The organism is Paenibacillus sp. FSL H7-689, from assembly GCF_000517905.1.
Taxonomy (GTDB): Bacteria; Bacillota; Bacilli; order Paenibacillales; family Paenibacillaceae; genus Paenibacillus; species Paenibacillus amylolyticus.
Map to the genome: position 1 here is coordinate 1 of NZ_ASPU01000002.1, position 57,671 is coordinate 57,671.

38 protein-coding genes, 3 tRNA genes and 1 pseudogene (1 of these 42 running past the window's edge) are annotated in these 57,671 nt (G+C 41.6%); 38 read left to right on the forward strand and 4 right to left on the reverse strand.

Features of this window, described 5'->3' with window-relative positions; genetic code table 11:
• Positions 1-2 precede the first annotated feature (2 nt).
• The 4 genes from C170_RS00040 (at position 3) to C170_RS00055 (ending at position 1,352) form a co-directional block, all read left to right on the forward strand.
• Positions 3-77 (forward strand) — tRNA-Gly (locus tag C170_RS00040).
• Between the two features lie 6 nt (positions 78-83).
• Positions 84-157, forward strand: a tRNA-Cys gene (locus C170_RS00045).
• A 6-nt stretch (positions 158-163) separates the two neighbouring features.
• Positions 164-242, forward strand: a tRNA-Leu gene (locus tag C170_RS00050).
• Between the two features lie 183 nt (positions 243-425).
• Positions 426-1,352, forward strand: coding sequence for a class I SAM-dependent methyltransferase (locus C170_RS00055; RefSeq protein WP_051446903.1), 927 nt, complete (start codon positions 426-428; stop codon positions 1,350-1,352).
• A 229-nt stretch (positions 1,353-1,581) separates the two neighbouring features.
• Here the strand turns inward: C170_RS00055 and C170_RS00060 are convergent, their stop codons facing one another.
• Positions 1,582-3,975: a helix-turn-helix domain-containing protein gene (locus C170_RS00060; RefSeq protein ID WP_036605684.1), complete on the reverse strand. Its 2,394-nt coding sequence runs from the start codon at positions 3,973-3,975 to the stop codon at positions 1,582-1,584.
• 556 nt (positions 3,976-4,531) lie between these two features.
• Between C170_RS00060 and C170_RS00065 the strand changes: the two genes are divergently transcribed.
• The 12 genes from C170_RS00065 to C170_RS00120 all read left to right on the forward strand — a co-directional run bounded on the left by C170_RS00065 (position 4,532) and on the right by C170_RS00120 (position 15,247).
• Positions 4,532-4,840: a LiaF transmembrane domain-containing protein gene (locus C170_RS00065; protein WP_017692311.1), complete on the forward strand. Its 309-nt coding sequence runs from the start codon at positions 4,532-4,534 to the stop codon at positions 4,838-4,840.
• A gap of 35 nt (positions 4,841-4,875) precedes the next feature.
• The gene (locus C170_RS00070) at positions 4,876-5,547 is read left to right on the forward strand and encodes a PspA/IM30 family protein (RefSeq protein WP_017692312.1); all 672 of its coding nucleotides are present in this window, start codon (positions 4,876-4,878) and stop codon (positions 5,545-5,547) included.
• 5 nt (positions 5,548-5,552) lie between these two features.
• On the forward strand, positions 5,553-5,786 hold the full coding sequence (locus C170_RS00075; RefSeq protein WP_036605685.1) for a PspC domain-containing protein: 234 nt from the start codon (positions 5,553-5,555) through the stop codon (positions 5,784-5,786).
• A gap of 17 nt (positions 5,787-5,803) precedes the next feature.
• Positions 5,804-6,313 (forward strand): PspC domain-containing protein, encoded by a 510-nt coding sequence (locus C170_RS00080; protein WP_017692314.1) that lies wholly within the window; start codon positions 5,804-5,806, stop codon positions 6,311-6,313.
• A 1-nt stretch (position 6,314) separates the two neighbouring features.
• Positions 6,315-7,022, forward strand: a complete 708-nt coding sequence (locus tag C170_RS00085; RefSeq protein WP_017692315.1) for a PspA/IM30 family protein — start codon at positions 6,315-6,317, stop codon at positions 7,020-7,022.
• Between the two features lie 150 nt (positions 7,023-7,172).
• Positions 7,173-7,820, forward strand: coding sequence for a cell wall-active antibiotics response protein LiaF (liaF, locus tag C170_RS00090; protein WP_036605686.1), 648 nt, complete (start codon positions 7,173-7,175; stop codon positions 7,818-7,820).
• A 31-nt stretch (positions 7,821-7,851) separates the two neighbouring features.
• Positions 7,852-8,967: a sensor histidine kinase gene (locus C170_RS00095; RefSeq protein WP_036605687.1), complete on the forward strand. Its 1,116-nt coding sequence runs from the start codon at positions 7,852-7,854 to the stop codon at positions 8,965-8,967.
• Positions 8,909-9,577, forward strand: a complete 669-nt coding sequence (locus C170_RS00100; protein WP_091020933.1) for a response regulator transcription factor — start codon at positions 8,909-8,911, stop codon at positions 9,575-9,577. Before C170_RS00095 ends, C170_RS00100 begins: the two co-directional genes overlap by 59 nt.
• Positions 9,578-10,025: 448 nt before the next feature.
• The gene (locus C170_RS00105) at positions 10,026-10,775 is read left to right on the forward strand and encodes a YwmB family TATA-box binding protein (protein ID WP_036605689.1); all 750 of its coding nucleotides are present in this window, start codon (positions 10,026-10,028) and stop codon (positions 10,773-10,775) included.
• A 215-nt stretch (positions 10,776-10,990) separates the two neighbouring features.
• Positions 10,991-12,541: a glucose-6-phosphate dehydrogenase gene (zwf, locus tag C170_RS00110; RefSeq protein ID WP_036605690.1), complete on the forward strand. Its 1,551-nt coding sequence runs from the start codon at positions 10,991-10,993 to the stop codon at positions 12,539-12,541.
• A 372-nt stretch (positions 12,542-12,913) separates the two neighbouring features.
• Positions 12,914-13,312, forward strand: coding sequence for a DoxX family protein (locus C170_RS00115; RefSeq protein ID WP_024634146.1), 399 nt, complete (start codon positions 12,914-12,916; stop codon positions 13,310-13,312).
• A gap of 351 nt (positions 13,313-13,663) precedes the next feature.
• Positions 13,664-15,247 (forward strand): peptide chain release factor 3, encoded by a 1,584-nt coding sequence (locus C170_RS00120; RefSeq protein ID WP_036605691.1) that lies wholly within the window; start codon positions 13,664-13,666, stop codon positions 15,245-15,247.
• Between the two features lie 228 nt (positions 15,248-15,475).
• Here the strand turns inward: C170_RS00120 and sspI are convergent, their stop codons facing one another.
• On the reverse strand, positions 15,476-15,709 hold the full coding sequence (sspI, locus tag C170_RS00125) for a small acid-soluble spore protein SspI (RefSeq protein WP_017692323.1): 234 nt from the start codon (positions 15,707-15,709) through the stop codon (positions 15,476-15,478).
• Positions 15,710-15,837: 128 nt separating this feature from the next.
• Here sspI and C170_RS00130 point away from each other — a divergent pair, with 128 nt between their 5' ends.
• The 13 genes from C170_RS00130 to C170_RS00190 all read left to right on the forward strand — a co-directional run bounded on the left by C170_RS00130 (position 15,838) and on the right by C170_RS00190 (position 48,713).
• A complete protein-coding gene (locus C170_RS00130; protein WP_076254620.1) occupies positions 15,838-16,539 on the forward strand; it encodes a potassium channel family protein in 702 nt (233 codons plus the stop codon).
• 26 nt (positions 16,540-16,565) lie between these two features.
• Positions 16,566-17,357 (forward strand): TrmH family RNA methyltransferase, encoded by a 792-nt coding sequence (locus C170_RS00135; protein ID WP_036605919.1) that lies wholly within the window; start codon positions 16,566-16,568, stop codon positions 17,355-17,357.
• 1,236 nt (positions 17,358-18,593) lie between these two features.
• Positions 18,594-19,325, forward strand: a complete 732-nt coding sequence (locus C170_RS00145; RefSeq protein ID WP_051446904.1) for a thioesterase II family protein — start codon at positions 18,594-18,596, stop codon at positions 19,323-19,325.
• Between the two features lie 15 nt (positions 19,326-19,340).
• Positions 19,341-20,594, forward strand: coding sequence for an ACP S-malonyltransferase (gene fabD / locus C170_RS00150; RefSeq protein ID WP_051446905.1), 1,254 nt, complete (start codon positions 19,341-19,343; stop codon positions 20,592-20,594).
• A 36-nt stretch (positions 20,595-20,630) separates the two neighbouring features.
• Complete coding sequence (locus tag C170_RS00155) at positions 20,631-28,637, forward strand: aminotransferase class III-fold pyridoxal phosphate-dependent enzyme (RefSeq protein ID WP_051446906.1); 8,007 nt, start codon at positions 20,631-20,633, stop codon at positions 28,635-28,637.
• Complete coding sequence (locus tag C170_RS29855) at positions 28,634-36,154, forward strand: non-ribosomal peptide synthetase (RefSeq protein ID WP_051446907.1); 7,521 nt, start codon at positions 28,634-28,636, stop codon at positions 36,152-36,154. Before C170_RS00155 ends, C170_RS29855 begins: the two co-directional genes overlap by 4 nt.
• A 12-nt stretch (positions 36,155-36,166) precedes the next feature.
• Positions 36,167-41,956, forward strand: a complete 5,790-nt coding sequence (locus C170_RS00160) for a non-ribosomal peptide synthetase (RefSeq protein ID WP_036605693.1) — start codon at positions 36,167-36,169, stop codon at positions 41,954-41,956.
• A 31-nt stretch (positions 41,957-41,987) separates the two neighbouring features.
• Positions 41,988-43,259: an MFS transporter gene (locus C170_RS00165; RefSeq protein WP_051446908.1), complete on the forward strand. Its 1,272-nt coding sequence runs from the start codon at positions 41,988-41,990 to the stop codon at positions 43,257-43,259.
• A gap of 287 nt (positions 43,260-43,546) precedes the next feature.
• A complete protein-coding gene (locus tag C170_RS00170) occupies positions 43,547-43,915 on the forward strand; it encodes a GntR family transcriptional regulator (RefSeq protein ID WP_036605694.1) in 369 nt (122 codons plus the stop codon).
• Between the two features lie 5 nt (positions 43,916-43,920).
• Entirely contained in the window at positions 43,921-44,799 is an 879-nt protein-coding gene (locus C170_RS00175; RefSeq protein WP_036605695.1) for an ATP-binding cassette domain-containing protein, read from the forward strand.
• Positions 44,792-45,472, forward strand: a complete 681-nt coding sequence (locus C170_RS00180) for a hypothetical protein (RefSeq protein WP_036605696.1) — start codon at positions 44,792-44,794, stop codon at positions 45,470-45,472. Before C170_RS00175 ends, C170_RS00180 begins: the two co-directional genes overlap by 8 nt.
• A 42-nt stretch (positions 45,473-45,514) precedes the next feature.
• Positions 45,515-48,010, forward strand: coding sequence for an ABC transporter permease (locus tag C170_RS00185; RefSeq protein ID WP_036605697.1), 2,496 nt, complete (start codon positions 45,515-45,517; stop codon positions 48,008-48,010).
• 22 nt (positions 48,011-48,032) lie between these two features.
• Positions 48,033-48,713, forward strand: a complete 681-nt coding sequence (locus C170_RS00190; protein WP_036605698.1) for an ABC transporter ATP-binding protein — start codon at positions 48,033-48,035, stop codon at positions 48,711-48,713.
• Positions 48,714-49,182: 469 nt separating this feature from the next.
• Here C170_RS00190 and C170_RS00195 read toward each other — a convergent pair whose 3' ends face one another.
• Positions 49,183-50,139 (reverse strand): IS30 family transposase, encoded by a 957-nt coding sequence (locus C170_RS00195; protein WP_036605699.1) that lies wholly within the window; start codon positions 50,137-50,139, stop codon positions 49,183-49,185.
• 289 nt (positions 50,140-50,428) lie between these two features.
• Positions 50,429-50,827 (reverse strand): annotated as a pseudogene (locus C170_RS00200) (cytochrome P450); the annotation flags it as partial.
• Between C170_RS00200 and C170_RS30615 the strand changes: the two are divergent.
• From C170_RS30615 to C170_RS00235, 9 genes are all read left to right on the forward strand, one after another.
• Complete coding sequence (locus tag C170_RS30615; protein ID WP_155984993.1) at positions 50,789-50,971, forward strand: hypothetical protein; 183 nt, start codon at positions 50,789-50,791, stop codon at positions 50,969-50,971. The pseudogene C170_RS00200 and the gene C170_RS30615 overlap by 39 nt on opposite strands.
• A gap of 111 nt (positions 50,972-51,082) precedes the next feature.
• On the forward strand, positions 51,083-51,514 hold the full coding sequence (locus tag C170_RS29860; protein WP_162158942.1) for a HAMP domain-containing protein: 432 nt from the start codon (positions 51,083-51,085) through the stop codon (positions 51,512-51,514).
• Positions 51,515-51,572: 58 nt separating this feature from the next.
• A complete protein-coding gene (locus tag C170_RS31630; protein ID WP_081745800.1) occupies positions 51,573-51,737 on the forward strand; it encodes a histidine kinase in 165 nt (54 codons plus the stop codon).
• A gap of 150 nt (positions 51,738-51,887) precedes the next feature.
• Positions 51,888-52,652, forward strand: coding sequence for an SMI1/KNR4 family protein (locus tag C170_RS31230; RefSeq protein WP_235200692.1), 765 nt, complete (start codon positions 51,888-51,890; stop codon positions 52,650-52,652).
• 313 nt (positions 52,653-52,965) lie between these two features.
• Positions 52,966-53,724: an SDR family NAD(P)-dependent oxidoreductase gene (locus C170_RS00215; RefSeq protein WP_036605701.1), complete on the forward strand. Its 759-nt coding sequence runs from the start codon at positions 52,966-52,968 to the stop codon at positions 53,722-53,724.
• A 60-nt stretch (positions 53,725-53,784) separates the two neighbouring features.
• Positions 53,785-54,870, forward strand: a complete 1,086-nt coding sequence (locus tag C170_RS00220; RefSeq protein WP_036605702.1) for an alkene reductase — start codon at positions 53,785-53,787, stop codon at positions 54,868-54,870.
• 307 nt (positions 54,871-55,177) lie between these two features.
• On the forward strand, positions 55,178-56,176 hold the full coding sequence (locus C170_RS00225; protein ID WP_036605924.1) for an NADP-dependent oxidoreductase: 999 nt from the start codon (positions 55,178-55,180) through the stop codon (positions 56,174-56,176).
• A gap of 55 nt (positions 56,177-56,231) precedes the next feature.
• Positions 56,232-56,810 carry a TetR/AcrR family transcriptional regulator gene (locus C170_RS00230; RefSeq protein WP_036605703.1) on the forward strand — a complete coding sequence of 193 codons (579 nt, stop codon included), beginning with the start codon at positions 56,232-56,234 and terminating at the stop codon, positions 56,808-56,810.
• 85 nt (positions 56,811-56,895) lie between these two features.
• On the forward strand, positions 56,896-57,671 hold the 5' portion of the coding sequence (locus C170_RS00235; RefSeq protein ID WP_036605704.1) for an SDR family NAD(P)-dependent oxidoreductase. The gene runs 7 nt beyond the window's last position; 776 of the gene's 783 nt are visible here — the first part of the coding sequence; its start codon is at positions 56,896-56,898; its stop codon lies off the right edge, out of view.

The window sequence follows — 57,671 nt, forward strand, 5'->3', positions numbered from 1 at the left end:
ATGCGGACGTGGCTCAGCGGTAGAGCATCGCCTTGCCAAGGCGAGGGTCGCGGGTTCGATTCCCGTCGTCCGCTCCAAAATATGGCGCCATAGCCAAGTGGTAAGGCACAGCTCTGCAAAAGCTTTATCCCCAGTTCGAATCTGGGTGGCGCCTCCAGTATATGCCGGCGTGGCGGAATGGCAGACGCGCTCGACTCAAAATCGAGTGGGAAACCGTGGAGGTTCGAGTCCTCTCGCCGGTATAGTGAATAGCCCTACATGTTGCTTATGCAATGTGTAGGGCTATTTTTATTTTATATGAAACGATTTATGTGCAGTAAGAAAATCTAGAGTAAGAGAAGATGGACGTTAATAAAGATTGACGTATGATTATATTGAGTATATTGTAGATAAGTAAAGTCTTTAATGTGAAGGAGTGAAGTAGAGTGACTAATGGAAAAAATGTATCGGATACCGATCTGTTATTTGATCTTTCTGTATGGGAAGAGGCATGGAAGAATCGTCCGAGAAGTTCAAAATATAAGAAGAAAAGCGCCCCCTTTAATATAGAAGAAGCTTTTGAGCGATGGGCCAGGGATTATCATGTACAGTCGTTCACTGAAGAAGGAAAGCAGCGTTCTGAACGCATTATGGGCTGGATTGAAAACCAGGGTGTGGAATTCTCAGGGTTATCCATTTTGGACATTGGAGCAGCCTCAGGCATATTTACCATTCCTTTTGCGGAAAAGGGGGCAAGTGTGACGGCAGTTGAGCCTTCTGAGTTGCTTGTCTCCCTTATGAAAGAGACGATACCTTTAGCTCTGGAATCCAAAATCGAAATCGTAAACGAACGATATGAGAAAATCTCTATTCAGGATAAAGGCTGGGAGAAGAAATATGACTTTGCATTTGCATCCATGTGTCCAGCGATGTCGGATTGGGAAACGATTGAGCAGGCGATCAACTGTGCCCGGAAGTATGTGTATATAAGTACTATGGCGGGACAGAAGGAACACACACTAATGGATGAACTTAAGGATGTACTGGGGGTAACTTCTTCATACAAGGCCGGTGATATGGGGTATATCCAACAGTTGCTGTATTTGAAGGGTTATTCTTATACGATGATCATTACGAGAGAAGTTAACTCATTTGAAGTACCGGTGGAAGAGACTATCGAGAAGCTGCCAGAATGGCTTAATACGTATGAGTTACCATCGGATGAAGATTCTCTCAGACTGGCTGAAGAGTACATTCTGGATACGTACAAGGATAGTACGGTGACCTTCTCACGTGGAGGAAGATTTGGTAAGATTCTAATTCAACTTGAACAGCCCAATATGAAAACAGTTCGCACTAAGGATAAGCGATAAATCGCATAAGCGTGGCACGTGTACTGATAATCAGGAATTGAGACTGAGACAATGTAGTCTAACGTCTAAGATGACACTAGGAAGCATCACAACGCTGTGCCAAAAGATGAACGGTTGAAACATAGAAGTTAAAATTGCAGAAGTAAAGTTGTAAGTGAAGGGAGCAGGTTATGTGCTCCCTCTTTTTTGAAGCCACTAATTCATCGACCGCTTTGAACCAGACCCTCGTTTATTTAGAGATGTTCGACACTTCTGCTTTCTGCTTACGCTCCCGATACTGGCCGGGGGTGATTCCTTCCCATTTACGGAATGATCGGATAAAGTTTTGCGGATTGTTGTACCGAAGTCGTGCTGCGATATCTTTAACGGTTAGATCACTTTCGTCCAGCCATTTTTTAGCGATATTAAATCGGTACTTGGTCAGATATTCACTAAATGCACAGCCTGTCTCTTTGCGGAAAACACTACTTAAGTAGTTTGCATTGTAGTGAAGCTTCATAGCACATTCCTCAAGCGTCAGATCCTTATCATAATCTTGATGAATCATGGCAATCATTTTCTCAGATATATGCTGATACTGGGCATACTGTCTTGCTTTAAATACCTGGATGACGGGCAAGATGACTTGATGGTTAAACCAATCCTCAACTTCAGCAGCGTACTGCAAACCATGAAGTTCATGAAACATGGAACCACGACCTTGGGAGATCTGTCCGAGTCGTATGCCGGATTCCTGAGTCATTTGCAAAATATGCGTGAGTAGCCTCGTAAGAGCCACCTCATACTCCTCCGGTGTAACCTCCATACCAAAGATCACTTCAAGCAGTTGTTTCAGAAGAGCAGAGGCCTGGACTTCGTCCGCATTTTGAATAGCTTGGATCAACGAATATTCCAATGATTCCGGGTAGGTCATGGACCAAGTGGGAGCGTAATGATCTATGTTCTCATATTGAAAAATAATGCCTGTTCCCAGCTTCATCCGATGCCTTAGTGCTTCCATGGCTTCTGTGTAAGCTTGAGAGATGTGATATAGAGAGCTGTGCGGCTGGCTGAATCCTATACTGACTTGAAGAGCTAGAATCTTATCCATCTGTTGTTGTAACTGGTCTGTTAATACATATAGCTGCTGTGAAAAAATAAACTGATCCTGTTCAACGGTCCCAATCACCGTGACTACCGTATGTTCCAGCACAATGGGAAGCAATTGTTGGTTATGCACAACCGTTTCCTCCAATATATTTTGAATAGCGAATAATAAGAGATCACGATCACTAGCTCTATATTTTGTATGATTAACAAGATCGGCCTGTAGTGTAATAACAGCAATTTGTTGCCATTCCCGAACCTGATGCGTGTAGCCATATTCATTCAGGGCGTCATGAAGAGTATGAACAGGGATCTTACCCTGGAACAGATTCATCATAAAATGATTGCGAATCTGCAATAGATGCACATTAAGTGTGTTCTCTAATTGGGAGCGAGAAGCAGATAATTGTGAGACCCCTGCTCTGATCTGTTCGAACTCATCAGAAAATGGTGGTGATTGCTGAGCTACCGTGTTTCCTTCTTTGGACAGGTGGTTGTCACCAAGTTGGGTTAAAAGTTTACGAATCGGGACATGCATTCGCTTGGAGCCGAGCCAGGCGAGTAATAATGAAAGTAAAAGTAAGAAGATACTGATATAAAAGGTGTGCAATCCGATATCGATATATTCTTGTGTCAGAATATTGGTAGGTGAGATTAGAACATAAGTCCATCCTTTTAAGGTAGAAGGGCTATACGTCAGAGAATAATGTGTATCGGCGATCTTAACTTCCCGTTTTTCAAAGCCTGTTGAAAATGTGATGGGTGATAGTTTGGTTATGTTGGCTTCCGTATCCCGATCCTGTAATCCAATGGCAGACAACGGTTGTCCAATGTATACAGGATCGGGATGGACCAAGATACGTTGTTCCCGATTCAAAATGATCAGTCCTGAGGCAGCATTGCCTAAGGAGGCTTCTCCTAGTGTATTTTGCAAAGAGCATGCAGGGATTCCGGCAATCAGGGCAGCATCGGAAGATGTATTCAGATTCGGAATAGATCTCGCAAGGGCAATATGATAGATACAGCCTGTACCTGGTGAACGCTCATCATTACTGAACACCGATGAAGGGGAGAGTTGCCATCCAGAGGTTAGCGTATCCGATATCAATTCCTTCATGGGAAGAGCCAGTGGAAAATCCGTATTACGATATAATCCGGCATGATCAATAAGCCAATTCTGAGATTGATTCACCAGGGTAATATCTAACAAAGGTTCCCATGACCTCATATTCTGAAATTCGTTCTGTAGCTTGTCGGCAAGCAAAGGCCCTTTCCCCTCTAGTGAAGAAGAAGCAGACAGGGAACGGAGGGTTACCGGAGAGCGAACGGCCTGATCAAGCATATAACTGACTGTAGCGAGTTTGTGTTCTACGTTGGATTGCATTTGTTCCAGCAACTGTCTGTTGGCCTGCGTACGATGCAGCTCAGTTTGGTTTGATGAATAGATAAATGCGGCAATTCCCGTTAACAAAATGGGCAGGGTGCTTAACAGGATTCCAAAGATGATCATTTTATGGAGATAGCTGATTGGTCGCACAGTCTCAGTTCCACCCCTGACATTAGAAATAGTAACACTTTCTATTTTAGTAAACGCTTACATATATAACAATCTAAATTTTGTTTATTTGGATAAATAAGTAATTTTATGAGAGGGTATAGAAGTGGAGATAAGGGATTGCTGATAGATGATTTTGCAGAAAAGGTTAGAGAAACGGCTTGGACTGACTATCCAATACGGAATCATGAGAAACGAAATTGCAGTGTGAACGTAAATAGAGACATGGACATCATTCTCTCTACCTAGTGACATCGGGTGAAGTAGAGCCTGTATACGGGTAATAGAAGGTATCTGGAGTGCTATTAAGCTTAGGTGGAACGTTGGTCTTGTATAGGGACAGTCAAAGGTCCAACTAGATCCCCGACCTGAGTCTAGGATGAAAAACCGTCCACGGTCTGTTTTGAAAAGTCGCGGAATCCCCTAGAATAAGGACATAAGGTTAAACAAGAAACACGGAAACAAAAAACAAGAAACAAACGAACAAATGACTCAACACATTAAAAGGAAAGAATGGAAAGGGCGGTGAACAACAATTATGAGATTGAATAAGGGAAATGGCTGGGCGATTGTATTGATTGCGCTAGGTGCACTACTCCTCTTCGGAAAGTTAACTCCACTTCTTGGACACTTAATGGGTTATCTGATTCCGGTCCTGATGATTGCACTGGGATACTACGGAGTTAAACGAGGGAATGTGATGCTTGGCTGGATTGTTCTCATCATCGGTATCATCTCACTGATGGGTAAACTGGCATGGTTGATCGGACCGATCATCGCGATCGGGTTAATCATCTTTGGTATCTCAATGCTAAGCAATAACCGCAGTCGTCGTGGTCGGTACTAAGCTTTCACGATTATGAAAAGGAGGGACAGAACATAATGAGTGTATTTCGTCGAATGCGGGATATTACCGTAGCTAATCTGAACGAACATTTGGAGCAAAGTCAGGACCCAGTCAAACTGATTGATCAGTTCTTGGTCTCGACCCGCCAAGACATCGGTGAAGCCGAGAAACTTCGTCATCAATATGCAAGCCATACCAGACAAATGAAACAACAAGCCGATCAGGCAGCAGGTATGGTGAACAAACGGGAAGAACAGGCTTCCATGGCTCTGAAAGCAGGGGAAGAACATCTCGCTAAGCTGGCCTTGCAGGAGAAAATCCTCCACGAGGAAAAAATGGAACAGTACAATGAATTGTATGCACAAAGTTATGCGGCATTACAGGAGTTGGATGAACAGATCGACCAGCTGAAGGTTGAATATCAGAATGTATACAGCAAACGCCAATATTACTACGCTCGTATGCAGACGATTCAGTTACAGCAACGTATGAACCAGAGAGGCAATCACAACGGTCAGAATGTACCCCGTATGTTCAACCGACTGGATGATCAAGTCTCTGATCTCGAATATGAAGCACAAAGTCTCCGCGATATCCGGCGGATGAATCAAGATGGTTCAGGAGTGACTGGCAGCATGTCATCCTCTACGCTGGATAAGGAACTGGAACGCTTAAGACAAAAATTGAACAATGACAGAAAGGAGTAGTCACAATGAATAAATTATACCGCTCGGCGCGTAATCGAAGGCTAACAGGTTTGATCGGCGGCATTTCTGAAAATCTCGGATTGAGTACTACGCTGCTACGTATCATTTTCTTCATCAGTATTTTCGCTACGGGAGGTACATCATTGTTGATCTACTTCATCGCTGCGTTGGTGGTACCAAAGGAATTCAATCACGTTGATCCATATGCTTATGATTCCAACGTAAGAGGATACAAGTAAACGAAAGGAGCAAGCACATGAGCAAATTATACCGCTCAACGCGTGACCGGATGTTAACCGGCTTGTGCGGCGGAATTTCCGAAACCATCGGAATGGATTCCACCCTGCTGCGTATCATCTTTGTTATCAGTATCTTCGTAACTGGCGGCACGTCGTTGTTAATATACTTTATTGCAGCACTGGTGGTACCAAAAGAACCGTATCCGCCTTATGATCCATATGGCTACGGTCCGGGCCAAGGCCCTGGTCCTGGCAGAGGATACGACAACTATGATCATCAGCCACCAAGAGGTCCTTTTCAAAATAATCACAACCAACAAGGTCCTGGTAACTTCGGTCCCGGCCCTGGATTCAACGGCAGACCTCAATCTGGTCCCCGTTCTTATGACAACAACGCCTACGGAGCAGGAGCACCGCAAGAAAGTGAACTTGATTCCATGATGAAAGATATCGAGAAAAAAGCACTGAAAAAAGAAGTTGAAGAGCTTCGCCAAAAATTATCTCGTTACGAGAAGGGAGAAAAGTAAAATGGGAGTATTTAAACGGATTAAGGATATGACGAAAGCATCGGTAAATGATATGTTGGATAAAGTAGAGGACCCGATTGTAATGTTGAACCAGTACTTGCGTGATATGGAGGCTGAGATTCATGAGGCAGAGGTAACTGTTGCTAAACAAATGGCAAATGAGCGCCGCATGAAACAACGTTTGGATGAAGCGGAGCGTACTTCGGTACAACGTGAGTCCCAAGCAGAAGCTGCTCTGTCTAACGGTCAGGAAGAAGTGGCACGCAAATTGTTGGAAGAGAAAATCTACTTTGATCAAAAAATTACGGAGTACAGCGAACTGCATGCACAGTCCGAAGCACAAGCAAAAGATCTGTTGCAACAGTTGCATGATATGAAAGATGAGTTCTACAAAATGCGTAACAAACGTAATGAACTTGTATCCCGTGCACAAATGGCAAAAGCCAAAAAACAAATGTCTTCTATCAACAGCTTGCATTCGATCGAAAGTGGCGGCGCATCACTTGGATTCCACCGCATGGAAGAGAAAATTATGCAGCTGGAAGCTGAAGCTGACGTAGCTCGTGCACCTTATCGCAACACATCATCCACGTATACGAATCCTGTAGATGTGGAAAAACAATTCAAAGTGGATCAGCAATTACAAGCCCTCAAAAATAAAATGGGCAATGGTTCCAAGAATGAAGCGAACGGAACTTCAAAAGAATAACTGTTCGCTTAGTGGACAATATGATATTCTATAAATCGTGTATAATGTACGGTTGGTAGAACAAAAGTTAAGCCATACAGGACTTCATTGCCTGGTATGGCTTTTCCGTTGAATAAAGAGAGATTAACTTACAGAGGAGGTGCGGCTGGGATGAATCAAAAGAGTAAATGGCTTGCAGTTGTCATTATGATTATTGGCACAATGATGTTATTGAATGACAATATTAACTTCCTGACCGCTGCCGCACTGATTCTGTTAACGGTTGGAATGCTTCAAGTCCGCAATGGGGATACCCGCAAAGGTCATCGGTATCTCGGCATTGGTGCGGCACTGTTATTGCTGGATAATTTAATGATTGTATTTTTGATTGTACTGGCTTCTTTAGCTTACTTTTATTCAAAAAACAAAAAGATTCATCTGGACGAAGGCGTTATGAAGAAACAGAATTTCATGGCTCGGTACTACTGGGATCAATCATCCTGGACGTTACGTAGTATGAGTCTGTGGCATGCCATAGGTGAGGTTAACGCGGATCTATCTCTTTCGATTCCGGAGGAGAAACAAACAATTGTGCTGCTGCAAGGAGTTATGGGTAATGTTCGCCTTACACTACCAGAAGATTATGGTGTGGAGATTGAAGCATCGGTTCTTTTCGGCCGGATTAATCTTCTTGGAGAACAAGATAGCGGCATGATGAACAAATTAGTATGGAGAACGCCTGGATATGAATCCAGTGAACATAAAGCAAAATTTGTCATTTCTTATATTGTTGGCGACCTAAACATCAGTAATCCGTAGTAAAATAGATGAAGAGAAGGAGGAGACCCCGATGAAGACAAAACGACATACCGACATGGTAACCCGAAGTATGGGTGAAGGGATCCTCCTGGTTTTCATTGTGCTCGCTGTTATTTTGTATGTATTGTATACATATGGTTATCTTGCTCCGTTTACAGGTTGGCGTCATCTGATTCAATCGGGTCTGGCCTTATTGCTGCTTCTGATTGGAATCGGTGCGGTCTTTGGGTTCTATCAGAGTTACCGGGTTAAACGCCGGCTCGAACTGCTGCGGGAAACACTTCTACTGTGGGAGAAGGGCTCTCTATCACGCACTGTACCTGATCTGGGCGATGATGATGTGGGCCGTTTAAGTGAGCAACTCGGACGAATCGGCAAAAAGTGGGAAGATCAGATATCTACGCTCCAGCGATTGTCTACTCATAATGCACAGCTTGCTGAACAAGCCAGAATTACGGCTATTGTGGAAGAGCGGCAACGTTTGGCACGGGAACTGCATGATGCGGTATCACAGCAATTGTTCGCGATATCCATGACAGCAACGGCCGTTGGACGGAAGATGGAGAAGGATTTTGAACGTGCTCAGAGGCAGGTGGCTCTGATTGAGGAGATGGCTTCGGTAGCCCAGTCCGAGATGCGTGCGTTACTGTTACATCTGCGTCCAGTCTATCTGGAGGGTAAACATCTCGAACAAGGTCTGCGTGATCTGGTGATGGAACTGAAAACAAAAGTACCCATGGACATTGTGCTCGAAATGGACGAAGACATTGATCTGATCAAAGGCATCGAGAATCATCTGTTCCGGATCGTTCAGGAGGCTATGTCCAATACGTTACGGCATGCAAAAGCGGAAAAAATGGAGATACGGATCCAGCGCCGTACTGATGCGATCCGGGTATTGATTCGTGATGATGGGCAAGGCTTTGATCTGGATGAGAATAAACAAGCTTCTTACGGTCTGGCTAACATGCGTGAACGTGTTACGGAGATTGGCGGGGCCATACATTTTGTAACAGCGCCTGGTAAGGGAACGCGGATTGAGATTACGATACCTTTGATGAACGATGAAAGCGAGGAAGAACATGTCAATGGAACCGGAAGTCGAAACGGAGACGGAAACGTCGATCAAAGTATTGCTCGTGGATGATCATGAGATGGTACGTATTGGTCTTGCAGCGGTACTGGATACCGAAGATGGAATTGAAGTTGTTGGTGAAGCAGGTAGTGGAGAGGAAGGCATTCGGCTTGCACAGGAATATAAGCCTGATGTTGTTCTGATGGACCTGGTTATGGAAGGAATGGACGGCATTGAGGCTACTCGTCAGGTACTTAAAATGTATCCAGAGTGCAAAGTCATTGTATTGACCAGTTACTTGGATGATGAAAAAATGTATCCTGTCATTGAAGCAGGTGCATTCAGTTATCTGTTGAAAACATCAAGAGCCAATGAAGTGGCAGATGCAATTCGCGCAGCCGCTCGCGGGCAATCCGTTCTGGAGTCACAGGTGGCTTCGAAAATGATGAATCGCTTCCGGCAGCCACAGGCAGCAGCTCCTTTGCACGATGAATTGACAGACCGTGAAATGGATGTGCTCCGGTTGCTCGCCAAAGGTAAATCAAATCAGGACATCGCTGATGATCTGATCATCGGCATTAAGACAGTCAAGTTCCATGTTACAAACTTACTGGCAAAATTGGGCGTAGACGACCGTACACAGGCCGCGATCTATGCTTATAAAAACGGACTTGCAGAGTAAGCAGGATCATATGCAATAACATAATTAAGCCAAAGAACCGTACTTTTAATGTGCGGAAGTTATAGATAAGAGATGATTTATATATAAGTGCGTGTTCAAAAGGTCGGTTTTCAGTACCAAGAAGATGGGATAAAGCTAGAAATGGAGTAGCGGAGCGTAGATCGAGCCTACGTGAGCAACCGCAATGTTTCCAAAGGAAACATTCTTCGTAAGCCTCTACTTATTTCGAATGAATTCCATATTCGATGTTGAGGATGCCGCTAGGCACCCTTAGTAATCAAAACGGACTTTTTGAACAACCTCTATAAGTATGAATGAAAAGCTCTGCTCTGCCATGAATATGGTGGGTGGGGCTTTTTTGCTGTGTTTAGAAGAAGTATAGCTAATGTGGGAAAGGGGCATGCTGTTGATAGATTCATAGAATGCAAGAGCGAAGCGGGGGATTCAAATGTTAAATCGTTGGATGACAGCAGGTATCTTGGCAATAACTATCATAATTCTTATCGGTGTGACACAGGTATATGCAGAGAAGAATGAATCCAAAGCAGCCCAACTGGAACAGTTAATCTATACTGCTGACAGCGTGATTGATAATGTGGATCGTTTGGTGATTAAATGGCAAGGAGAAGGCAATGGAGATGCACAAGCGCAGGCCGTGTTACTGGCAAGTCACTTGGGGCTTGAACCACCGATACAGGTACGTCAGACGGGCCACGATGTGTATCGCAGTGAGGTGGTTGTAGGTATAGCTAATGGTGGCGTAGGCAAGTTGGTCAATGTCGTCGATACAGGAGACAACGGTTACTACGTCATCGTACAAATTTCAGGGGATGCACACACGGATCGGAAGGCATTAATGACAGTACATGAACAGGTGGATCAACTGCTTGTAGACTCAGGGATGAAGGCAAGCTGGAATATGTCTGTGCAAGGTACGGCCGCTACTACTATTGAAGGTGATGCGGGTCTGCAGTTGGCACTGATTGAGAAAGACCTGTCCAAAAATGTGGATTTCGCCTCCGTTGAACGTTACACGGATGTAGCTAGCGCAAGTGTCTCTTATAAGGCGGCTGAGCTGCCCCTATCGATCAAGAGTGGCTCGCACATGTTGAATATGCAACTCGCAGTTCACCAGGTTGGGGACGAGGTCGATAATCGAATTACAGTGGGGTTTCCGGTGATTACGATTGAATACTAAGGGATGGATTTTTCATGAATTGGGACCCAATATTGAGAATCTTTATCAGAAAAATGAGTTTGAAATAGTGCATCCATTCAGTTGATATGCTAAAATGGCATCACATCCAAGAAGGAACTTGCTGGTAATTGACAGTTGTATGTCGTGCATATATAACACCATTACATAGCTCGGGGAGAGCGTGAAGGTTATCTTCCCGGAAGAAAGAGGAGCCCATGGTTGAAAAACAATTGCAAGATGAAGTACAGACACCAGGCGCAGTATTTTTCATTTTTGGAGCAACGGGTGATTTGGCCCGCCGGAAGTTGTTTCCGGCTATCTACAGTCTTTACCGTGAAGGCAAGCTTGCCGAAGACTTTGCGGTTATTGGCGTAGCACGTCGTCCGAGGTCCCCAGAAGAATTCCGGGAAGACATCTATGAATCCATTAAAGAGTTCTGCCGTTATCCAGCGGGGGAACCTGATGAGTGGAACGCTTTTGTCGATCATTTTGAATACAAAGCACTGGATATCAATAATGTGGAAGGATTCAAAGAGCTGCGTGCGCAGACGGAACATCTGGAATCAAAGTTTAACACGCCGGGGAATCGACTGTTCTATCTGGCACTGGCACCTGAGCTGTTTGGCAGTGTCTCGTACAGTTTGCGGGACGGTGGTATGTTGGAAAGTCAGGGGTGGAACCGTTTGGTGATCGAAAAACCATTTGGTTATGATCTGCAATCGGCCGAACATCTGAATGAGCAGATTCGTGAGGTATTCCGTGAAGAGGAAATCTATCGGATTGATCATTATCTGGGCAAGGAAATGGTGCAAAATATCGAAGTGATCCGCTTCGGAAATGCCTTTTTTGAACCGCTCTGGAATAACAAACATATTGCCAACGTTCAGATTACGCTTGGTGAGACGGTAGGCGTGGAAGAACGTGGCGGTTATTATGATCACTCCGGAGCACTCCGTGATATGGGGCAGAATCATATGCTCCAGATGCTGACGATGATTGCGATGGAACCGCCGAGTCGCCTATTCCCGGAGGACATTCGGGATGAGAAGGTGAAGGTATTACGTTCATTGCGGGCCTTTACTTCGGATGAGGAAGTGAGCAACAACGTTGTGCGGGGGCAGTATGCCGAAGGGGAGTACCGTGGCAAGCAGCTTCCGGGGTATCGCCAAGAAGACAAGGTTGATCCGCAGTCGAATACGGAGACGTATTTTGCAGCACGTGTATTCGTGGATAATTTCCGCTGGGCGGGTGTGCCATTCTACATTCGGACAGGCAAGCGACTTCCGGTGAAAACGACCGAGATCGTAGTTGAGTTCAAGTCGATGCCAAACAACGTGTACCTTGGGAAAAAGTATAAGCTCGAACCGAACCTGCTGGTCATTCGGGTGAATCCGATGGAAGGCATATATATCAAAATCAATGCCAAGAAACCAGGCTCGGATTCCGAGATTCAGCCACTCGCGATGGATTTCTGTCAGAGCTGCATGATTGGAATTAACTCGCCTGAAGCATATGAACGTCTGCTGCACGATGCGGCAGAAGGGGATTCTACGTACTTCACCCGTTGGGATGAAGTGGCAACAGCCTGGTCTTTTGTGGATCGAATCGCAGCAGCCTGGGGACAGAATCAAGGAGAGCTTCATACGTACCCTGCTGGAACTTGGGGACCAGAAGCGACAGATAAGCTGCTGGAGCAGGACGGATTCCACTGGTGGCCGGTGAATGGTCAGGACGAGGACAGCGTGATCTGGCAAGTGAATGGTTAGAGTAAGGGCATTAACAACAGTATTAACAATATACACAACATGACTGAGCCTGGGGAAATCGCAAATTTTGCGGTGTACCCAGGCTTTTTAGTGGGGGAAAAGGTAGGTATCCATCATAAGGAAACAAGTAATTTAAATTAAGTTGTTGACAAAAAGTAAGTATGTAACTTATACTCAACACATGAGTTAAAGAGTTACGCAAATGACAAACTTCATTCGGGCAAACGTTTCGGATAAGTTATCATTCATGAGATAAAATGTAAACCAGTTGAAGGGGTTTGCGTCACAGAGAATCATGAAGAAAAAATGTGCATAATATCTTTAATCTAAGAATACTATTTTGTATATATCGAATGGAGGAAAAAGAAAATGATGTTGGATGTAGGGTTGTTGTTGATTCGTTTGGTGATTGGATTGTCGTTCATGGCGCACGGAGCTCAAAAGCTGTTTGGTTGGTTCGGAGGTTACGGGATCAAGGGTACAGGCGGCTGGTTTGAGTCGATGGGCATGAAGCCAGGTGCATTGGTGGCGTTACTGGCTGGACTCGCGGAATTCGGTGGCGGATTGCTGTTGGCTCTAGGTCTGCTCACACCTGTAGGTGGCATTCTGATTGCATTGACGATGGTCATTGCGATTGTGAAAGTCCATGGCGCGAACGGATACTGGTCCACACAGAACGGATTCGAATATAATCTCGCGATTCTGGTGATTGGTGTAGCGCTGGCATTGACAGGTGGCGGACAATACGCGCTGGATGCATTGATTTTCTAAAACCATAAATAAAAATGAATGAGGAGTGCCTGGATGCCATGGAAATGGCTGAAGGGTGCTTTTTTTTTGCAAGTGAAAAGAGAAGAATCTGCGGTAGTAATCGGTTATTTTCGGTACAGATTATGGTACAATAGGAGAGTTGGGTTAAGAAGCAGTTCACGGTATACATGAAAGCACAGATTTGAGGAGGATGAACTCCATTGTAAATGTGTAAAATTAATCTAGTGTGTAAATACCTAGTACGTAAAAACTGATGTACAATCAACCGGCCTCGCCGGATTGCATAAAGATTGAATGATGGACCGGCTATGCCGGATTAACGTGAATGAACGGACGAAAGGGATTAAACCTATGAGCAAAGCTGCAAATGATATTCTTCAACAGGAAGTGGACAAACGCCGGACGTTTGCCATTATCTCTCACCCGGATGCGGGTAAAACTACATTAACCGAGAAACTGTTGCTGTTCGGGGGCGCGATTCGCCTTGCGGGAACGGTAAAAGCTCGGAAAGCCAGCAAACACGCAACAAGTGACTGGATGGAAATTGAGAAACAACGGGGGATCTCGGTTACCTCTTCCGTAATGCAATTTGATTATCTGGATCATCGCGTCAACATTTTGGATACACCGGGTCACCAGGATTTCAGTGAAGATACGTATCGTACACTGACGGCTGCCGATAGCGCGGTGATGTTGATTGACGTGGCAAAAGGTGTCGAGGCACAAACGATCAAGTTGTTCCAGGTATGTGCGAAGCGTGGCATTCCAATCTTTACGTTTATCAACAAACTCGACCGTGAGGGTAAAAGCCCATTTGACCTGATGGAAGAACTTGAAAATGTACTGGGTATTCGTTCGGTTCCGATGAACTGGCCTATTGGTACAGGTCGCGAGCTGTGTGGTGTCTATGACCGGATGAAAAATCAGGTGGAGTTGTTCCAAGGGGACGATCACTCAACGATCAAAGTACAAAAGGTAGATGGCTACAAAGATCCGATTATCCGTGAGATGGCAGGAGAATACCTGCATGATCAATTGTGTCAGGATCTGGAGTTGCTGGATATTGCGGGCGACCAATTCGACATGGAGAAAGTTCAACGCGGCGAATTAACACCTATTTTCTTCGGTAGTGCGATTAACAATTTCGGCGTACAGACCTTCTTGGAGAATTTCCTGGAACTGGCACCGAAGCCTGAACCACGTCGCAGTACGGCAGGAGAGATTCAGCCAACAAATGAGAAATTCAGCGGTTATGTGTTCAAGATTCAGGCAAACATGAACCCGGCACACCGGGATCGTATTGCGTTCCTGCGTATTGTGTCAGGCAAGTTCCAACGTGGAATGAGTGTGAAGCATACTCGTGTGGGCAAAGAAATCAAGCTGTCACAGCCACAGCAATTCCTGGCACAAGACCGGGATATTGTAGAAGAGGCATATGCTGGCGATATTATCGGTTTGTTCGATCCGGGTATTTTCCGGATTGGCGATTCACTGAGCCAAGGCAGCGAGGTTATCTTTGAGGAGTTGCCAACGTTCTCACCAGAGATTTTCGCCAAAGTTACTGTGAAAAATGCATTGAAACATAAACAGTACCAAAAGGGAATTGATCAGTTGACGGAGGAAGGAACCATTCAGGTGTTCCAGACGGCAAGTTTCGACGAGACAATCCTCGGCGTAATTGGTCAACTACAGTTCGAGGTATTTGAGTACCGGATGAAAGGCGAGTATGGGGTAGACGTACTACTACAACGCATGCCTTATCAGTTCGCTCGCTGGATCGTGGACGAGAATCTGGACCCAAGCAAATTCCGGATTAACTCTGCGCTTGTAAAAGATAAAAAAGGAAATTATGTAGTGCTCTTCGAAAATGAGTACGCAATGAGAACGGCTATGGATAAAAATCCTACAGCTCAATTCCTGGAGACTGCGCCTTAAGTGAAGACAAAAGTATTTCGTGGGAATTGTTAAAAAATTAGTTAAACGTGACAAGCTCATGTGATGAGATAGAGCTTGTTAAAAATAAGATCCCTCCGCCGACTGGCGGAGGGATCTATTGCTATACACCTTACCTGGAGGCGGGTATGATCCAGCCGAATAAGGGAAAGCTTTCTTTTGCAGACAGAACAAACGTAATGATGGTTACCTTACCCTCCACTGCTTCGATTAGCTAAGCGGTTGGACGGGAATGGTGTGCAGATGCTCTTGCGCGATTTGAATCAGTTCTTCCTGCTTGGCAGGTTCTGTGTTCTTCCAGATCATCTCGAAAATGGCGCCAAGTCCAGGTAATGCAGCTTCCGGTCCATCTACTGAACCTTCAATCATCTCCCGGAGCTGATCATCACTCTTGTCATGAACTTTATGAACAATCGCTTCACGCAGGCTTAATGTAATGGGCATCGCAATTCCCTCCTCGTATATTCGGCTGCTCTAATACTGTTCCCTGGGAAGCGCTAGCGCATTCAAGTTTATCAGGCTTTGTGGTATACTACGAAGGATTATTTACGTTAGCATGGGTATCCGTAATGATGCGTCATGCTGAAGAGCAGCGGGAGGTTAAGACCCTAATGGCCAAGAAACAGTATGCCGTAATTGGCATGGGACGGTTCGGATCAAGTGTTGCCAATGCACTGAGTGGCATGGGATTCGATGTGCTGGCAATTGATGCGGACGAGCAGCGGACTCAGGAAATGTCCAATGTGGTGACCCATGCGGTATCGGCAGATTCAACAGATGAAGAAGCGCTGCGTGCGCTGGGCATACGGAATTTCGACGTTGTCGTTGTGGCGATTGGTGAAGATATTCAGGCGAGTATTCTGACAACCCTGATATTGAAAGATATGGGCGTACCGGTGCTGATCGTAAAAGCTCAAAATGAGCTTCATGGTAAGGTATTGCAGAAGATTGGTGCAGACAAGGTGATATATCCTGAGCGGGATATGGGACTACGCGTAGCCCATCATCTGACCTCGCCTAATATACTGGATTACATCGAGTTGTCTGAGGATTACAGCATTTTGGAGATGAGAGCCTCCGAGCAAATGATCGGTAAAAACCTGATGGAATTAAACATCCGTGCACGTTTTGGTTGTAACGTGATGGCGATCCGCAGTGGGAACTCGATGAACATCTCGCCGTACGCTGAGGATCGGATCGAAGCTGGAGATGTGCTGATCATTGTGGGTCACAAGGATCATTTGACGAAAATGGAGCTTGCGTATCCGAAGTGATGGATGCAGATGGGAAGGATGGAAAGATGGATATTGTATCACCGCAAAATACACGTGTAAAAGAATGGGCGCAGTTGCTGGAGAAAAAGCATCGTACCCGTCAACATAAATATATCATTGAGGGCATTCATCTGGTACAGGAAGCATTGCGCGCCGGAGCAGATCTGGAGTGTATTGTGTACGACGGAGAGCAAGGCGTACCTAGCGAACTCGCCGGGCTTGAGAATCCGCTACAGCCTGTGGAGTGGGTTAGTGTATCTCCAGCGGTTATCGCCAAATGTACGGATACAATGACTCCACAGCCTGTATTCGCGATTGTGCGTAAAGGCAGTGAGCCACTGGAAAGCCTGATTACCGGAGCGCGCGGGCTTGTTGTGGTGCTGGATGGTGTGCAGGACCCAGGGAATGTGGGGACAATCATCCGTAGTGCGGACGCAGCTGGAGCCGCGGGGGTTGTACTTGGCGCTGGCTGTGCTGATGTCTATAACCCGAAGACGATTCGTTCGACGATGGGGTCATTGTTTCATTTGCCCATTGTGGAGGGCCAGTTGGAATCCTTGCTTCCCGAAGCGAAGGCTGCGGGCGTGAAGCTGGTAAGTACTTCTTTGCAGGCAGAGCATTCATGTTATAGTTATGATTTTACGCAGTCGGTATGGCTTGTCATTGGTAACGAAGGCAAGGGTATCTCGGATTCTACGGCACGTTTGGTGGATGATGCGATTACGATTCCGATGCAAGGACAGGCTGAGTCACTTAATGCGGCAATGGCGGCAACGATTTTGTTGTTTGAGGCGATGAGACAGCGGATATTTAACTAACTAATAATTCCTGTCCAATTTCAAATTTACCGTCCCTAACTAAAATTAACTGTCCCCAAACCACCAAAGACTGGAACCTGGTTGACGATTGCGCCAACCATTGTTCCAGTCTTTTTTCTCATGCTTTAAGGCGTCACAGCAGGGATTTCCCATCCAAATCCCGAATAGGTAATCAAGCAGAAACCCAGTCTCCTCAAGGCTTTTGGGTAAGCGCGGATGGTTTTACTCAGTCATTTCCCAGGCTCTTACCCAGGCGTTTCAAATGCCGATCCTTGCTTTTCTCAGGCGATTCTCTATCCTTTCAGGGACACGAATTATTAGTTGTTTTCGTTCACAATTCAACCAGTTTCCTTCCAGTTTTCAGGGCTTTTTCTCAGCGTTTTGGGGACAGTTATTTTTATCTCGGAAATGGCGATGAAGCCTTGTGGGGTAAGGGATTGGGGGGGGGTGGAGGTGGGGACAGTTATTTTTAGTTTTCTACAGGATGGTGTAAACATTAAATAATTCCTGTCCCATTCCCAAATAACTGTCCCATTCCCAAATAACTGTCCCTGAATAAAAATAAATTTTCGGAAACACTTTAAAGACTGGTAGAAATGCAGCTGATCCAAGCGCACATTTCCCCAGTCTTTTCTCGCTCTTTTTCTCTAAACTTTAGCTTTTGCCCATTGATTTCTCCACCTTTTGGACAATAATTTTTATCTTGAAAATAGAGGAGAAGCATGCGGCGTAAGGGGTTAGAGCGTGTTGGAGGAGGGAGAGTTTTGGGATAGTAATTTTTATTTGTTTAGAGGATGGGGTAGACTGTGAGCGATTAGAAAAACTATAAGTTGGTGTAAGACATCTGTCACCGTTTGGCATGGGTTTGTAATGATTTCTGGCTTAAGTATTTCTAGTTCTGATGATTAAGAATTCCTTGGTTTGCAGGACTTTTTTATTCTCAGTTAGTTTTCAATCGTCCTCGTTGTGTGGGAATGAGCATTTAGGAAAAAAGTAAGAGTTCATTTTAATGAGTAATTGGAATGAAATGCATCTGGGTGTCTTATAGTAAGCTCTTCAATTTGGGGATATAAACCATATTATCATTTTAGAGGATTAAAAAGTTCTCTATGACATTTGCTTGTACTTATCTCTACATATTCAAATAATTACCTTGGATAAAAGTTGAAAAAAAATAACTATATGTTATCATGTGATTAGTACTATTTTACTATATATTTCAAAGGATTGTGTTTTATGAGGAAAATGGAACTAATCTGTATTCCGTATGCTGGAGGTTCAGTGTTTTCATATGAAAAATGGAGGGGGTTACTAAATCCTGGGGTGGAATTATGTTTGTTTGAGCTTGCAGGGAGAGGAACCAGGAGCCAAGAACCCCTCTATCAAAATTTGCATGAGGCTGTTGATGATATTTACGCATGTATGAATGAAAGATTCAATATCATGGAAACACCGTTTGCTTTATTCGGTTATAGCATGGGCAGTTTAATCGCTTATGAGCTTGCACATAAGATTAAAGAATTATTGGGACAAAATCCTCAGCATATCTTCTTTGCTGCCAAGCAACCCCCAGATTATACGAGCAACAATAAGATTCTGCATACATTACCGATGCAAGAGCTAATAAATGAGCTCACAGCAATGGGAGGGACGCCCTCTGAAGTATTTCAAGACCCAATGTTAAGGGACTACTATCTTCCAATTATAAAGTCGGATTTGAGAATAACAGAAAATTACCGCTACATACAACGTGAGAGCAAGCTGAATTGTGATATTACTACTATAGATGGAATATATGATCATATGCTTAAGTCGCCAATAGAAGGGTGGCAAAAGCATTCTAATTTAGAGTGTTATACATATAAGTTGGAAGGTGACCATTTTTTTATCCACACCCATACGAACCAATTATTAAATATAGTTAACCGACAGTTAACGAAGAACATTCATCCTGAGAACCTGATTTGAGAAGAGGTTAGTACATTGAAAAAAACAGCGTTATTATTTCCGGGACAAGGTTCTCAGTACATCGGCATGGGAAAGAAGAACTATGAAAGCTTTGCCTGTTCCAGATTAGTGTTTGAAGAGGCAAACGATATGTTAGGGTTTAACTTGAAAAAAATGTGTTTCGAGGGTGGAATGGAGCAACTCTCACTCACCCAGAATGCGCAGCCTGCTTTGCTCACAGTAAGCATGGCGGCTTATGCCGTTTACAAGGAACAAGTTGGACTTACTCCTGAGTTTGTAGCTGGTCATAGCCTGGGTGAAATCACCGCCTTAACTTGTGCGGGAGCTATTACATTCTCTGATGCACTTCGCATTGTAAGAAAAAGAGGAGAGCTTATGCAAGCGGCTGTGTCGCCTAACCATGGCATGATGGCCTCAATCACAGGTATAAGTCAAGAAGAAATGGAAAATCTATGCCGTATTCTGTCAACACCAAAGACTCCCGTAACCATTGCGTGCTACAATTCGCCGGACCAACACGTTATTTCTGGTTTGAAGGAGTCGGTTGAACATGTCATTTCTCATGTGTTAAACAAAGGTGCGCAAGCAATACCCTTACAAGTTAGTGCTCCGTTCCATAGTATATATATGAAAAATGCTTCAGAGCAATTTAAAGAAGAGCTTCTGAAATACATATTTAATCCACTTCAGTTTCCAGTGATATCTAATGTGACGGCTCAACCCTATGGGAACCCAAACGAGATACCCGATTGTTTAGCTGCACACATGATTATGCCCGTAAGATGGCAAGAAACTATGATGTATCTAATGAGCCAACGTGTAGATAGCGCTATTGAGATTGGTCCTAAAAAAGCACTTTATAACCTCCTTGTAAATTGCATAAAGGAAATCAATGGCTATTCATTTGAACGTGACTTGAATGAATTAATTCGGCTGAGAGAGACATTACCGAAGTGGGAACAGATGGACGTTGGCAATAGACTGCAGTCAGATCAGGATTTCTTGTCATCATGCATCACTATAGCGGTTTGTTCTCGGAACCAGAATTGGGACAAAGATGAGTTCTTTACTGGTGTAATAGAGCCAATTACAGGCATGAAACGAAGGTATAATCAACTTCACACAGAGCAGGGAGTGCTTAGTGAGGGCGAAAAAAATGGGATAATAGATAGTTTGCGAAGCATACTGGCGGTAAAAGGGTTATCAGATCAGAATATCCATTTAATGATGGCAAAGTTTAATTCCGATTCCAATGAAGAAGTCGAATAGTTTACTATTTTTAGTTGAGTAGGAGCGGCTGACAATATGAGATGTGCTAATTTAGTCGAAGTAATTGAAATACAATCTAAGTTTGATAAAGGAATTACATATATTAATGGTGATAAAGTAGAACGACGTGTTCCGTATAACGACTTATATACTAGGGCAATTCAGATCTTATTTGATTTTCAACAATTGGGACTGCAAAAAGGAGACAAACTCTTATTTCAAATTGGAGAAAATGAACCGTTTATTGAAATGTTCTGGGCATGTGTATTAGGCGGTATTATTCCAGTGCCCGTTACCATTGGCGATAATGACGAAAGCAAGCTTAAGGTATTTAAAGTTTGGAAAGTAATGGATAAACCTCGTTTAATTACAACTCCCAAAACATTGCAGTCTTTAGAGAAATATGCGAAAGATCATGGCTTATTAGGTGATTCAGCGATAAGTGACTGTGCGTTATACATAGATCAATTTGCCGATTCCTCAGGTAAGGGAACTATATATTACCCTAATCCTACAGATATTGCATTTATCCAATTTTCATCTGGTTCGACAGGTGAACCAAAGGGAGTTATTTTAACTCATGAAAATCTAATGTTTAATATCTATAGCATAATAGAGGGTTCTACCAATACCTCGAATGATGTTTTTCTCAACTGGATGCCCTTCACTCATGATATGGGGATGATTGGGTTTCATCTAATGCCTCTTGTGGTGAACGCGGATCAATATAATATCCCTACTTCATTATTTATACGTCGTCCAATTTTATGGTTGAAAAAAGCTAATGAGCATAAAGCAACGGTATTATCGTCACCGAACTTTGGATACAAATATTTTCTAAACTACTTCAAACCAGAGCATGCCATGAACTGGGATCTCTCCCATATACGTTTGATATATAACGGTGCTGAACCGATATCAGTGGAAATATGCAATCTGTTCTTAGATAAAATGGATAAATTCGGATTAAAAAGAACAGCTATGTTTACTGTCTATGGGATGGCTGAAGCTTCGTTAGGTGTGTCTTTCCCTCGTCCTAACCAGCCACTTGTTTCATATTCGTTCCATCGAAAACACTTAAATATGGGCTGTACCGTGATGGAGGTGGACGATAACGATCGTGAGGGTACCCGTTTAGTATCTGTGGGTTCAGCCATAGCTGATTGTTATTTGAGAGTGTGTGACGATGTGGATCAAGTCGTTGATGAAGACACTGTTGGTCATATCCATATTAAAGGGAAAAACGTGACAGAGGGGTACTATAACAATCCAGAAGCGACATCGAAGGTGAAAACAAAGGACGGATGGTTGCGTACTGGTGATATCGGCTTTATCAAAGATGGGAATTTAGTTGTAATCGGAAGATCTAAAGACGTCATCATTATTAATGGCCAAAACTACTATCCGCATGATATAGAGAGAGTCTCAGAAGAAATAGATGGCATAGACCTAAACAAAATTGTTGCGTGTGGGGTTAAAGAAGATAATGTAGAGAAAATTGTCCTGTTCGTATTATTCAAAGAGAGTTTAGCAAACTTCATACCTTTGGCGAAAAGGTTGAGAAGCCATCTTACCCTAAAGGGAGGGTGGGACATCTGGGATGTTATACCTGTTCGAAAAATTCCAAAGACGACAAGCGGCAAAATACAGCGTTACAAATTAAGCGAAGCTTACCAAAGTCAGAAATATGCTGAGATTTCGCAACAACTGAAGGAATTGGCACATCAAAAGGTTCAAACAAGTAACGGGTATTCTCCGACCAAGGATCAGTTTGAAAAGAGACTGACTGAAATTTGTATGAACATATTAAATAACCCTCAGATTGATGTGAAAGACACCTATTTTGAGATGGGAGCAACCTCCATACATATGGTGCAAATTGCTGAAGAGATTGAGCAATCTCTTCACATTAAGATTGATGTAACGGATCTCTTCTCTCACCCTACTATTGCTAAAATGTCAGCCTTTCTAGCAAGCATGGAACAAGATGAGGCATTATTTCCTGCCAAAGGTATAGAAAGTGAAAGTAAGGATATCGCTGTTATTGGTATGGCAGGGAGATTTCCAATGGCGGACGATCTAGATGCATTTTGGATGAATCTTGCGGCAGGCAAAGATGGTGTCGGTAAATTAAATGGGAACCGGCAGGGCGAAGCCGAGAGGTATATATCTTATCTTAACTTTGACAGGGACAAAATTGAGTTTGTAGAAGGTGGCTATCTTGAGCATATAGATCAGTTTGACTACCAATTTTTCAAAATGACGCCTAAAGAGGCTGTCATGATGGATCCGAATCAACGGTTATTTTTGCAAAATATTTGGCATGTTTTTGAGGATGCAGGCTTCACTCCTGAAAGCCTTTCTGGACAAAATATAGGGATTTATGCAGGCTTCTCGAAAACAAGCTTTGATTATGAACGCTTGATTTCGGAAGTTGAGCCGGGTACGATTCCCAACCATATGATCGGAAATATGCCGTCCGTGCTTGCAAGCAGAGCCTCCTATTTACTTGATCTGAAGGGGCCAGCTGTGACTGTTGATACCGCCTGTTCTTCGTCTCTGGTTGCTGTGCATTTAGCGTGTCAAGCGCTTCATAATGGAGACTGTGAAATGGCGATTGCAGGCGGTGTGAAGACAATATTGATGCCCTTCAAGTTGGGTATAGGGATGGAGTCATCTGATCACCGAGCCAGAGCTTTTGATGATAGCTCAAGTGGAACCGGCTGGGGAGAAGGGGTAGCATCGGTTTTGCTTAAGCCACTGCATAAGGCAGTTGAAGATAAGGATCGCATTTATGGCATCATTAAAGCCAGTGCTATTAATCAAGATGGAAATACGGTTGGAATAACAGCACCTAATCCTCTTTCTCAGGCAGACGTAATTGAGAAAGCGTGGGAGAAAGGTAATATTGATCCGAGAACTGTTACATATATTGAAACCCATGGAACGGGAACGAAACTAGGAGATCCGATTGAAATTGAGGGTATCCGTAAAGCATTTGACAAATATACAGATCGTAAGCAATTTTGCGCAATTGGTTCTCTAAAAACTAATATAGGGCATCTATACGAAGCTGCTGGTATAGCAAGCTTAATAAAAGCACTCTTATGCTTAAACCACAAACAACTTGTGCCAATGGTGCATTTTAGCATGCCTAACCGGAATATTTCATTTGAAAACTCTCCAGTGTATGTTAATAACATGCTGTCCGAATGGGAGGAGACGATACATCCCCGTCGTTGCGGAGTAAGCTCGTTTGGATTCAGCGGAACAAACTGCCACATTGCATTAGAGGAATACAGAGCCCCTCTGACCACGGTTGAACTACAATCCGAAAAAATAAATATCTTTACAATTTCGGCTAAAAGTGAAGCCTCTTTATGGCGTTTGGTAGATAAATATCTTCATATATTAAGTGTTAAAGACATCTCCATGGAAGACTTATGTTATTCAGCCAATACAAAAAAATCACATTATCAATACAGAATTGCGCTTCCAGTAGTAAATCAAAGTCAACTCAAAGAACAGCTTGTGGCTGTTATTCAAAAAAAAGAGCATGATGGAGTTCCTTCCGTAATTCAAGGTCATAAAGAACATTCGCAATTTGGCAAGCTTTCTGCCGCGGGTCAGAATGCTCTAACTGAAACCGCTCAAGTGCTTTTAGATGAACTACTGAAGAGGGGATCGATTAGCCGCGAGCAAGTGGAACAGATATGCGATCTATATATCAAAGGTGCGGATGTGAACTGGAGCATGTTTAACAAAAAGGGGACGAAAATACAATTGCCCTTATATCCGTTTGAACCTACGAGTTGCTGGATTAATTATGCTGGAAAAATAGAAAGCAATACGAAAGATATGATAAGTCAGGAGAAGACTATGGCAAATGACATAGCTGTGATGTTAAAAGGTATGATTCATCGAGCCTCCGGGATTGAGATGGCGGCAATTGAAAACAGTATCCATTTTCTGGATATGGGGCTGGATTCCATTATGCTTGTTTCGCTTAGAAGGGAATTAAAGGAAGTATTTGATCTAGACATTCCTATGAATCTCTTCTTTGAATCGGTAACGAGCTTAGATAAGCTGATTGACTACGTAGGGTCGGCCTTATCTTCAGACAAACTTGTAGCAGCAACATCTACAACTCAGCATTCGGAAATTTGGATGAAAGATGGACAAGTGTCAGAACTTCCGCCACAGGCAAGCAAACAACCAATCAGTCTAGACAGCAATCATAGCAGGTCATTAGATTCTGTTATGGCGAAGCAGCTGGAACTCATCGCACAACAGCAAGAGTTCACAAATACTTTATTTAATCAGCAGCTTGAAATTTTGAAATTAAGCATACTAAATGGAAATTCAGTTGCCGATCTAACTGAAAATTATGTTCAAGTTAAGAAAGAAAGGGTAGGAGCGCAAGAAACGAAAAAGCATCAAGTGAATACTATACAAGAGAGTTCTCCAAAGCCATTTACACCCTATCAGCCTTTGATTTTTGAAGCAGGTAATTTTACTCTCTCTCAACAAAAATACCTGAACCAATTTGTTGCACAATATACGGCCCAGACAAGGCTCTCTCAGTCTCAAACGCAACAGAGCCGCCTAGTGCATGCAAACAATCGGAATGTTTCGGGTTACCGTTCGTATTGGAAAGAATTAGTGTATCCAATTATAGCAGAGCAGTCCAATGGTTCTAAGATGCGGGATGTCGATGGGAATGAATATATAGATCTTACGATGGGATTTGGCGTGAATTTGTTGGGTCATAATCCTGACTTTATTGTAAATACCATGCTATCAAGCGTTAATTTAAGCCTGCCTCCCGTTGGACCTATGTCTAATAAAGCAGGAGAGGTTGCAGCGCTTATATCCGAGATGACATCCACAGAAAGGGTAGCTTTCTACAACTCTGGAACAGAGGCCGTTATGGTAGCTCTACGTATAGCACGTGCGGCAACCGGGCGTTCCAAGGTGGTTATCTTCTCAGGATCTTATCACGGTACATTTGATGGTGTCCTAGCGGTTGCAGATCCCGAGGATTCATATGGCAGAGCATTACCGATGGCTCCAGGCATAATCAAGAGCATGATGGAGGATGTAATCATACTAAATTACAATAGTCCTGTTTCTCTTGAAATTATTAAAGAACATGCTCATGAACTGGCAGCTGTACTTGTGGAGCCGATTCAAAGCCGTAGGCCGGATTTACAGCCCGTTACATTTTTAAAGAAACTTAGAACACTGACAGAAGAGGCCGGGATTGCCTTGATTTTTGATGAAGTTATAACAGGTTTTCGTATACATCCTGGCGGTGCCCAAGCATGGTTTGATATTCAAGCGGATATTGTCACATATGGGAAGATAGCAGGTGGCGGTCTTCCGATAGGGATCGTTGCAGGAAAAGCACAGTACCTAGATGTTATAGATGGAGGCTTTTGGCGTTTCAATGATCAATCTGACCCCCCATTTGCTGAGAAAAAGACCTTTGTCGGGGGAACATTCTGTACACATCCTCTTACAATGGATGTTGCCTATGCAACCCTTCGGTATTTAAGTCAGCAAGGTCAGCCTCTATATACGAGCTTAAACGTGAAGACAGCATCTATGGTTAATCGTCTCAATGCCTTCTTTAAGGAAAATAATGTATCTATACAGATGGTTCATTTCGGCTCATTGTTTCGTTTTGTTTCCTATGGTGACTTGGAATTATTTTTTTATCATCTCATTCATAAGAAATTGTATATCTGGGAAGGCCGAAATTGCTTTTTATCTACGGCACATTCCGATGAAGATATTGAATTCATCATTCAAGCGGTGAAGGAAACAGTTGCTGATTTAACACGTGGAGGCTTTCTGGCCTCAAATGTGAAGCTAGTTAACCCAACCTATGCCCTAACGAGCGAACAAAAACAAATCTGGTTTGCTTCACAAATTGAAGAGGGGAAATCAGTTTCACTAAATGAAAGCATCGTGTTAAAGATGAAAGGGTCATTTAATGAAAATATTATGAGGAGTGCTGTGCAAGCCATTGTTGATCGGCATGAAGCATTACGCACTGTGATCAGTCATGATGGGGAGGAGCAGACAATACTTTCCGAGTATAAGTGCAATATTCCATTACATGACTTTTCAATGCTTAGCCCAGAAATAAAGGAGCAGCAAATTAACGGGGTAATTGAAGCCGATAGAGCTCAGAAATTTGATTTAAGTAGCAAAGAGCCGTTATTCCGAGCGGGGATGATCAAGTCGTCGGAGTATGAGTATTATCTGTTATGCACATTCCATCATCTAATTACAGATGGTTGGTCATTGGCTCTGTTTTTCCAAGAATTAGACTTAATTTATACGGCCGCCGTTCGGGGAGAACAGCCTGTCTTGCAGAAACCCGGCTCATTTCAGGAATATATATTGTGGCAGGAACGAATTATGCATAGTCAGGAGAGCAATGATGCTGCCTGTTATTGGGCAGAGCAGTTTTCTAAGCCAATGGATGTGCTTGAGATTCCTTCAAACAATCAAATGTTCAAGAAGCGTAATTTTAGCGGACAAAGGGAGACAGTCATTCTAAGCAAAGCTTTCACACAGCAGGTAAGAAAGCTAAGTGTTCAGCAAAGTTGCAGCTTATACACGACACTATTAAGCTCCTTTAACGTATGGCTTCACCGCTTAACTGGGAACGCACATATTGTCGTTGGTATTCCGACTTCAGGTCAATCGCAAATGGGATCAAACCGCCTGATGGGTAACTGCGTTAATATGCTTCCCTTATATACTGTCATTCAACAAGAAGAAACTTTCAGTTTGCATCTTCAAGAGGTGAAAGCCGGTATGACCGCAGTCGATAAGCTACAACAATTCTCTTTGAGCATGTTGGCAGAGCGGTTAGAGCAAGCATTCATCCCACCAATTCGCGCTGTATTTAACATGGATCGGCCGATAAATGGATTCGGTTTTGCACATATGGAAGTAGAAATGATAGAGAACACTAGTCCAAACGCGAAATACGATATCTTTTTGAATATTACAGAGATACAAGGTGAACTTAAACTAGATTTCGATTTTAGCTCGGAACTGATTGAGTCCAATATGATGAAGATATGGGTCGGCTACTATAGCAACATCTTACAATCCATAGTCACAGATGCGGAACGCAAAATAAAAGAACTGTCATTATTGGCGGCATCCGAAAATATGGAGTATGTCAATAATAATCGGGCAACAGGTTATGTGCTGGATCATTACTTGCAAACCGCTCCAGTAGGGGTATTGGGACAACTGTTCGATTCTAATCATGTTCAGTTAGGCCAGATTGGACGCTATACATCTGAGTATACGATTGAACATTTTGGAGCAGCAGATCTGCAACATAATTTGCATGGACACCAAGTAAACTTGGAGCGATTAGAGCAATTTCTGCAGCATTATCTTGCTGTACAAGCATGTAGCGTGATTATGAGTCGTGATCCTGAAACAGGAGAAAAACAACTGATTGCCTATTTGGCGGCACCAATGATGTTGGAGGAAAAAGAATTAATGAAGCGGGTAAAGGAGGTTTTGCTTGGACATGCCATTCCTAAACATTTTGTGTGTCTGACCAGTCTCCCGGTATTGCTGAATGGAAAGGTAGATAGAGAGAAATTAAACAGTTTAAGCTTGCAAATGAATAGAGGGGCTGCAGAAAGAATCCGGGAGAATAAAGAGTTCTTGGGAGACATTGAATACCGTCTGCGCAATATCTGGAGACAAGTGCTGAATAGGGAAGAAATATCTGTAGAGGATCGTTTTCTGGAGCTAGGGGGGGACTCACTCAAGGCAACAGTGATGCTCGCTTCGGTGCAAAAGGAATTTGGTATTAGAGTTCCGCTTAAAGAGGTATTTAATCTTGAATCCATACTTGATTTCGCGGCATACATCCGCAACGGAACTCAAGAAAGCCAAATCGACATGGCTACACTACCAAAACAGGAGAAGTATGCAGCTTCAGCAGCCCAAAAACGGATTTTTCTATTAAATCAATTTGAAGGAATGATGATGTCGTGAGTGTGGTTTACAATTTATCTGGTGGTATAAGCATTCAAGGTGAGTTGGATGTTCAGAGTCTGAGATGCGCCTTGAATACATTAATTCAGAGACATGAATCACTAAGGACGGAGTTTGAATTGGACGGAATGGAGGTTATGCAGCGAGTAAGAAGCAACGTTTCTATTAATATGGAATATGCTCTGATTTCGGAAAATGCCTTGCATAATGAGATTCAGTCGTTCCCAAAACCTTTTGATTTAAATAAAGCACCCTTAATAAGAGCTAGACTATTAGGTATAGCAGAACAAAATCATGTGTTGCTCCTTGATATGCATCATATAATAACTGACGGGTTCTCCATGAAACTCTTTGTACAGGAATTGATCAGTCTTTATTGGGGAGAAGAGTTACCTGAAGTTAGCGTTCAATACAAGGAGTTTGCTGCATGGCATAATAAATACCTTGATTCAGAAGACATCAAGATCCATGAACGGTATTGGATAGATGTATTTGGTGACGAAGTAGTTGTATTGGATTTACCAACGGATTATCCGCGTTCAATTAGCCAAAGCTTTGAAGGGAATCACCATTATTTTAACATCGACAAGCAATTATCTTTGAAGCTAGAGGCACTTGGACGGGATCATGGAGTAACGCTGCATATGATTATGTTTGCGGCTTATAATGTGCTTCTTTCTATCTATTCTGCTCAAGAAGATATCATTGTAGGCACGCCGACTCTAGGAAGAGCGGATGAAAGGTTGAACTATACGATAGGCATGTTCGTCAATACGTTAGCCATCCGTAGCCGTCCTCAAGGAGAGAATACCTTCGTTGAATTTCTTGCTGATATGAAAGGCAATCTTCTCTCCGCGTATGAGCATGAGCATTATCCTTTCGAGAGGCTTGTTGAGGCAATTGACATTAAACGAGATGGCAGTCGGAATCCTCTGTTCGACACGATGTTTATGTTTCAAAATTTAGAAATTAATGAGGTTTCATTTAATGAGATCAATTTCAAGCCTTTTGAAATAAAGACGAAAACAGCTAAATTTGACTTAACGATGGAAATTATCCAAACCCAGGATGGCCTGAGCGGCAATATTGAATACAGTACGAAATTATTTACAGCAAAGACTATTGAAAGAATGGAAAATCATTATCAGAATTTACTGAGATCAATAGTTGAAAATCCGGCTTGTAAGTTGTCGGAGTTGTTGATTTTATCGGAACAAGAAAGAGTCTGGATCTTGCATGGTTATAATGAAACTGCACAGCCGTATCCGAAAAATAAAAGAATTCATGAACTATTCGAAGAGCAGGTTCTGATAACGCCTGATAAGATTGCTGTTGAACATAATGATATTCAGATGAGTTACAGTGAGCTCAACAGCCGATCGAACCAGCTCGCCCGGGTATTAGTGAAACATAATATCACTTCTGAAAGCCTAGTGGGCATTTTGCTAGGTAATTCAGTCGAGGTTGTTATTAGTATTCTTGCGATATTAAAAGCAGGCGCAGCGTACTTGCCAATTGACCCGGAGTACCCAGTGGAACGGGTTGAATATATTTTGAACAATAGCGGTACAGAATTAATTATTACGGATTCTGCCATGCCTCAAGCCCATTTCGCAGGACAAGCCATTGACGTAAGCCATGGGCATACATTCTCTTGGGAAGAAGACAGCAACTTGAGGTTGGATCTTCCTGCTGACGGTAGAGCCTATGTCATCTATACTTCGGGTACAACTGGGAATCCCAAAGGAGTTATGATTAAGCACAGCGGTTTGGTCAATTATATATGGTGGGCAAAGAAAATATATATTGCAGACCAACCTGCTGATTTTCCACTGTATTCTTCAATTTCATTCGATTTAACGGTGACTTCTCTTTTTACTCCGTTAGTTTCTGGGAATAAAATTATCGTGTATGAGGGTGAGGATAAAGCAGCCTTAATAAAGGAAATAGTCAAAGATAACCGTGTTGGTATTATTAAATTAACCCCTACCCATATGAAACTGATTGCGGACATGGATTTCAGTCAATCAATCATCCGTGCTTTTATTGTCGGCGGGGAGGATTTAAAAACCGCACTTGCTTTGAGTATATCTCGTGCATTTGATGGTGCAGTGAGTATTTATAATGAGTATGGGCCAACTGAAACAGTTGTAGGCTGTATGATTCATAAGTATGACCCAGAGACGGACGATGCAATCTCCGTTCCCATTGGAATACCGGCTGATAACACTCAAATTTATTTGTTGGATTCCAATCTGCGTCCGGTTCCCCTTGGAGCATATGGAGAAATTTATATTTCCGGTTCGGGTGTTGCACTAGGATACCTAAATAATGAAAGGCTTAGCCGGGAGAGATTTATTGACAATCCGTTTATTCCTCAGAGCAAAATGTATAAAACTGGCGATATCGCTAGATTTCTGCCTAACGGTAACATGCAATATGAAGGACGAAGCGACCAGCAAGTCAAAATTAGAGGGTACCGTATTGAGTTAGGAGAAATCGAAAGTCATTTGCTTAAGCATCCGGTTATAGAGGAAGCTAAGGTTATTTCTATGGAGGAAGACGAGGAAGATACTTTCTTATGTGCGTATTATGTGGCTAAAAGTGAGTTAACCACACGTGAGCTTAGACGCTTTCTGCTGGAGTTTCTCCCTGCCTATATGGTTCCTACCCATTTTGTTGAGATTGATAATTTCCCAATAAGTAGTAATGGGAAAATAAATGTAAAGGAATTGCCGAATCCTTATGATTTGATCCATGGGCAGAAGATTGTTGCTCCAACAAATGAATTGGAAGTAAAACTTGTTGAGTTGTGGAAAGAAATCATTCAGCTTTCTAATGTAGGAATTGATCATAATTTTTTTGAGATCGGCGGACATTCACTAAAAGCTGCGTTATTGATAGTCAAAATTAATGAGCAATTTTCCTTAAACATGAATATTCAGGATATATTTAGATTTCCGACAATTAGAGAGCTTGCTGAAGAAATCAATCATTATGAAATGCATCAGCCCTCAATGATTGAGCGTACCGAAAAACGGGAATGGTATCCGCTCTCGCCGGCACAGATGCGCATGTTTGTAATGAATCGGCTGTATGATCAGAGCACTGTTTATAATATGCCCTATGCTGTTATGATCGAGGGCCAACTGAATGTAAGCAAGTTTGAGCAAGCGCTTAATTACATGGTCCAACGTCATGAGATTTTGAGAACATCGTTTGATGTGTTGGAAGGACTTCCTGTACAAATCGTTCATGATGGAGCTTTTGTTAATATTCAAGCCTTGAAATATGAAAATACGGATTTACAACAGATCATTGGCAAATTCATAAGACCGTTTAATCTTCAAAAATCTCCTTTAATACGTGTAGGCATGGTTAGATTAGAAGAGCAGAAGCATCTTTTCATATTTGATGCCCATCATATTATTTGGGATGGAGTGTCCTCATCTATTTTCGTCCAGGAGTTAAGCAGATATTATGATGGAAAATCTTTAAATCCAATCAATTTACATTACAAAGATTTTGCAGTATGGATAAACAATCAGCTTAATTCAGGCATGGAACGCGAGTTGGAAGACTATTGGATGAATAAATTAGCTGGGGAACTGCCAATTCTCGACTTGCAAACGGACTATCCGCGACCGACTGAAAATAGTTTTGCAGGAGACCGGAAAATCTTCCATCTCGATAAGGTATTGTTGGACGAGTTGAGAGATATTGCCAATTATAATAATTCAACCCTTTATATGGTGCTTCTATCCGCCTTTAATGTACTGCTTGCCAAGTATACAGGGCAACAGGACATTATCATTGGCTCGCCTGCGGCTGGCAGAATACATAACAATATCCAACATACAATCGGAATGTTTGTGAATACATTAGTCATGCGGAATCAACCTAGGGGTAACGCTACCTTTAGAGAGTTCTTGAATGAGGTCAGAGAGAACTGCTTATCTGCGTTCAATCATCAATCTTACCCTTTCGAGAAGCTTGTAAAGAAAATGGGTCTTGAAGGTTCAACCGAAAGAAACCCATTATTTGATGTGATGTTCGTAATGCAAAACACAGATACACATGAATTCCACTTAGACGATTTGACATTTATCCCATTCAGCATTAACGAACACGTTTCTAAATTTGATTTCACGTTAATAGCAACTGAAGATCAACATGGGTTAGAGCTTATACTCGAATATTCGGTAGAACTATTCAAAGAGGAAACAATCCATCGGATGGCTGAGCATCTTATGACGATTCTGAAAAGGCTAAAAACTAGCTTAGATTGTCCTCTACATCAGCTGAATATGCTATCCCAGCAGGAGGAGCATCAGCTACTTTTGGAATTTAACGATACGGATAGGGAGCAGGAAGAAACATATATTCATCAGATGTTTGAAGAGCAAGCTCAAAGAACTCCTGATGGGATAGCTATTGTTAAAAAGAACAGTAAAATGACTTTCCAGGAGCTTGATACCAAGACTAACCAGTTAGCCAGATTACTGAGAAGCCATGGGGCGAAGTCAGAAACAATCGTTGGTATTTTGGCAGATGCTTCTATGGAGTCTATTGTTGGTCTGTTAGGAGTGTTGAAATCGGGTGCAGCATACCTTCCTTTGTCTCCGTCCTTTCCTATAGAAAGAACTCTGTACATGTTGGAGGATTGCAAAGCACCAATTCTTTTAAAGCCTTCTTTTATACAAGTTCCTAAAGGATATAAAGGAATCATTATTAATTTGGATGAAGAGGCGCTAAGCGAATGGCCGTCAGATATGCTTGAACCTGTGCATAGACCCCATGACTTGGCTTATATCATCTACACATCCGGTACTACAGGCGTACCTAAAGGTGTCATGATTGAACATCGAGCATTTGCAAGCAGAATTCAATGGCAACGCGATCAACTTGATTTAACTGCTAGTGATAGTGCTTTACAACTATTTCCCTTTATTTTTGATGGTTTTAATACGAGTTTTTTTACTCCATTATTATCTGGTTCCAAGATCATACTTATGGAAGAACAAGAAAGAAAAGACCCACATGCTATCAGGCACTGTATCGTACGAGAGAAAGTTAGCTATCTGATCAGCATACCTAGCCTTTTTCAAGTCATTATAGATAACATGTCAAAGGAAGACATTCAATCATTAAGGAAAGTTGTCCTGGCAGGCGAGAAGATGACGAAAAATATTGTAGAACAGAGCAAATTGAAACACCCGGATCTGGAATTGATTAACGAGTATGGCCCAACTGAAGGAACCATTGTATCTACAGTAAAGCGCAATATACAGCCTGGTGAGGTCATTACAATAGGCAAGCCGATTGCCAATACGAAGATTTATATATTAGATTTGGACGGAAATTTAGTGCCAGTAGGCGTTCCGGGCGAGCTCTGTATTGCCGGGGTTGGGCTTGCGAGAGGCTACCTCAATCAAGATCAATTAACGTCGGCCAAGTTTGTGATCAATCGTTTTGCGGCAGGGCAAAAAATATATAAAACAGGTGATGTTGCACGCTGGAACAGTGATGGTGAAATCGAATACCTAGGCAGAACCGATCATCAAGTTAAAATCAGGGGTTATCGCATCGAAGTTGGAGAGATTGAGCACAAGCTTCTGGAACTACCGGAGATTAACGCGGCAGTTGTAGTTGCCAGACAGGATACGGAAGGGAACTCCAGCTTACGCGCATATTTTGTTGCATCAGAGAGGATGGACACTCATGTTGTGACAGACTACTTGTACGATCATTTGCCTGAATACATGGTGCCTAAATTAATCAAGCAGTTGGAACAGATTCCTTTGACTTCAACTGGGAAAATTGATCAAGCGCAGCTACCGGAGCTGCAAGCCGGTCCAGATCAACGAAACTTTATACCTGCTCGGAATGAGATTGAGGAACAGTTGATTGAGGCTTGGCAGGAAGTCTTTAAAGTCGAATTAATAGGAATTCATGATAACTTTTTCATACTTGGTGGCGACTCCATTCGAGCTATACAGATTGCTGCATATTTAAACAAATATCATTTGAGATTCGACTTGAAGGATCTATTCAAGCATTCCACGATCGCGGAATTAAGTCCTTATGTATCCTATGTTCGAACCAATGCTGTTAGCCAAGAGCCCGTTATCGGGGAAGCAATGCTGACGCCAATTCAGAGATGGTTTTTTGGAAATGGCTTCTACAATATAAACCACTGGAATCAGTCTGTGTTGCTGTTTGCAAATAATAAATTTGTAACTTCAGTTGTTCAAAAGGTTATTCATACTCTAGTTCGTCATCATGATGCGTTAAGAATGTGTTTCCCGATTAGAGATAATAAAAGGATTCAAGTGAATATGGACATTGAACATGAGCCACAATTGTTGATTCACGACTTTTTGGGCAGAGGAGAATGTTCATCCAGTATAGAGGAGACGGCAAGTTCTATCCAAAGCAGCATCAATATAGAAGCCGGGCCGCTGTATAAGTTTGCTTTGTTCCATACCGACTATGGAGATTATTTGTTGGTTGTCATTCATCACCTTATTGTTGATGGAATATCATGGCGTATTTTATTAGAGGATTTCGATGATGGATACATGAAAGTGCTGAAAGGTGAGGGATTCACTCTCCCCCAAAAAACTTTTCCATACTTGGAATGGGCGGATATTCATTCGAAATATGTGCTGGATAAAAGGAATAGTGTGGAAACGACCTATTGGAAAAAAATAAACTCATATGATGGACCCCAGTTGGTAACAGATTTTGCAAATGGAAATGGTATGCAAAAGGATACCCAGACGATAGAAGTATCCTTGACAGAAGAGTGGACAGAGCGTCTGTTGAAGCAGGCAAGACAAGCTTACAATACAGAAATTAATGATTTGCTAGTTGCTTCTTTAGGGTTGGCATTATTCAGATGGAAGAGGATGGATAAGACACTAGTTCAGATGGAAGGACATGGACGTGAGGAACTAACTCCAGGTATAGATATGTCTAGAACAGTAGGATGGTTTACTTCCATTTATCCTATTCAATTAGAGGCCACAGATGAAATGGAACTATCTTTTGTAATTAAGTCGGTAAAAGAAATGATTCGGCAAATACCGAATAATGGTGTTGGCTATAGTTCATTCAAGTATTTAGAGGGGGAGGATTCGGTTCCAGTTATACCCGATGTTAGCTTCAACTACTTAGGACAGTTCGATGAGAATGCGAAAAGTGGTTTGTTTACGATATCGGAGTCTGGGGTCGGTGAGTCTATAGATCCAAGAACGCAACGCCTGCATAAAATTGACCTAGTCAGTATTGTAAAATCTAATCAGCTTGTGATAACAATCGGTTATAGTCAAAATCAGTATCGCCAGGCATCTGTTCAAGCTTTCTCTAATCATTTCGTAAGCAGTTTACAAGATATAATTAGACATTGCTGTGAGAAAGGCAATACCGAATTTACACCTACCGACTTCGGGAACGACAAGCTCACATTTGAAGAAGTTGACCATATTCTTGATATGGTTAACGACCTTAATTAAAAGGAGAACGGTATGAACACTAAGCTGGAAGTTGAAAAAATCTATGCACTATCCCCCATGCAGGAAGGCATGCTATTTCATTCCCTCATGGAAGATGCTTCAAATGCGTATTTTGAACAAAATTCGTTCGAATTGGGCGGCTCGCTCAATATTCCCTTATTTGAAGAGAGTTTTAATACTATTATACAAAGGCATGATGTATTTAGGACTTTATTCATACATGAGAAGACCAGTACTCCCCAGCAGGTTGTTCTTAAAAAGCGTCCAGCCAAAGTCAAAGTGGAGGACATTAGCAATTTGACAAGCGATAAACAGGATGAATTCGTGAAACTCTTTAAAGAGGAGGATATTCAGAGAGGGTTTAAACTGTCAAGGGACATCCTTATTCGAATGAGTATTATTAAAAAAAGCGAGCATGCCCATCTCATCATCTGGAGTTTTCATCATATCGTTATGGATGGATGGTGCATGGGGATCGTAACTAAGGAGTTATTTGAAATATACAATGCGTTGATAACGCGGCAAACTCCCAATGTAGGAGCTGTTCAACCTTACGTGAACTATATTAAATGGTTGGAGAGGCAGGATCGAGTTGAAGCCCGACAATATTGGAATGAGTATCTGATTGATTTTATGCAACCGTCATTTGTGCCATTCATGCAACCTTCCAACAAATCATATGAATACCAGGAGCATCGTTTTAGAATTCAACAAGAAACAATCGAGGCATTATCTAAGTTAGCTAAAAGGCATCAAGTCACTATGAATACAGTGTTTCAAACGATATGGGGAGTATTTTTGCAAAAAAGCAACAATTGCAATGATATCGTATTCGGCACAGTTATTTCAGGGCGGCCCCCAGAAATTATTGGAATAGAAAACATAGTTGGTTTATTCATCAATACAGTTCCTGTTCGGATCAGAAGTAATGCAAGCTTCGCAGATTTATTGCAAGTTGTGCAAAAGGATGCGTTATGGGCTGAAAAATACGGCTATATGAGTCTGTCAGAAATTCAAGCAAACACAGAGTTAAAGCAGGGGCTGATTAACCACGTCTTTGTGTTTGAAAATCAGCCAATTGAGCAAGATATCGAGCAAGCCGAAGAAAATAACCAGTTATTTGGTTTTCAATTCAGCGATTTGCAAGTTTATGAACGCACGAATTATGATTTCAGCGTGATGATTATACCCGGGAAGGATTACATCTTTAGAATGGGATTTAATGCATCCTTGTATGAGCCTGGGATGGTCAAACGAATAGAACGGTATATAACGCAGCTCATTCAAACTGTGATTACGAACGACACAATAGCAGTTGAACAGATCGAACTGGTTACAGCAGAAGAAAAAGCAATGATTGTCTCAAAATTCAATAATCCGGTACAAGAGTATGATCGGCGATCCATTCAACAATTGTTTGAGCATCAGGCGGAACTCACGCCTGATGCTATCGCGCTGGAATTTGAATCTGAGAAGCAAATGGAACTTTGGCCATCCGTAGCAGAATATTTTATTTATGATGACTTACTGTACAGTGCAATGACGTTTGATGAGCATCGAAATGCAAGCTATAAAACTGTTATTAACAAGTATGTAAAGGATAAGATCGTTGTGGATATAGGCACTGGAGGTGATGCAATTCTATCCAGATTTAGTGTTGAAGCAGGGGCTAAGCGGGTGTATGCCATCGAAATATTGGAAAGCAGTTATTTAAAGGCGAAGGCAGTCATTGAAAGACTCCATTTGCAGGATAAAATAACGCTCATTCATGGCGATGCTACAAAAATCGAATTACCAGAGAAAGCGGATGTCTGCGTTTCGGAAATTGTGGGAGCAATTGGTGGTGCGGAAGGTTCAGCAGTCATCATTAATAGCGCATGGAGACTACTCAAGGAAGACGGCATAATGATTCCGCTTAGAAGTAAAACAATGATCGCAGCCATTAGTCTACCGGATGAGTTCATTGAAAATATAGGTTTTTCACACCTGGCTGCCGAGTATACAAACAAAGTATTTGAACATGTGGGAAGAGAATTCGACTTGCGTGTCTGCATCAAAAACTTCGACAGACAGCATCTGATTTCAAATTCGAGTATCTTTGAGGATTTAGATCATTCCGGCAAGGTAGATTTGGAAACCTCGGATCAGATCGAGCTATTGATTAGTAAAGATACGAAGATTCAAGGATTTCTTGTATGGCTGAATTTATATGTTTCAGAGGATGAGGTTATTGATATCCTTGACCACGAATATTGCTGGCTACCGGTATTTGTTCCCGTCTTTTACCCTGGTGTTCATGTGTCTAAAGGGGATCGTATTATTGCAACGTGCACTCGCACGTTGTGTGAGAATGGATTGAATCCTGACTTTAATTTAACAGGCTATCTTGAAAAAACGAGTGGGGAATGTGTTCCTTTTAATTATGATATTTTACAGTTCGGTAAACAATTCAGAAACACACCGTTATATCAGAAAGTATTCCGCAATGAACATAAAATTGAAATGTGCAAACAGCCTAAGGCTTTGAATAGCATAACCTATTCCGAATTGAATAGAAAATCGAATCAGATTGCCCACTTGTTAAGACAACAGGGAACTAAACCCGGAGATCTTGTAGGGCTATTAATGGAGCGACCCCAAGAAATGATTGTTTCAATACTTGCCGTGCTAAAAGCAGGTGGAGCTTACCTTCCCATTGATGCTTCGTACTATCCCGAAGAAAGAATCATGAACATTATTGAAGATAGTACTATAAAGCTACTGTTAACAGATGAATCCATTATTGCGAATAACCTCTCCAAAAAGTTTATTTCTAACGTTGAATCAATGGGTAGTCAGGTGCAATTGTTTAAAGAGGTTGCTACGGAAGCTCTTGTCTTCCTGGAAGAGAACCCGGTTGATATTAACAGTCCGGAGGACATAGCTTATGTGATTTATACATCCGGTACAACAGGTGTTCCTAAAGGGGTCATGCTCAAACATAAAGGTGTAGTTAATCTGACTGTATCTCAAAATAAATCATTTGGTATCACCAGTAGCAGCAGAGTGTTGCAATTTGCTTCTTTCAGCTTTGATGCTTCTGTTTCTGAAATTTTCACGGCATTAACTAGTGGGGCAACCTTATATCTCCCGAAAAGAGATAAGGCGTTTGTCTATAACTTAAATACGATACTAAGGGACAAAAAAATTAACGTAGTGACTCTTCCTCCTTCCGTACTGAAGATAATATCTAGTGAAAATCTGCCTGACTTGACAAGTATTATTTCTGCTGGTGAAAGCTACAGTAAGGACTTATTGACAAAATGGTCAAAGGGGAGGAATTTTATTAATGCCTATGGGCCGACAGAATCAACGGTTTGTGCGACTATTTCAGACAGTATTGACCAAGGGAGCCGAATTACAATTGGGAAGCCGATGTCTAATATACAAGTATACATAATAGACAAAAATTTAAATCTGCTCCCTGTAGGGATGGCCGGGGAGATCTGTATTGGCGGGATTGGGCTCGCCCAGGGTTATTTAAAGCGGCCTGAATTAACAGAGCAACGATTCATTGATAATCCATTTATTGCGGGTGAGAAACTTTATCGGACAGGAGATATGGGGCGCTGGATGCTGGATGGTGAGATTGAGTTTTTAGGGAGAATTGACCATCAAGTGAAAATAAGAGGTTTTAGAATTGAGATAGACGAGATTAAGCATCATTTATTGAATCATGAAATGGTAAAAGAAGTGGAGATTATCGATATTGTAAGCAATGAGGATAATCAGCTATACGCATTTCTTGTAACGAATGGGGATTGCATACCCACTGTATTAAAAGAGCACCTGTCAAACTCTTTGCCAGATTATATGATTCCATCACATTTCGTACAGGTGACAAGCATGCCGCTCACTAGGAACGGGAAAGTTGATCGTGCGGCGCTCCAGAAATTTAGTGAGCGTGTCAACTTCAATGACGAAGACGATCAGCCTCGAAATGAAACGGAAGAGATCCTATGCGGCGTTTGGAAAGAAGTGCTCAATAGAGAGAGCGTTGGTGTGAATGAGGCTTTTTCAGACATCGGAGGACATTCTTTAAATGCCATACAGATTGTATCAAAATTAAAAGGCTTGGACATTACACTGCGAATTAATAGTTTATTTGAGCTTCAGACCATTAAAAACATTGCTACCCAGTTTGAAAAAACAGAGGTAACTAATCAAGTTCAAGTTGAAAATGAACAGGCGGCAGAGCTTATGTTGGAGAACGCCCTAGGCTTTAAAGTGAAGTATACGAGGTCTAATGTAGACGGCAAGACATACTATTGTGTTCATTCAGAGTACACGGATCCTACATCAGTAGACAGGCTTAAAGAAATGATCAAGCAAAATATGGCTCCGACGATTTATCCTCACTATATTTGCGCGATGGATACTGAATGTGTAGCTGAATATAAAACTGAGGACGCATTCGGTCAAGCATTGAATCTAAGTAGCCTAGATGAATCAGAAATCAACGATACGATAAGCAATATGTGGAAGGCACATGAATTGTTCGAAACACAGCTTATGCACAATACGGTGGTGAGTCAGCAAAACGTAGCGCCAATACAGCAATACCATCTGTCAACAATGGATTTCTCAGGAACCTTTCTCAAAATTAGCGGCATGATTTCCATAGAAACCATAAATAAAGCTTTTTATGAACTGTTAAAAAAGCATGATATTTTAAGATGTACCTTGAGTGAAGAAGTGCATGAAGGAAAATGGAACATGCACGCAATGCCGGACAGCATAACATTGCCTTATTTGGATCTGTCGTTATATACCGAGTCTTCTAAGAAAAAATGCATGGATACGCTTATCAAGGAGTTTTATTTTAAACCTTATAGCCTATTTAATTCATTCCAATACCGTGTGCTTCTCATTAAGGAGAACATGCAGGAATATTCCCTGTTGCTGCCTTTTGCACATGCCAAATTCGATTTTATGAGTAGTGAAATTATAAAAAAAGATTTAACAACATTTATCAATGCTAATGATGCAAATAAAGAAGTATTACCTGTGCAGAGAAAGAGCTATTGGGATTATGTCGATCAAATCTTGGATGGGCCTTATGAAATAACGGATTCTCAGATAGTGGATCTATACCATCTAAGTATTTTCAAGGAACAAGCTGAAAAAGTGGCGGAGTATGGAAAAATACAGGATTTTGATCGAATAACAAAAGTGGAGTATGAAATTGATCATTCTAGCACAGCCTTGCCTGAAGATATAACAGGTTTTCTGCTCTCTTTAACTGGCGTGGTTATGAGTCGTTTATCCGGATTGGAGAGAATTCCAGTCTATGTTGTGAACTATGGAAGATCGTATATGGGAACGACATATTATGATACAATCGGTGAATTTATTGATACTATTCCATTTGTTCTTGATAGTAATGATAATCCAGACAAAGTCACAACTGATATCAAGGAAAGGCTACAAATTGCACAACAGAAAAATATCAATTTTGCTGGACTAATATTTAATGAGAATTTGAAACAAAAGTTTCCGGATGCAGGTCAGTTGTTACAGGACATACCAGATAATCTCCAAATTATATTTAATTTCATTGGTTATACGAGTGAACCATATCATCATGTAGAACAGATGATTGAACAAAATTTGGAGTTTGCGCCGCATAATCGCATTTTGTTCGAGGCTATTCGTCAAGAGCATACTACGGTGTTCAAGGCAATTTTCCCTTATCGGTTGGATGAGGCATTATTCAAAGAGTGTGTAGAAGCTAAATTATATAATCCTATAGGTCGCATTTAAAATAACTAATGGAATAATGGAGAAGTGGAGCATGGAAACTCAAAAAAACCTAATTTTAACGAAGTCTATGAGAGGTTCACAGAGGAACTTTTATATCTTTACGTTAGCCCGTCTGATATCTGAACTGGGGTCTTCCATTTTTAAGTTTGCCTTAAGTTTATATATTCTTGACATAACAGGGTCAGCAGCAGCTTTTTCGATGATATTAGCACTTTCTATATTTCCAGGCGTATTTGTGAATATTTTTGGTGGAGTATTGGTAGATAAAAGTAATAAAAAGAAGATTATCGTCTGGAGTGAACTAATCAGCGCAATCGTCTTATTTTCACTTTTTTTTCTGTTCCAGAATTATTCTACTAGCCTGATTCTCTTTACTTGCTTTTCTGTCGTATTAAGTATTATTAATGCTTTCTTTGCTCTGGCGCTCAATGCTTCAATTCCTAACCTGGCAGCAAAAGAGCACGTAACCAAACTAAATTCTATCTATCAAGGGTTAGGTTCAATCATCAATATTATAGGTCCTATTCTAGGGGCATTGTTATACAGGAAATTTGGCTTTAGTGATATTTTATTGATTGAAGGCATTTGTTTTATACTCGCGGGTATTGTTGAAATGTTCCTTATTTTCAGAGTTGATGATGAACAGCAGGCACATAAAAGTTATATGGAGGGCTTTAAGGATGTATGGAGGTATCTAAAGTCTCAGGAGACTATTATTTATTTGCTATCCATCGTAGTCATTATCAATTTCATGCTTGTTCCGTTAATGTCCGTCGTACTTCCATTCATCATTTACAAAGGAATCGAGCTGACGGCAACGCATCTATCATGGGTTCAGGCGATGTGGTCGGTTGGTTTTATTGGGGGAGCCGTCGTTGTATCTATTCAGGCAGTGGGCAAGAAAGTGATTAATAAACTGTTTATTTTGGTACAGTTACAATCCATCATAATTGTCATGTGGGCTTTCCCTAAGTTATCAAATATTGATGCCAATAATCATTCATTAATTGTCGCTATATACTGTATTATTTTAGCGATTGGCGGATTTTTTAATGCGATGACTAATATTCCAATGTTAACGTATCTGCAACTCCACATTCCTGAGAAGCTACGGGCAAGTGTATTTGGCGTCGTAAACACGGCTATACAGATCGCTGTACCTATAGGTATTTGGGGGTATGGGCTTGCCTTGGAAAAAGTGAACTGGACGGTTGTGGTCAGTATTTCGGGAGTACTACTATTCATTGTTGCGTTGTTAGCACATCAAAACAAGCCGTTAAGAAACTTCTTTCAAAACAAATGAGGAGAGGCCTGGTTATTTCATTTCAGTCTAGCTCCAGTAAAGAGTATGGGGACTACCTTTATGCGGATCTCTAACGATGAGAAAGTGCAGCATTGAGTTTAAAAACAACAGAGCAGCGATTCTTTCGTTACTAGAGAGTAGCTGCTCTGTGTTTTAGGCTCAGGGCTACTTGTTGGATCTGGTGTTTTTTTATTTTTTTAAATATCTGAGAAAAATTGACAAGGAACTGATTGTGTTATATAGTTAACTACATGAGTAACTAACCAGACAAGTGAAGGGTGATCTAATTGAAGGCTAGCTTTGATGAAGGGCAGCCGATTTTTCAGCAGATTGCTGAAATGATTGAGGATGGAATTCTTAACGGAACATATACAGAGGATGGTCAGATCATGTCAACAACTCAGTTTTCCAATATGTATCATATAAATCCGGCGACTGCTGTTAAAGGAATAAACTTGCTTGTTGATAATGAGATTCTCTACAAAAAAAGAGGGTTGGGTATTTTTGTTACACGGGGTGCCCAGGCAAAAATTTTAGGCCAGAGAAGAAAAACGTTTTATCATGATTATGTTATGAAGCTCTTAATAGAGGCTGATAAAATTTGTCTGGAAACTGAAGATATTATTGACATGATTAATAATGGGCTAAAGGAGTAACTTCAATGGCTATAGTATTGGAATCCAAGAAGCTGGTTAAAACTTATGGGAATCTAGACGCTATCCGAAATGTTGATTTATTGTTCAAAGACAATACAATCTATGGTTTGCTTGGGCCAAATGGAGCAGGTAAAACTACACTGATGGATATGCTTAGCGGCGGACTGTTTCCGAGTGACGGTACGATTAAGGTTCAAGATGAGATTTTGAAAAAGGGGGTCACCCCTAAAGGAATGTGTTATGTAAGAGAGAAAAATATTCATTTCCCGCGTTTAAAAGTGTCCGAAGTGTTGAGGGTAGCGGCTTCCTTTTATGAGAACTGGGATTGGGAGTTCACCAAAGAACTGCTGCAACTGTTCGATGTGAATACGAATAAAAAAGTAAGCCAGTTGTCGAGAGGCGCGCAGTCGCTAGTTGGAAATATAATAGGACTTGCGAGCAGGGCTCCGATAACCCTGTTTGATGAGCCGGTACTCGGTTTGGATGTCATAATGAGGGAAAAGTTTTATAATGTGTTGTTAACGGATTATGCGAATCATCCGCGGACAATAATATTATCCACCCATTTATTGGATGAAATATCTAAAATTGTTGAAGAAATTTATATTCTTAATAAAGGGAGCATATTGCTGAATAAATCTATGGAAGATATCAGGAGTAAAGCCTATATTGTATCAGGAAGGCCTGATGCTCTTAAAGAATTCTTAAGTAATAAGAACATTTTGAAAGTAGAGGATTACGGAAACATGGAAGTTGCCACTGTATTTGATGACATAAGTGATATGGAGAAGAGAGATTCCCAGAAGCTAGACATCTCCATTACAGGAATGCCACTTCAAAGGCTGTTTACTGATTTGGTAGGGAGTGTGAGAAACAATGACTAGAATAAGAGGCGTTATCGTTGGTGCATACTCTCTTTTGAAGCTGTACTTATTTATCATCATTGTGTTGGAGGGACTACACTTTCTGATCAACTCTATTTTAGGTATCAGTGGCCTGAATCAGAATCCTGAAGTGTCGGCAGGTAATATTGTGACGTCCTTTCTCATCGTGATGGCTATCATATTGCCCATTTTCTTATTCAAACGAATTTTGAATTTGGGAGCATCTCGAGGTGAGTATTATATTGGTAGTATAGCTACATATCTTCTATTCACAGTGGTCTTCTCCATATTCAATATATTGTGGTATTTACTTGAGATTAATGTATTTGTTAAATACAAAAACTACTTCAATATTATTGAGATTCTCAACTGGGATCAACATGGGATTTTGGGGATGTTCATATACCAGTTTGGGGCTTACTTACTCGCTATTTCATTGTTCAACTTTATTGTAACTTCTCTTAAAAGCAGGCTTGGAATTATTCTCAGCTTAATTATAGCAGGGGGGATATCTTCTGTTTTATCCATAAAAGCACTGAGAACCGTTTTTGTAGAAGGACTTATCGATGTCATTATGAATCCGAACATCATTGTGGGAACAATGCTAACTTTAGTTGTGGCAGTCTTCTTTTTTGCAATTGGGTGGTGTTTCATCTCAAAAAAGGAAATATAATTATGAATTTTCCGAAAGTAAACTGGCCTTGGAGAGTGAATTATGAATATTATTGCTAGAAGTATTATCAAAAGCATTGCTGAAAGAAAATTTCGAACCTGTCTAATTATATTTTCGATTTTGATTGCTACTGCGCTCTTTTTTTCTTCCATTACAATTTCGAATTCATTAACCCATGTGTATACACAGAAGCTGGAAAATGCACAGGGGAATGCAGATATTATAATTAAAAGCGTGGATAATACTGACCCGTTTTTCTCGGTAAATAAGGCTGAGAATTTGAGTAAAAGCACGTCCTATAATATCGGGGAAATACAGAGTCCTGCGATATATATAACTGAGAGTAATAACATAAATTGGTTTAACTTGCATGGGTTAGAGGAGGGCGAACTTGAAAAACTGAATCCAATTACGTTCGTAGACAAACAAAATAACCAGCTCTTCGAAGGAAATAAGATCATTGTCAGTCAGGGAGTAGCTGATAAATTCAAGCTTAGCATAGGTGATGCTATTGTTTTGGAGGTTAACGGTAAGAAGCAATCCTTCAATATATATGGAATCTCAAATCCAATGGGTTATTTTATGGATGAGTCTCAGTTCTATTCTGCAATCGTGCCCAAAGGATTGCTCAGTCAAATATACCAGACAAACGGTTTGGTTAATTATGTGAATATCAAACTCGCGGACGTCACTGATAAGCCAGCAGCCATTACGGAGCTGTCAGCTATGTATAAAGACCAAATGGTGAAAGATCCAGTGTCTCCAGAGGATATTAAAAGTCAAACTAGCGTTCTAAGTACCGCGCTTATGGTTATGGTTGTTGTAGTCACTTTTATGAGCATATTCATCATATACACATGCTTTAAAGTTCTGACGATTGAGCGGCTTCCAATGGTAGGAACTTTTAGAAGTATAGGAGCTACAAAGAAAGTCATTCATTTATTACTTATTGCGGAAAGTTTATTTTATGGTGTGATTGGTGCGGTATTGGGTAGCGCTCTAGGTGTTGTCATTCTTAACTATATCACTTCCATGACGACTCCGGGTTATATTGAGCAGTCCCCAATAATGTCTCAGTTCTCGCCTGTACATATAGTTGCATCTTCCCTATTTGCCATTCTATTGTGCTTGGGAAGCTCGCTCATGCCTATTCTTAAAACATCAAAAGCTCCACTTAAAGAAGTGATATTAAACCTTACAGAATTAAAGGATTTGGGAAAAAGAAAGAAATTTATTATAGGTCTTGTCTTTATCGCATTAATTGTGATACTCGCGCCAATGGTTACTGGCCAATTATCCGTAGTAGTTATAGGTGTGAGCGTTATTTTAGCAGGCGTGGCATTAACGCTGGTGATTCCTTTCTTGACTGAACTTGCTGCGGTGATTCTTGAGAAACCATATGCTCTCATCTTCGGTAATATAGGATCGCTTGCGTTGAGAAACATTCGAGGAAACAGCAATATGATGAATACTATATCGTTAATCGCGATTGGTATCACTTCGATTATGTTTGTCAATACGGCGAGTAACAGTGTATTGACAGCAACTACGAATTTGTATTCAGAAAGTTCCACCTTTGATATTAAGATGACCGCTGCCGGAGCGGATCAACAGCTTGTGAATAATATTCAGAAAGTCGACGGTGTAAAGGACGTATATGCGAACTATGAAGCTAAAAATGTAAAAGTAATTGATAAAAACGGAGATATTCTTGCTATAGACAGTGTGGATTCGAATAGGCATCTTGATTTTTGGAAAGTAGATGTGGTTGGTGATGCCAAGGAGCAGCTGAAAAGCTTAGATAACGAGCGTAATATTCTGCTTGCCGTTCAGGTAAAAGAAAGACTTGGTGTTAAAGACGGGGATACAATTACGCTGGCATTTCCTAAGGGGAATAAAGAATATAAAGTTCAAGGTAACTTTAACACCCTGATGTATACAGGCAACTATGCGTTAATTTCTGAGAAGTATATGAAAGAGGATTTAGGCACGACCATGTATTCTAATATGTATATTAAAACAAATCAAAATCCAAGTACGGTTGCTAAAAAAATGGAACGGCAATTTTTCTCTGATAGGCCTCAGATTATAACAGTGAAAGATTGGCAACAGGAAAACGTCAAGAGCAACGAGCAGATATTTAGTATATTAAAAGGTTTTGCATTTCTCTCTATGCTAATTGGCATTGTTGGTGTATTTAATAATCTGGTTATCAATCTTATCCAGAGAAGACGAAGTCTAGCGATGCTTCGTTCCATCGGAATGAGCAAGGCTCAGACCGCTAAAATGATATTTATTGAATCATTAACGCTTGGCTTAATTGGTGGTGTGTTTGGATGTTTGGGTGGGTATTTACTTATTTGGCTGCTTCCGTATATTTATAAAGCGCTATACATTCCACCAGTATATATTTTCTATCCGTTTAGCCAAGTGTGGCTATATTTCCTAGCATCCGCTTGCATCGCCATCGTGGCTTCCATTAGCCCAATGATTAAATCATCTAAGTTAAATATTATTAATGTAATTAAATACGAATAGATGATCAAAAGGAGAGAGAGCAATGAGTATTATCGTTGAAACTAGAAATGTATCTAAAAGCTATCAAATGGGCGGTCTTTCGGCAGAAATTTTGAAAAATGTGAATCTTCAAATTAATAAAGGCGAATTTATTAGTATTATGGGCTCCTCCGGTTCTGGAAAAAGCACATTATTATATTTAATAGGCGGCCTGGACAAACCGAGTGCAGGTAAGATCGAGATACTTGGTAAAGAAATTTCCGTGATGAAAGACAAGGACGAAAGTATTATGAGAAGACGGGATATCGGATTTGTATTTCAGTTTTATAATTTAATTCCCAATTTAAGTGTGGAAGAAAATATTATGCTGCCTATGCTTCTGGATGGAAAGCCTAAAAGCAGCTACCGTGATAAATTGGATGATATTATTGAAATTGTGGGCTTGTCGGATAGAAGAAAACATACACCAAGGGAACTGTCTGGCGGACAGCAGCAAAGAGTGGCTATTGCCCGAGCATTAATCAATGAACCTGAACTCATTCTAGCGGACGAGCCAATAGGCAACCTGGACAGTACAACCGGTATGGAAATTATGGAACTGTTCAAAAAAATTAATAAGGAACATGGCAAAACTATTATTCAAGTGACACATTCTCAAGAAGCAACTGTATACGGAAACCGTATCATTCGTTTGAAAGATGGAGTTTTGCAGAAAGAGGCGTAAGTAGATATAAAGTTATTACGCCAGCTCCCAAAAGACTGGAAATTGCGCAGGTATTATCCTGTCCAATCTCTAGTCTTTTTCTCTTCGTAAAGTTTTATCTTTCCCAAATTCTACAATTAAAATGAAAATTGAAAGACTGGAAGAAATGTCGCTCACAAAGAAATTATTATCTCTTTTTTTCATCAGTCGTAGAAGTCTGCTGAATGCATATGTGACGTAGTTACGTCAGTATATATGGTAAAAAATGGCCGTTCTCAGCAGCCTCAAATGGTAGTAAGTCGGCATACTGCTCGCTGAACAAGAGGAGATTCGGCTAGGAAATGTGAACAATATACATATGGTCGTTAGAGACATTAGCTTCACAGCAGTATCGGATAGCGGGCTCTCCAGGCGGTCAGAAAAATGGCGTGAAGTAGGAAAAAATTGTACGAACCATTGGTAGTTAATAAGTATTCTATACGACCGATTGTCAAACCAAGTGCGACAGTTCCTCTGTGAAAGATTCGTGAGCGGTTCTCCAACCCAAGCATTTTCGTGGTCTGTGATTCATTAGATCGAGTGAATGGGCGAGATCTTCATCCTCCACTTGAGCGAGATCGGTACCTTTAGGGAAAAACTCTCGAAGCAACCCGTTTGCATTCTCGTTGGAACCGCGTTGCCAAGACGAATATGGATCAGCAAAATAAACGTGCATGTTGTGGGTCGTTTCCAGATTGGCATAGCATGCAAACTCCTTTCCTCGATCAGCCGTAGCTGTGAGGAAGGTCCCTGTAGGGTACTGTGAGATCGCTACACCGAGCGCAATCTCCATCGACAAAGCGGTACGGTCGGGCATGAGAACACCGGTATATAGGCGTGTTTTTCGTTCAATCAACGTCGCTACGCAGCCTTTACTTTTCCCGCGACCCGATACGACGGTATCCAGTCCCCAGTGTCCAAACGTTTCACGGGAACGAACCTCTTTGGGGCGATCTGAAATGGGTTGACCAATAGCGAATTTACCGCGAGTTTCTGCGGGTTTCTGGCGCTTCCCCTTGTGTCGAAGAACCTGTAATACACCTCGAACCAAGCGCCCAGCGTAGATCCAGCGGTAGATGGTTTTGAAGGAGACTGCACGGCGGCCTTCGGTGCGGAAACGTTCAGTGATTTGTTCCGGAGACCACGTTGCCTCCAGTTTTTCCTCCAGTGAAGTAGCCAAGGCGTCTGAGCATTTACCTGGTGAGACAGAAACCTTACGACGCTCCTCATACGCGTTCTGAGCTTGTTCTGCCTGATAGGGATGCGATGCAACAACACGATCTAGCTCACGGCAAATCGTGGAAGGATGTCTACCCAGTTCCTTTGCAATGGTTCGTGAACTTTGGCCTTGCTTGTGGAGGATTTCTAGCTTGCTGCGTTCGTTTATGCTAAGATGTGAATAACTCATGGACTGATTCTCCTTGTGTGAATGCTGGTGTGGTAACTTTCATTCTACACGAATCAGGCTATGAGCCATTTTTTTATTTTCAGTAGGTGTCGCACTTCATATTACAATCCGTCATATGATTTAGTAAGATAAACTTCCTGCTGATAACAAACTTAATAACTAACTCGAACAGTCCCCATGAATAGTAATAATTCTTCGGGGACTGTTTGTTCTTTATTTGTATTTATTAAATTTATTAATGAGTAATGAACCTTATCTGCCATAAGTGTCACATACGTGAAAATTATATTTACTTATACAACTTTAAAGGTAGGCTTATTAAAGATTGTCCTGCGGCAGAAGGAGTAAGATTATCTTCTAGTATGAATCCATCCACTGGCTCAATTTTGTTGAAAGTTTTTAAAAATGTAGTCAGTACAATTTTGCCCTCCAAGCGTGCCAAGGGTGCTCCCAGACAGAAGTGCGTACCAAAACCAAATGCAAGTTGTTTGTTATTGTTTGAGCGATGAATATTAAGTTTGAACGGATCTTCGAACATATTCTCATCCATATTGGCTGCACTCATCCATGCTATGATGGCGTCTCCTTTTTTCATCTTAACTCCAAGCAGATCGTTATCCTCTTTGACCATGCGGTCCATTTTACTGATGTGAAAGCGATATCTCAGCATTTCTTCTACCGCAGCAGGATCGAACAGGCACAGATGAATCCATGGGACAATCCGGAATGGATGCTGTTGTCTTACAATAAACCTGCTAAGGCATCTTCCTTTATGGAAGGAAAAGAAGCTTCGAAAGCGATGGATGAGAATGTTCAAACATGGTGGCAATGAGGTGAAGCAGGTCTATCATGTTATTACTCAGCAGATGGGTTCGGCAAATTGATGCTCGTTATGAGTAAACCTTATGTATACTTAGACCTCAATCAGAAGGATTACTTTATATTGGCTACTTCCAACGGTGTACCATTGCAAAATGCTGATTTTGTTCACAAGCGTGATATCGATTTATCTGGTGACTCAAGCCACTATTATTTTACCGGAACTGATAAAGATTATATGGTCATTGGGCAGGACTCAAAAAGAGGTGACCTAAGATTAACAGTTGTGGATAATGAAAATAATATTCTCGAAGGACTTAACTATATCCAAATTGTGATCAGCCTAATAGCCCTACTTTCAGTTCTCTGCATCCCATTAACCTTTATTGTATTACGGAAGTGGATTTTTAAGCCAATCACAAAGTTAAAACAAGCCATAAAGAAACTTGAAGGTGGTGACCAAAATCATAGTATTAAAGTAGAAGAGCATCCATATGAATTTACGCTGTTAAGTGATACTTTTAACCATTTTCACATCAGAAATTCAGCAACTTAAAATTAATGTATATGAGGAGCAAATTCATAAACAGAAGGCGGAACTCTAGTATCTTCAAATGCAAATCAAACCTCATTTTCACTTGAATGCATTCAATACCATTTATAGCATGTCTCAGATGAAGGACTATAGTTTGATTCAGGAGATAGTTCGCAGTTTGTCGGATTATTTAAGGTATACGGTTAAGGGGAACCTTCACTTGTCCCATTCGAGGACGAATTAAAGCATGTCCAAACATTTCTGCAAATTCAAAAAATTCGCTCGGGGGAGAATTTGATTTGTCATATTGATGCAAATCAGCAGTTAATGAATTTACAGATGCCTCCTTTAATCTTGCATACCTTTATTGAGAATATTATGAAACTGCCTGTCAATGGATGAACCGATATCAGTACTTATTAAAGCAACATGGCTTGAAGACGAAAAAGACAAGTGTGCAAGTATTATAATCCAAGATAATGGAAACGGATTTTCCGCAGAAGCTCAGGAACCTGGTTGCCGCTTTTCTCGGGCCATGTTTCCAGTCTTTTTGTCTTTCTCTTTGAAGCACCACAGCAGGGATTTTACATTCAAATCCCGAATAGGTGATATAGTTTCTATTTCTAAAGCTGATGGGCAGGTGCAATATTTGGTGATTAATAATGGAAAAGGAAAGAATAACCTGAGGGAATTTATGACTTGGGCCGGGGAAAAGGGCTGGGACATAATGAGTAAACCCGGTTCGCAGTCACATGTAAACAGCAGCATTACTTCAAGATATAAAGGACTTCCAGATGAATATTTAGAATTTCTAAATGTAGTTGAAAAATGCGTTGCACCGGATGAGCAAACCTGGTTTATTTGTGAGGCTGAGTTCAACAATAGCACGGAGACCGCATTCCAATGGAATGAATTTGAAATGCTTAGTTTGGAGGCAGCAGAGGGTGATTCTATTTGGCAGTCAGAGATAACGGCCTGGTGGGATCATCACTTACCGATCGTAATGTCTGTGGAGGATGGATATTCCTTCTATGCCATTGACTTAACAACCGACAATGGGGCTATTGTACGTGGATGTGAGCCGGAATTTGAAGAGGTTGAAAAGGTATCCGATTCGTTTGGAGAATTTCTGGCATGGATGATGTCGAATTCAGATTAGCGTAGCTAGGAAAGGTTGATGGTTATACTTGTGGCCAGCGGCCTGACATTAGATTATTAAATTAAAGAACTTATGAAACGATATAGGAATTCTTAATTTATGATATAAAAAATGGTATATATAGCGTGATTTTAGTCTCATTTAAGTGTGTTCCAAGCATATTTTCTATATATAAAATAATTGTTTACTGTTCGTTCTAGAAATGATATGCTAACAGCAAGTTAGATCTAACTACTTTTTTTTGCACAATAAAGAACGATCGTTCTAAAAACTGAAATTACACTAATCTGAAGAATATAAGGGAGAGAATAAGATGAAATACACCGTAATCACAGGAGCAAGTTCAGGAATTGGATATGAAACAGCATTGGCATTTGCAGCACGGGGTAAAAACTTGATTTTGGTAGCTAGAAGATTGGATAAGCTTGAAGAACTTAAATCGACTATTCAGGGTATCGATCCTAAAGTAAATGTTATCGTTCATACAAGCGATTTGTCTGTTACCGCAGAGGCGTACACGCTATATAACGATTTGAAGGAATATGAAATTGAGACTTGGATTAATAATGCAGGGCTTGGAGAAGGCTCGTTCATTGCTGAACAGAATTTGGATAAAGTGGAGACCATGCTGCGTGTTAACATCGAATCTTTGACCATTCTATCTACATTGTATGTGCGAGATTATGCGAATGTGGAAGGCACTCAATTGATTAACGTCTCATCCGCACTCGGATATGCCATTGCTGTAGGCAGTGTGGCTTACTCTGCATCGAAATACTACGTTAGTGCCTTCACAGAGGGCCTTGCCAAAGAACTGGAATTGAAGGGTGCAAAACTAAAAGCGAAGGTGCTGGCACCAGCGGTCACGGAAACAGAATTTGTACAAAAATCAATAGATACTGAAGGATTTGATTACAAAGCAAACATGTCTAAGTACCACACTGCTAAAGAAATGGCAGGCTTCATGATCAATCTGTATGATCACAATGAAGTGGTCGTGGGAATTGTAGACCAGAACTATGAGTTCCAACTGACAGGCGCAATCTACCCGGTGATTTCAGAATTGAATTAATACAGCAGAATCCAGAGGATACATCTACAAAATCTCAAATAAGAAGAGGAGTACATCCAATTGGAAAAGATATGGAGTAAAACAAAGATTGGCAACATGGAATTGCCTCATCGACTAGCGATGGCACCTATGACACGCAGTAGAGCACAAGAAGATGGTACACCTGGAGAGTTGGCGGCACTTTATTATGCTCAGCGTGCAACGATGGGGCTTCTGATTACGGAAGGAACACAACCATCCGATGATGGACAGGGTTACTTGTGGTCACCTGGCATCTACACCGATAAGCATATTGATGGATGGAAAAAGGTAACGGGTGCGGTGCATGAAGCTGGCGGATATGTGTACATCCAATTAATGCATGCGGGTCGCATGTCACATCCGGACAATACCCCGCATCATCGTCAACCGGTTGCTCCATCAGCAATCGCACCGGGTGTAGAAATGTTTACGGCTACAGGGATGCAGGATATCCCCGTTCCCCGGGAATTGAGTCAGGAGGATATTCAAACGACCATTGCCGATTTCCGAAAAGCAGCAGCCGCAGCGATCGAAGCAGGGGCGGATGGCGTCGAGATTCATGGGGCCAACGGATACTTGATCAATCAATTCTTGGGAGAAAATTCAAATACACGGACAGATGAGTATGGCGGGTCAATTGAAAATCGTGCTCGCTTTGCGATTGAAGTAACCAAAGCCATCGTGGAGAAAATAGGCGCAGAACGAACTGGCTTCCGTATCTCACCAGGGACACCGCTGGGTGGAATTCAAGATGGCGAACAAGGCCCTGAACTCTATCGCTATCTTGTAGAAGAATTGGCTCAATTGGATTTGGCTTACCTTCATGTTATGCATCTTGGAGATGAACAACTGCTCCAAGACATTCGTTCGATCTGGCAAAATCCACTGTTGGTCAATCGGGCTGGAAGAACGTTGGATGATCTCAGTGTCGATTTAGATCGTGGTCTCGCTGATGTGGTACCTGTAGGTGTATGGTCCTTAGCTAATCCAGATTTGGTGGAACGACTTCGACAAGGTGCGCCACTGAATGAAGCAGATACGACAACATTCTTTGGATTGGGAAGTAAGGGCTACACGGATTACCCTACGTTGGAAGAATTAAAGTCGCAAGAGGGGCTACACTAGCACAAAGCATGGAGCATGGCGTACAACTGAATACTGCGCGCCATGTTCCTACATAAGTTGAACTAATCATTTACACATTAACGGAGAGGACAGAAAGAACCTGAAAAAGCGAAGCTAAAAGCTTTCTGAAAGAAAGCTACTTCGGAAGCATACACCTCGCCTTTATCACCGGATTTTCCCTTTAGAAAGGGGATCAAAAAAATCTGGGGATAACAGCGATTGGAAGGTTGTTCTGTCATCGTAGTATCAGTGTAAATAATCTTTAGTTCAACTTATGTAGTCTATAAGCAAAGGAAGAGGATAAATGATGAGAGCAGCTAAAATACAGAAATACTCTAAAAAAATCCAGGTGGAAATCAATAATATTGAGATACCTCAGATTCATAGCCGTGAGGTCCTTGTCAGAGTAAAAGCTGCGGGTGTAAATCCGCTGGATATCTTGAATATGAATGGTAGTGTTCGGATGATTGCCGACTATACGTTACCTTTAACTTTAGGGAATGAATTATCGGGTGTCATTGAAGCTGTCGGTGATGATGTTTTGAATTTTAAAGTGGGTGATAAGGTTTATACAAGGTTACCTCTGAATAAAATTGGTGCTTTTGCTGAATATGCGGCTGTACATGAGGATGCTTTATCCATGATGCCTGAAAATCTGTCTTTTATCGAAGCTGCTGCAGTACCCCTTACTGCCTTGACCGCGTATCAAGCATTGCATGATGTACTCCAAGCCGAACCGAATAAAAAGCTGTTTATTCCTGGGGGAACCGGTGGTTTCGGTGCGATGGCTATCCCGATTGCCAAGTCCATGGGGCTAACGGTGATTACAAGTGGGAGCGAAAGAGGCAGATCACGTACACTGTCGATCGGAGCAGATCAATTCATTGATTATAAAACCGAACATTATGCTGATATCCTGTCCGATATCGATTATGTGATTGACACCTTGGGTGCGGATGAAATCAAAGCTGAACTAAGCATTTTGAAACCACAGGGGAAATTAGTTTCTTTGAAAGCGGGACCCAATTATCGTTTTGCAGCGGACAGCCATTTTCCAATGTGGAAAAAAGCATTGTTTGGCCTTGTAGGTGCACGCCTGGATTCTTTAGCGCGTAAGAATCAAAATGAATATCGCTTTATATTCGTGCACTCCAGCGGGAGTCAATTGCAAAAAATCACAGCTCTCATAGAAAAAGAAGATATCAAACCCTCGATCGATTCAACCTATACGTTTGATGAAATTGAAAAGGCATTGATTAAAGTGTCCACGGGTCACTCCCAGGGTAAAGTCATTCTTACCTTTTAAAGGCCCAACGAGAGCATGTTATTCAATGTTTGTTTTCTGAACAGGAGGGAAGCTAATGGCGAGAAACAAAGAGTTCGATGAGTCTGTTGTACTGGATAAAGCGATGAGACTTTTTTGGGAACAAGGGTATGAGAAGACGTCGATGACAGATCTAGTCAATCATATGGGAATTCATCGTAAAAGCTTGTATGACACATTTGGCGACAAACATACCTTGTTTCTAAAGTCAGTAGATCTGTATGATCACAAAATCAGCTCCGCCCTTACAGCAGGCGTAAAGCGTTCTAAAACGGCAACGGAAGCACTTCAGTTTATATTTCTTTCTTTAATTCATGGAGAGGAATCTCCAGCATCAGGCTGCTTCATTGTTAATTCGACGGTAGAATTGGCGGCACGTGATAAAGACATGAACCACCGATCGACGGAGATGTTTGCAAATACGGAGAAACTAATCAAGGACATTATGGTGTGGGGACAGCAAGAAGGTGAATTCACAACGGAGTACAACGCCGAGGTATTGGCGGAATATCTGCATAACGTAAGCATTGGGTTAAGGGGGATGGCCAAGACTTCGATGACCAAGGAAAAACTGCTTCGTATAGCGATGCTATCCATGGATCTCATACTAAGGTAGTCTATTTGTTACTATTATAGAACGTTCATTCTAATTGATGTTCCAGATGAAACATATTTTATAGAAAAGAGAGGCAGGTCACGATATGAGAAAGACAGTTCTAATCACAGGGGTATCGGGTGGGATCGGTAAAGAGTTAGCAAATCGGTTTGCCAAAGGTGGACATCATATTGTGCTGGTAGCACGAAGCGAGGGTAAAATACAGGATCTAGCTCAGGAGTATCGGAAAAAGTATGGCATTCAGGCGACGGTTATTGCCAAAGATGTAGCAGCACCTGGGGTACCACAGGAGATTTATCATGAGCTGAAGGAAAAGGGCATTGTTGTTGACTATCTTGTCAACAATGCAGGTTTCGGTCTGTTCGGGACGTTTATGGAAACGGATATGGAACAAGAAGTTAATATGATTGACGTGAATATCAAGGCTTTAACCGTCATGACAAAGCTATTCTTGCCGGATATGATCCAACGTGGGCAAGGCGGTGTGATGAATGTGGCTTCGTTGGTAGGTTTTTTCCCTGGGCCGTTGATGTCGGTATATTATGCAACAAAGGCATATGTACTATCGTTCACTGAGGCTTTGGAGAATGAAGTAAGCGGAACTGGCGTTACAGTAACGGCACTGTGCCCAGGCCTGACATCCACCGGGTTTGTTGATCGTTCGGGTATGGGTGTCTCGAAGATGTTGCAGGGCCCGATCATGGAAGCTGGACAGGTGGCCGAAGAAGGGTATCGAGGCTTCTTACGTGGCAAGACGTTAATTATGCCTGGAGCTCGGAACCGATTCATCGCGTTTATGCCGCGGTTGTTGCCGCGTAAGATGATGACTCGCATAATTAGATCCTCACAGGACAAGACAGG

Bases quoted from the DNA above. Each gene is read 5' to 3' on its own strand.
- C170_RS00065 (WP_017692311.1), top strand. From the start codon at position 4,532: ATGAGATTGAATAAGGGAAATGGCTGGGCGATTGTATTGATTGCGCTA.
- C170_RS00070 (WP_017692312.1), top strand. From the start codon at position 4,876: ATGAGTGTATTTCGTCGAATGCGGGATATTACCGTAGCTAATCTGAAC.
- C170_RS00075 (WP_036605685.1), top strand. From the start codon at position 5,553: ATGAATAAATTATACCGCTCGGCGCGTAATCGAAGGCTAACAGGTTTG.
- C170_RS00080 (WP_017692314.1), top strand. From the start codon at position 5,804: ATGAGCAAATTATACCGCTCAACGCGTGACCGGATGTTAACCGGCTTG.
- C170_RS00085 (WP_017692315.1), top strand. From the start codon at position 6,315: ATGGGAGTATTTAAACGGATTAAGGATATGACGAAAGCATCGGTAAAT.
- liaF (WP_036605686.1), top strand. From the start codon at position 7,173: ATGAATCAAAAGAGTAAATGGCTTGCAGTTGTCATTATGATTATTGGC.
- C170_RS00095 (WP_036605687.1), top strand. From the start codon at position 7,852: ATGAAGACAAAACGACATACCGACATGGTAACCCGAAGTATGGGTGAA.
- C170_RS00100 (WP_091020933.1), top strand. From the start codon at position 8,909: ATGGAACCGGAAGTCGAAACGGAGACGGAAACGTCGATCAAAGTATTG.
- C170_RS00105 (WP_036605689.1), top strand. From the start codon at position 10,026: ATGTTAAATCGTTGGATGACAGCAGGTATCTTGGCAATAACTATCATA.
- zwf (WP_036605690.1), top strand. From the start codon at position 10,991: ATGGTTGAAAAACAATTGCAAGATGAAGTACAGACACCAGGCGCAGTA.
- C170_RS00115 (WP_024634146.1), top strand. From the start codon at position 12,914: ATGTTGGATGTAGGGTTGTTGTTGATTCGTTTGGTGATTGGATTGTCG.
- C170_RS00120 (WP_036605691.1), top strand. From the start codon at position 13,664: ATGAGCAAAGCTGCAAATGATATTCTTCAACAGGAAGTGGACAAACGC.
- sspI (WP_017692323.1), bottom strand. From the start codon at position 15,709: ATGCCCATTACATTAAGCCTGCGTGAAGCGATTGTTCATAAAGTTCAT.
- C170_RS00130 (WP_076254620.1), top strand. From the start codon at position 15,838: ATGCGTCATGCTGAAGAGCAGCGGGAGGTTAAGACCCTAATGGCCAAG.
- C170_RS00135 (WP_036605919.1), top strand. From the start codon at position 16,566: ATGGATATTGTATCACCGCAAAATACACGTGTAAAAGAATGGGCGCAG.
- C170_RS00145 (WP_051446904.1), top strand. From the start codon at position 18,594: ATGAGGAAAATGGAACTAATCTGTATTCCGTATGCTGGAGGTTCAGTG.
- C170_RS00155 (WP_051446906.1), top strand. From the start codon at position 20,631: ATGAGATGTGCTAATTTAGTCGAAGTAATTGAAATACAATCTAAGTTT.
- C170_RS00160 (WP_036605693.1), top strand. From the start codon at position 36,167: ATGAACACTAAGCTGGAAGTTGAAAAAATCTATGCACTATCCCCCATG.
- C170_RS00165 (WP_051446908.1), top strand. From the start codon at position 41,988: ATGGAAACTCAAAAAAACCTAATTTTAACGAAGTCTATGAGAGGTTCA.
- C170_RS00175 (WP_036605695.1), top strand. From the start codon at position 43,921: ATGGCTATAGTATTGGAATCCAAGAAGCTGGTTAAAACTTATGGGAAT.
- C170_RS00180 (WP_036605696.1), top strand. From the start codon at position 44,792: ATGACTAGAATAAGAGGCGTTATCGTTGGTGCATACTCTCTTTTGAAG.
- C170_RS00185 (WP_036605697.1), top strand. From the start codon at position 45,515: ATGAATATTATTGCTAGAAGTATTATCAAAAGCATTGCTGAAAGAAAA.
- C170_RS00190 (WP_036605698.1), top strand. From the start codon at position 48,033: ATGAGTATTATCGTTGAAACTAGAAATGTATCTAAAAGCTATCAAATG.
- C170_RS00195 (WP_036605699.1), bottom strand. From the start codon at position 50,139: ATGAGTTATTCACATCTTAGCATAAACGAACGCAGCAAGCTAGAAATC.
- C170_RS31630 (WP_081745800.1), top strand. From the start codon at position 51,573: ATGCAAATCAAACCTCATTTTCACTTGAATGCATTCAATACCATTTAT.
- C170_RS31230 (WP_235200692.1), top strand. From the start codon at position 51,888: ATGGATGAACCGATATCAGTACTTATTAAAGCAACATGGCTTGAAGAC.
- C170_RS00215 (WP_036605701.1), top strand. From the start codon at position 52,966: ATGAAATACACCGTAATCACAGGAGCAAGTTCAGGAATTGGATATGAA.
- C170_RS00225 (WP_036605924.1), top strand. From the start codon at position 55,178: ATGAGAGCAGCTAAAATACAGAAATACTCTAAAAAAATCCAGGTGGAA.
- C170_RS00230 (WP_036605703.1), top strand. From the start codon at position 56,232: ATGGCGAGAAACAAAGAGTTCGATGAGTCTGTTGTACTGGATAAAGCG.